Source organism: Pseudomonas brenneri, assembly GCF_007858285.1.
GTDB lineage: Bacteria > Pseudomonadota > Gammaproteobacteria > Pseudomonadales > Pseudomonadaceae > Aquipseudomonas > Aquipseudomonas brenneri.
In genome coordinates, this window is the sequence record NZ_VFIL01000003.1 from 57,197 (window position 1) to 113,340 (window position 56,144).

General features: G+C 61.0%; 59 protein-coding genes (1 of these 59 cut by a window edge). 45 read left to right on the forward strand and 14 right to left on the reverse strand.

Going from position 1 to position 56,144, the window contains the following annotated elements:
* The first annotated feature begins 238 nt into the window (after positions 1-238).
* Positions 239-1,063 carry a tRNA 2-thiocytidine(32) synthetase TtcA gene (gene ttcA, locus FJD34_RS06895; RefSeq protein ID WP_032861541.1) on the forward strand — a complete coding sequence of 275 codons (825 nt, stop codon included), beginning with the start codon at positions 239-241 and terminating at the stop codon, positions 1,061-1,063.
* A gap of 67 nt (positions 1,064-1,130) precedes the next feature.
* Positions 1,131-1,802: a DNA-3-methyladenine glycosylase I gene (locus FJD34_RS06900; RefSeq protein ID WP_090291758.1), complete on the forward strand. Its 672-nt coding sequence runs from the start codon at positions 1,131-1,133 to the stop codon at positions 1,800-1,802.
* 97 nt (positions 1,803-1,899) lie between these two features.
* Here FJD34_RS06900 and FJD34_RS06905 read toward each other — a convergent pair whose 3' ends face one another.
* Genes FJD34_RS06905 through arsC form a run of 3 tightly spaced genes read right to left on the reverse strand, consistent with a single transcriptional unit; the run spans position 1,900 to position 3,252 of the window.
* The gene (locus FJD34_RS06905; protein WP_032861538.1) at positions 1,900-2,304 is read right to left on the reverse strand and encodes a DUF2069 domain-containing protein; all 405 of its coding nucleotides are present in this window, start codon (positions 2,302-2,304) and stop codon (positions 1,900-1,902) included.
* Positions 2,288-2,902, reverse strand: coding sequence for an NAD(P)H:quinone oxidoreductase (gene wrbA, locus FJD34_RS06910; protein WP_029299742.1), 615 nt, complete (start codon positions 2,900-2,902; stop codon positions 2,288-2,290). Before wrbA ends, FJD34_RS06905 begins: the two co-directional genes overlap by 17 nt.
* Complete coding sequence (gene arsC / locus FJD34_RS06915; RefSeq protein ID WP_032861537.1) at positions 2,899-3,252, reverse strand: arsenate reductase (glutaredoxin); 354 nt, start codon at positions 3,250-3,252, stop codon at positions 2,899-2,901. Before arsC ends, wrbA begins: the two co-directional genes overlap by 4 nt.
* Before the next feature lie 115 nt (positions 3,253-3,367).
* Between arsC and FJD34_RS06920 the strand changes: the two genes are divergently transcribed.
* Positions 3,368-3,829 carry a TlpA disulfide reductase family protein gene (locus tag FJD34_RS06920; protein ID WP_032861536.1) on the forward strand — a complete coding sequence of 154 codons (462 nt, stop codon included), beginning with the start codon at positions 3,368-3,370 and terminating at the stop codon, positions 3,827-3,829.
* Positions 3,830-3,953: 124 nt separating this feature from the next.
* Here FJD34_RS06920 and FJD34_RS06925 read toward each other — a convergent pair whose 3' ends face one another.
* The 5 genes from FJD34_RS06925 to FJD34_RS06945 all read right to left on the reverse strand — a co-directional run bounded on the left by FJD34_RS06925 (position 3,954) and on the right by FJD34_RS06945 (position 9,435).
* Positions 3,954-4,358, reverse strand: a complete 405-nt coding sequence (locus tag FJD34_RS06925; protein ID WP_032861535.1) for an META domain-containing protein — start codon at positions 4,356-4,358, stop codon at positions 3,954-3,956.
* Positions 4,355-4,795 carry a hypothetical protein gene (locus tag FJD34_RS06930; protein ID WP_032861534.1) on the reverse strand — a complete coding sequence of 147 codons (441 nt, stop codon included), beginning with the start codon at positions 4,793-4,795 and terminating at the stop codon, positions 4,355-4,357. Before FJD34_RS06930 ends, FJD34_RS06925 begins: the two co-directional genes overlap by 4 nt.
* Positions 4,796-4,866: 71 nt before the next feature.
* Entirely contained in the window at positions 4,867-5,856 is a 990-nt protein-coding gene (locus FJD34_RS06935) for a 2-hydroxyacid dehydrogenase (RefSeq protein ID WP_090291757.1), read from the reverse strand.
* 36 nt (positions 5,857-5,892) lie between these two features.
* Positions 5,893-8,646 carry a response regulator gene (locus FJD34_RS06940; RefSeq protein WP_032861532.1) on the reverse strand — a complete coding sequence of 918 codons (2,754 nt, stop codon included), beginning with the start codon at positions 8,644-8,646 and terminating at the stop codon, positions 5,893-5,895.
* Between the two features lie 273 nt (positions 8,647-8,919).
* A complete protein-coding gene (locus tag FJD34_RS06945; protein ID WP_032861531.1) occupies positions 8,920-9,435 on the reverse strand; it encodes a DUF2062 domain-containing protein in 516 nt (171 codons plus the stop codon).
* 135 nt (positions 9,436-9,570) lie between these two features.
* Here FJD34_RS06945 and FJD34_RS06950 point away from each other — a divergent pair, with 135 nt between their 5' ends.
* The 12 genes from FJD34_RS06950 (at position 9,571) to FJD34_RS07005 (ending at position 21,075) form a co-directional block, all read left to right on the forward strand.
* A complete protein-coding gene (locus FJD34_RS06950) occupies positions 9,571-11,826 on the forward strand; it encodes a DNA internalization-related competence protein ComEC/Rec2 (RefSeq protein ID WP_223232745.1) in 2,256 nt (751 codons plus the stop codon).
* A gap of 75 nt (positions 11,827-11,901) precedes the next feature.
* The gene (locus FJD34_RS06955) at positions 11,902-12,537 is read left to right on the forward strand and encodes a MotA/TolQ/ExbB proton channel family protein (protein ID WP_029299724.1); all 636 of its coding nucleotides are present in this window, start codon (positions 11,902-11,904) and stop codon (positions 12,535-12,537) included.
* Positions 12,534-12,962, forward strand: coding sequence for an ExbD/TolR family protein (locus FJD34_RS06960; RefSeq protein ID WP_032861529.1), 429 nt, complete (start codon positions 12,534-12,536; stop codon positions 12,960-12,962). The genes FJD34_RS06955 and FJD34_RS06960 overlap by 4 nt, the downstream gene beginning before the upstream one ends.
* Positions 12,962-13,972 (forward strand): tetraacyldisaccharide 4'-kinase, encoded by a 1,011-nt coding sequence (gene lpxK / locus FJD34_RS06965; protein ID WP_032861526.1) that lies wholly within the window; start codon positions 12,962-12,964, stop codon positions 13,970-13,972. Before FJD34_RS06960 ends, lpxK begins: the two co-directional genes overlap by 1 nt.
* A 24-nt stretch (positions 13,973-13,996) precedes the next feature.
* Positions 13,997-14,182: a Trm112 family protein gene (locus FJD34_RS06970; RefSeq protein ID WP_003174668.1), complete on the forward strand. Its 186-nt coding sequence runs from the start codon at positions 13,997-13,999 to the stop codon at positions 14,180-14,182.
* On the forward strand, positions 14,179-14,943 hold the full coding sequence (gene kdsB / locus FJD34_RS06975; RefSeq protein WP_032861524.1) for a 3-deoxy-manno-octulosonate cytidylyltransferase: 765 nt from the start codon (positions 14,179-14,181) through the stop codon (positions 14,941-14,943). The genes FJD34_RS06970 and kdsB overlap by 4 nt, the downstream gene beginning before the upstream one ends.
* Positions 14,943-15,407, forward strand: a complete 465-nt coding sequence (locus tag FJD34_RS06980) for a low molecular weight protein-tyrosine-phosphatase (RefSeq protein WP_032861522.1) — start codon at positions 14,943-14,945, stop codon at positions 15,405-15,407. Before kdsB ends, FJD34_RS06980 begins: the two co-directional genes overlap by 1 nt.
* Complete coding sequence (gene murB / locus FJD34_RS06985; RefSeq protein ID WP_090291755.1) at positions 15,404-16,423, forward strand: UDP-N-acetylmuramate dehydrogenase; 1,020 nt, start codon at positions 15,404-15,406, stop codon at positions 16,421-16,423. The genes FJD34_RS06980 and murB overlap by 4 nt, the downstream gene beginning before the upstream one ends.
* 293 nt (positions 16,424-16,716) lie before the next feature.
* On the forward strand, positions 16,717-17,187 hold the full coding sequence (locus FJD34_RS06990; protein ID WP_032861520.1) for a (2Fe-2S)-binding protein: 471 nt from the start codon (positions 16,717-16,719) through the stop codon (positions 17,185-17,187).
* Positions 17,184-19,505, forward strand: a complete 2,322-nt coding sequence (locus FJD34_RS06995) for a xanthine dehydrogenase family protein molybdopterin-binding subunit (RefSeq protein WP_032861519.1) — start codon at positions 17,184-17,186, stop codon at positions 19,503-19,505. The genes FJD34_RS06990 and FJD34_RS06995 overlap by 4 nt, the downstream gene beginning before the upstream one ends.
* Positions 19,505-20,491: an XdhC family protein gene (locus tag FJD34_RS07000; RefSeq protein WP_090291753.1), complete on the forward strand. Its 987-nt coding sequence runs from the start codon at positions 19,505-19,507 to the stop codon at positions 20,489-20,491. Before FJD34_RS06995 ends, FJD34_RS07000 begins: the two co-directional genes overlap by 1 nt.
* On the forward strand, positions 20,488-21,075 hold the full coding sequence (locus FJD34_RS07005) for a nucleotidyltransferase family protein (protein ID WP_223232744.1): 588 nt from the start codon (positions 20,488-20,490) through the stop codon (positions 21,073-21,075). The genes FJD34_RS07000 and FJD34_RS07005 overlap by 4 nt, the downstream gene beginning before the upstream one ends.
* A 126-nt stretch (positions 21,076-21,201) precedes the next feature.
* On the opposite strand, the gene rne is transcribed toward FJD34_RS07005, so the two are convergent.
* Entirely contained in the window at positions 21,202-24,450 is a 3,249-nt protein-coding gene (rne, locus tag FJD34_RS07010; RefSeq protein WP_032861515.1) for a ribonuclease E, read from the reverse strand.
* A gap of 701 nt (positions 24,451-25,151) precedes the next feature.
* Here rne and rluC point away from each other — a divergent pair.
* From rluC to sppA, 3 genes are read left to right on the forward strand one after another with little or no spacing between them, the layout of a single operon-like run.
* The gene (rluC, locus tag FJD34_RS07020; protein ID WP_032861514.1) at positions 25,152-26,111 is read left to right on the forward strand and encodes a 23S rRNA pseudouridine(955/2504/2580) synthase RluC; all 960 of its coding nucleotides are present in this window, start codon (positions 25,152-25,154) and stop codon (positions 26,109-26,111) included.
* Positions 26,098-26,760, forward strand: coding sequence for an HAD-IIIA family hydrolase (locus tag FJD34_RS07025; protein WP_032861513.1), 663 nt, complete (start codon positions 26,098-26,100; stop codon positions 26,758-26,760). Before rluC ends, FJD34_RS07025 begins: the two co-directional genes overlap by 14 nt.
* 21 nt (positions 26,761-26,781) lie before the next feature.
* Complete coding sequence (gene sppA / locus FJD34_RS07030) at positions 26,782-27,771, forward strand: signal peptide peptidase SppA (protein WP_090291752.1); 990 nt, start codon at positions 26,782-26,784, stop codon at positions 27,769-27,771.
* 67 nt (positions 27,772-27,838) lie between these two features.
* Here the strand turns inward: sppA and FJD34_RS07035 are convergent, their stop codons facing one another.
* The gene (locus FJD34_RS07035; RefSeq protein ID WP_090291749.1) at positions 27,839-28,417 is read right to left on the reverse strand and encodes a Maf family protein; all 579 of its coding nucleotides are present in this window, start codon (positions 28,415-28,417) and stop codon (positions 27,839-27,841) included.
* A gap of 105 nt (positions 28,418-28,522) precedes the next feature.
* Here FJD34_RS07035 and FJD34_RS07040 point away from each other — a divergent pair, with 105 nt between their 5' ends.
* The 16 genes from FJD34_RS07040 to FJD34_RS07115 all read left to right on the forward strand — a co-directional run bounded on the left by FJD34_RS07040 (position 28,523) and on the right by FJD34_RS07115 (position 41,751).
* On the forward strand, positions 28,523-29,053 hold the full coding sequence (locus tag FJD34_RS07040) for a YceD family protein (protein WP_029299696.1): 531 nt from the start codon (positions 28,523-28,525) through the stop codon (positions 29,051-29,053).
* Between the two features lie 13 nt (positions 29,054-29,066).
* Complete coding sequence (rpmF, locus tag FJD34_RS07045) at positions 29,067-29,249, forward strand: 50S ribosomal protein L32 (protein ID WP_008152339.1); 183 nt, start codon at positions 29,067-29,069, stop codon at positions 29,247-29,249.
* 4 nt (positions 29,250-29,253) lie between these two features.
* Entirely contained in the window at positions 29,254-30,264 is a 1,011-nt protein-coding gene (gene plsX, locus FJD34_RS07050; RefSeq protein ID WP_082445635.1) for a phosphate acyltransferase PlsX, read from the forward strand.
* Between the two features lie 127 nt (positions 30,265-30,391).
* Positions 30,392-31,330, forward strand: a complete 939-nt coding sequence (gene fabD, locus FJD34_RS07055) for an ACP S-malonyltransferase (RefSeq protein WP_090291747.1) — start codon at positions 30,392-30,394, stop codon at positions 31,328-31,330.
* Between the two features lie 17 nt (positions 31,331-31,347).
* Positions 31,348-32,091: a 3-oxoacyl-ACP reductase FabG gene (gene fabG / locus FJD34_RS07060; RefSeq protein ID WP_032861503.1), complete on the forward strand. Its 744-nt coding sequence runs from the start codon at positions 31,348-31,350 to the stop codon at positions 32,089-32,091.
* 191 nt (positions 32,092-32,282) lie between these two features.
* Complete coding sequence (acpP, locus tag FJD34_RS07065; protein ID WP_003175607.1) at positions 32,283-32,519, forward strand: acyl carrier protein; 237 nt, start codon at positions 32,283-32,285, stop codon at positions 32,517-32,519.
* 127 nt (positions 32,520-32,646) lie between these two features.
* Positions 32,647-33,891 (forward strand): beta-ketoacyl-ACP synthase II, encoded by a 1,245-nt coding sequence (fabF, locus tag FJD34_RS07070; protein ID WP_032861501.1) that lies wholly within the window; start codon positions 32,647-32,649, stop codon positions 33,889-33,891.
* On the forward strand, positions 33,891-34,706 hold the full coding sequence (pabC, locus tag FJD34_RS07075) for an aminodeoxychorismate lyase (RefSeq protein ID WP_065943555.1): 816 nt from the start codon (positions 33,891-33,893) through the stop codon (positions 34,704-34,706). The genes fabF and pabC overlap by 1 nt, the downstream gene beginning before the upstream one ends.
* Position 34,707: 1 nt before the next feature.
* A complete protein-coding gene (gene mltG / locus FJD34_RS07080; protein ID WP_090293190.1) occupies positions 34,708-35,802 on the forward strand; it encodes an endolytic transglycosylase MltG in 1,095 nt (364 codons plus the stop codon).
* 19 nt (positions 35,803-35,821) lie between these two features.
* Entirely contained in the window at positions 35,822-36,454 is a 633-nt protein-coding gene (gene tmk / locus FJD34_RS07085; protein WP_032861499.1) for a dTMP kinase, read from the forward strand.
* Positions 36,447-37,433, forward strand: a complete 987-nt coding sequence (locus tag FJD34_RS07090; RefSeq protein WP_032861497.1) for a DNA polymerase III subunit delta' — start codon at positions 36,447-36,449, stop codon at positions 37,431-37,433. Before tmk ends, FJD34_RS07090 begins: the two co-directional genes overlap by 8 nt.
* Before the next feature lie 65 nt (positions 37,434-37,498).
* The gene (locus tag FJD34_RS07095; RefSeq protein ID WP_065943552.1) at positions 37,499-38,281 is read left to right on the forward strand and encodes a TatD family hydrolase; all 783 of its coding nucleotides are present in this window, start codon (positions 37,499-37,501) and stop codon (positions 38,279-38,281) included.
* A gap of 425 nt (positions 38,282-38,706) precedes the next feature.
* Positions 38,707-39,360: a TetR/AcrR family transcriptional regulator gene (locus tag FJD34_RS07100; protein ID WP_029299679.1), complete on the forward strand. Its 654-nt coding sequence runs from the start codon at positions 38,707-38,709 to the stop codon at positions 39,358-39,360.
* A gap of 139 nt (positions 39,361-39,499) precedes the next feature.
* A complete protein-coding gene (locus FJD34_RS07105) occupies positions 39,500-40,468 on the forward strand; it encodes a GTP 3',8-cyclase MoaA (RefSeq protein ID WP_032861495.1) in 969 nt (322 codons plus the stop codon).
* Positions 40,469-40,562: 94 nt separating this feature from the next.
* The gene (locus FJD34_RS07110; RefSeq protein WP_032861494.1) at positions 40,563-41,168 is read left to right on the forward strand and encodes a DUF4823 domain-containing protein; all 606 of its coding nucleotides are present in this window, start codon (positions 40,563-40,565) and stop codon (positions 41,166-41,168) included.
* A gap of 16 nt (positions 41,169-41,184) precedes the next feature.
* Positions 41,185-41,751: a DUF1285 domain-containing protein gene (locus FJD34_RS07115; protein ID WP_032861493.1), complete on the forward strand. Its 567-nt coding sequence runs from the start codon at positions 41,185-41,187 to the stop codon at positions 41,749-41,751.
* Positions 41,752-41,839: 88 nt separating this feature from the next.
* Here FJD34_RS07115 and FJD34_RS07120 read toward each other — a convergent pair whose 3' ends face one another.
* Together FJD34_RS07120 and FJD34_RS07125 are read right to left on the reverse strand one after the other, a co-directional pair.
* Positions 41,840-42,178, reverse strand: coding sequence for a hypothetical protein (locus FJD34_RS07120; RefSeq protein WP_032861491.1), 339 nt, complete (start codon positions 42,176-42,178; stop codon positions 41,840-41,842).
* Positions 42,179-42,263: 85 nt separating this feature from the next.
* Positions 42,264-43,472, reverse strand: coding sequence for an MFS transporter (locus FJD34_RS07125; protein ID WP_090291745.1), 1,209 nt, complete (start codon positions 43,470-43,472; stop codon positions 42,264-42,266).
* Positions 43,473-43,656: 184 nt separating this feature from the next.
* On the opposite strand from FJD34_RS07125, the gene FJD34_RS07130 reads away from it, so the two are divergent.
* The gene (locus tag FJD34_RS07130) at positions 43,657-44,136 is read left to right on the forward strand and encodes a GNAT family N-acetyltransferase (protein WP_029299666.1); all 480 of its coding nucleotides are present in this window, start codon (positions 43,657-43,659) and stop codon (positions 44,134-44,136) included.
* A gap of 72 nt (positions 44,137-44,208) precedes the next feature.
* Positions 44,209-45,012: an IclR family transcriptional regulator gene (locus FJD34_RS07135; protein WP_032861489.1), complete on the forward strand. Its 804-nt coding sequence runs from the start codon at positions 44,209-44,211 to the stop codon at positions 45,010-45,012.
* Here the strand turns inward: FJD34_RS07135 and FJD34_RS07140 are convergent, their stop codons facing one another.
* Entirely contained in the window at positions 45,013-46,065 is a 1,053-nt protein-coding gene (locus FJD34_RS07140) for an NAD(P)-dependent alcohol dehydrogenase (RefSeq protein WP_065943547.1), read from the reverse strand. It abuts the gene before it with no gap.
* Positions 46,066-46,290: 225 nt separating this feature from the next.
* Here FJD34_RS07140 and FJD34_RS07145 point away from each other — a divergent pair, with 225 nt between their 5' ends.
* The gene (locus FJD34_RS07145; protein WP_090291743.1) at positions 46,291-47,184 is read left to right on the forward strand and encodes an AraC family transcriptional regulator; all 894 of its coding nucleotides are present in this window, start codon (positions 46,291-46,293) and stop codon (positions 47,182-47,184) included.
* 117 nt (positions 47,185-47,301) lie between these two features.
* Here the strand turns inward: FJD34_RS07145 and FJD34_RS07150 are convergent, their stop codons facing one another.
* Entirely contained in the window at positions 47,302-48,966 is a 1,665-nt protein-coding gene (locus FJD34_RS07150) for an electron transfer flavoprotein-ubiquinone oxidoreductase (protein WP_032861486.1), read from the reverse strand.
* Between the two features lie 556 nt (positions 48,967-49,522).
* Here FJD34_RS07150 and FJD34_RS07155 point away from each other — a divergent pair.
* The 8 genes from FJD34_RS07155 to FJD34_RS07190 form a co-directional block, all read left to right on the forward strand.
* Positions 49,523-50,272: an electron transfer flavoprotein subunit beta/FixA family protein gene (locus tag FJD34_RS07155; protein ID WP_090291741.1), complete on the forward strand. Its 750-nt coding sequence runs from the start codon at positions 49,523-49,525 to the stop codon at positions 50,270-50,272.
* 2 nt (positions 50,273-50,274) lie between these two features.
* A complete protein-coding gene (locus FJD34_RS07160; protein ID WP_090291739.1) occupies positions 50,275-51,204 on the forward strand; it encodes an electron transfer flavoprotein subunit alpha/FixB family protein in 930 nt (309 codons plus the stop codon).
* An 81-nt stretch (positions 51,205-51,285) separates the two neighbouring features.
* On the forward strand, positions 51,286-52,101 hold the full coding sequence (locus FJD34_RS07165; RefSeq protein WP_032863593.1) for a substrate-binding periplasmic protein: 816 nt from the start codon (positions 51,286-51,288) through the stop codon (positions 52,099-52,101).
* A gap of 9 nt (positions 52,102-52,110) precedes the next feature.
* Positions 52,111-52,467 carry a DUF4398 domain-containing protein gene (locus FJD34_RS07170; protein WP_029299652.1) on the forward strand — a complete coding sequence of 119 codons (357 nt, stop codon included), beginning with the start codon at positions 52,111-52,113 and terminating at the stop codon, positions 52,465-52,467.
* Positions 52,464-53,267, forward strand: coding sequence for an OmpA family protein (locus FJD34_RS07175; RefSeq protein ID WP_090291737.1), 804 nt, complete (start codon positions 52,464-52,466; stop codon positions 53,265-53,267). The genes FJD34_RS07170 and FJD34_RS07175 overlap by 4 nt, the downstream gene beginning before the upstream one ends.
* A 445-nt stretch (positions 53,268-53,712) precedes the next feature.
* Positions 53,713-55,152: an aminotransferase-like domain-containing protein gene (locus FJD34_RS07180; RefSeq protein ID WP_065943585.1), complete on the forward strand. Its 1,440-nt coding sequence runs from the start codon at positions 53,713-53,715 to the stop codon at positions 55,150-55,152.
* Between the two features lie 104 nt (positions 55,153-55,256).
* Positions 55,257-55,745, forward strand: a complete 489-nt coding sequence (locus FJD34_RS07185) for a hypothetical protein (protein ID WP_032863599.1) — start codon at positions 55,257-55,259, stop codon at positions 55,743-55,745.
* 161 nt (positions 55,746-55,906) lie between these two features.
* A protein-coding gene (locus FJD34_RS07190) for a YkgJ family cysteine cluster protein (protein ID WP_032863601.1) crosses the window boundary here: on the forward strand, positions 55,907-56,144 show its 5' portion. Its footprint extends 17 nt past the window's final position; the window shows 238 of its 255 coding nt (coding positions 1-238); its start codon is at positions 55,907-55,909; the stop codon falls past the right edge of the window.

Sequence of the window (56,144 nt, forward strand, 5' to 3'; positions counted from 1 at the left end):
GAAAGGTCTGGATATATGTGCGACCTTATGTCGCAGTATAGGAAGTGATGACCGGAAAAACTGTAGGGCTTTAGAGCAAATCGCGCTGTAAACACGGGGCTTAATCGCGGCGAGGTCTGTCGATGGCGATGAATTGCAATGTGAAAGGGTACAAGTCCCTCCCACATTGGAACTCGGTGCTCCATACCGTTAAAATACCCGGCTTTTCGTCAGACACCTTTTCGCGGATCCAAGCGCCATGGGCACTCTTACCGTCAATCAGAACAAACTGCAAAAACGCCTGCGTCGCTTGGCCGGTGAGGCCGTCGCTGACTTCAACATGATCGAGGAGGGCGACAAGGTCATGGTCTGCCTGTCCGGCGGCAAGGACAGCTACACCCTGCTGGACGTGCTGATGCACCTGCAAAAGGTCGCACCGATCAAGTTCGACATCGTCGCCGTGAACATGGACCAGAAGCAGCCCGGTTTCCCCGAGGATGTGCTGCCGGCCTACCTCAAGACCCTCGGCATCGAATACCACATCGTCGAGAAAGACACCTATTCGGTGGTCAAGGAACTGATTCCGGAAGGCAAGACCACCTGCTCGCTGTGCTCGCGCCTGCGTCGTGGCACGCTGTACACCTTTGCCGATGAAATCGGCGCGACCAAGATGGCTCTGGGTCATCACCGCGATGACATCGTCGAAACCTTCTTTCTCAACATGTTCTTCAACGGCTCCCTCAAGGCCATGCCGCCCAAGCTGCGCGCCGATGATGGGCGCAACGTGGTGATCCGGCCGCTGGCGTATTGCAACGAGAAGGACATCCAGGCCTACTCCGACTTCAAGCAATTCCCGATCATCCCCTGCAACCTCTGCGGCTCCCAGGAAAACCTGCAGCGCCAGGTGGTCAAGGACATGCTTCAGGACTGGGACCGCAAGACGCCGGGGCGTACCGAAAGCATCTTCCGCAGCTTGCAGAATGTGATTCCGTCGCAGTTGGCCGACCGCAACCTGTTCGACTTCACCAGCCTGCGTATCGATGAAACCGCCGCTTCACGCTTCGTCAATATTGTGAACCTCTGAGCATTTTTCACGCTCTGACAGACGGCGCTCATGGGCGCCGTTTTCATTTCAACCCGTAGGAGAGGGCATGCGCGATTACAAATGGCTGCACGAATACTGTCTGAATCGCTTTGGTTCGGCGGCCGAGTTGGAAGCCCACCTGCCTGTGCCCAAGACGCCGGCGCAATTGCGCCAGATCAGCGATGAGCGCTACCTGTCGACCCTGTCGCTGCGGGTGTTTCGCGCCGGTCTCAAACACAGTGTGGTGGACGCCAAGTGGCCAGCGTTCGAGCAGGTGTTCTTCGGATTCGACCCGGAAAAAGTGGTGTTGATGGGGGCCGAGCACCTGGAGCGCCTGATGCAGGACACGCGGATCATCCGCCACCTGGGCAAGCTCAAGAGCGTGCCGCGCAATGCGCAGATGATCCTCGACGTCGCGCAGGAAAAGGGCAGCTTCGGCGCACTGATCGCCGATTGGCCGGTGACGGATATTGTCGGCTTGTGGAAATACCTGAGCAAACACGGACACCAACTGGGCGGGCTGTCAGCCCCACGCTTTTTGCGCATGGTCGGCAAGGACACCTTTGTGCCGAGCTATGACGTGGTCGCGGCGCTGAATGCGCAGAAGATTGTCGACAAGGCCCCTACCAGCCTGCGTGACCTGGCGACGGTGCAGGCGGCGTTCAACCAGTGGCACGCCGAAAGTGGGCGGCCGATGTGCCAGTTGTCGATGATGCTGGCCTACACCGTCAACCATTGACCTGTAGGAGCGAGCTTGCTCGCGAAGAACCTGAGGGCGCCGCGTGCATTCTGAATGCCCGCGTCATCGTTAACGTTTTTCGCGAGCAAGCTCGCTTCTACATGGCCAACCGCCGATTCAGCTGGAACCGCCAGCGCACATACAACAACGCTGTGCAGAACACCGCCAGGCTCGCCAGCATCTCCAGCACGCCAAACCACTGGCGGTTTGGGTCATAGGCCGCCAGGGCGCCCTTGATGAAGTACAGGTTCACCACAAAGCACATCCACGAATGCCCGCGCGCACTGCCCATGAGCATGCCTGGCGCGAGGATCAGCAGCGGCACCAGTTCGATCAGCAGGATCACCCAGGGCCGGGCGCCATGCAGGTCGGCGACCAGCAGGTAATAAACGCAGAGCAACCCCACCAAGCCCAGGAACGCCAGCAGGCTCAAGACCCGCGCCACCTTGACCCGAGGCTCGAGCCAGGCCTGGGGCGGCAGGACTTTAGGCTTCTTGGCCACGGCCACTCTCCAGTTTTGCTGCTGTTTTCGCCAGGCGCAGGCCGAGGGCGCGGCACAGGGCGATTTCATGGGGATCCAGGGCACGCTTGCCGTCAGCGCCGGAATGATGGCTGGCACCGTAGGGCGTACCGCCGCCCTGAGTGTCGAGCAAGGCCTGTTCGCTGTAGGGCAGGCCGGTGATCAGCATGCCGTGGTGCAGCAGCGGTAGCAGCATCGACATCAAGGTGGTTTCCTGGCCGCCGTGCAGGCTGGCGGTGGAAGTGAAGACCCCGGCGGGCTTGCCGACGAGGGCGCCGGTCAGCCACAGGTTGCTGGTGCCGTCGAGAAAATACTTCAGCGGCGCGGCCATGTTGCCAAAACGCGTCGGGCTGCCCAGGGCCAGGCCCGCGCAGTTCTTCAGGTCGTCGAGGCTGGCGTACAACGCGCCTTCGGCCGGGATGCTTGGCGCTACGGCCTCACACTCGCTGGAGATGGCCGGCACGGTCCGCAGGCGCGCTTCCAGGCCGCCTTGTTCGATGCCCCGGGCAATCTGCCGGGCCATTTCGCTGACCGAGCCGTTGCGGCTGTAATACAGCACCAGGACGTAGGGCGCGCTCACGGCAGGATCTCCAGGATTTTTTCCGGCGGACGGCCAATCACGGCCTTGTCGGCGGTGGCCAGGATCGGTCGTTCCATCAACTTGGGATGGGCGGCGATGGCGGCAATCAATTGCGCTTCGCTGAGGCTGGCGTCGGTCAGGTTGAGCGTCTTGTATTCGTCTTCGCCGGTGCGCAGCAGTTGCCGGGCGCTGATCCCCAGTTTGCCGAGCAGGGCTTTAAGCTGCGCGGCGTCCAGCGGGGTTTCCAGGTAGCGCACGACGTTGGGCGTCAGGCCACGGGCCTCTAACAGTTGGAGCGCACCGCGGGATTTCGAGCAGCGCGGGTTGTGATAAAGCGTCAGATCGGTCATGTGCGGGTCGCATCTTGCGTAAGGTGGCGGGTATTCTACCTGCGCTGTGGCGTGTCCTTAAACCGTAAGAGGCGATAGGCCGCAGCCCACGTTCATTTTTGCTAAGGATTACCCCATGACACGGCGACTGATAGGCGCACTGGCAGTTATCACTACACTCCTGCTCAGCGGCTGCGGCAATGATTATGGCGTTGACCAATACGGCCAGAAAGTCGCGTCCGAACGCGTCGACAAGCAATGGCTGGTGATCAACTACTGGGCCGAATGGTGTGGCCCATGTCGTATCGAAATCCCTGAGCTGAACGCCCTGGCCGAGCAGCTCAAGGGCCAGCCGGTGAGTGTATTTGGCGTCAACTTCGACAATGTGCAGGGCGAAGAACTCAAGAGCGCCAGCGAGAAGCTGGGCATCAAGTTCACCGTATTGGCACAGAACCCCGAGCTGATTTTTGATATCCCACGCAGCGAAGCGTTGCCGGTGACCTACATCATCGATGACAAGGGCAAGGTGCGGGCGCAGATGTTGGGCGAGCAGACGGCGGCGGGGGTACTGGCCAAGCTCAAGGAGTTGCGCGGCTAATCCCTCGCGATCCCTGTAGGAGCGAGCTTGCTCGCGAAGCACTCACAGGCACCGCGTTCATCCTGGATGCACGCGTTTTCGTTGACGCTCTTCGCGAGCAAGCTCGCTCCTACAAGACGTTGGATCAGCCTTCTTCCAGCCACAGGCGCAGTGGCTTGCCCTGGGCAGGCCAGAAGCGGGTTTGCTCGATGGGTGAGATATCCCAGCGCTGCACCGTCTCCAGGGCCTTGAAGAAGCGATGCTCCTGCTCCATCAGGGCTTCGGCGCACAGTTTGCGGGTGCTGCCGATCTTGCCGAAGCTGAGCTTGTCACCGTCCAGGGTGTATGGCGCGAACCAGTGGTTGCAGCCGCCATTGCCATAGGCCCGGCCATCGGCGCCGAGGGTCACGGTCAGGTGGGCGTAATCCATCAGTGGCCGTTCGCCGATCCATTCCACGATATAGCTGTGATCCTGCTTGAGCTTGACCTCATCGCTGGCGCAGCCGGCAAGGCCGACGCCCAGCGCGGCGAGCACCAGCAGGCGCTTCATTGCGCAGCCTTCTGGCATTTCGGGCAACGGTGTTTATCACCGACAGTGGCCCAGCCCAGTTCGCTAATGCGCGCAGTGGCCGCCGGTTGCAGCGGCTCCTTGGTCAGCTTGGTCTCGACCGAGAACTCAAACTCCAGCACGGCGTCGCAGCTGTCGCAGTTGACCTTCCAGGTGTGAATTTCCAGCTCGCCGAACTTCGGCCCTTGCGCCATGGCGACCCATTGGCCGGCCGGGCGGATCGAGTAGCGCGCATCGCCTTCGACGGTCAGGCGCATCGACAGGGTCTTGCTGCCGCGCAAGGTGACGATCAGCACATCGCCATGCTTGATCGAGCCACCATTGCCGGTGACTTGGTAACGACCCGGCACCAGGGCGCGGCATTCGATCAGGGTGTGTTGTGGGCTCAGCAAACTGAAGCGGAAATCGTGTTCGGCCATGGATCCTCCAAATAGGCGCGGCATCCTATCACGCTCGCCTGCTCATCATGAGCCCGGTATGTGACCGCTGATCATCCGTGTACCAGGTTTTGTGGCTGGCCGTTGGCCCAGGCCTGGATATTGGCCAGGGTGGTCCCGGCAATCGCCGCCAGGGCTTCGCGCGTCAGGAACGCCTGATGCGCAGTGATGATCACGTTGGGGAAGGTCAGCAGGCGTGCCAGCACGTCGTCCTGCAAGGGCAGGTCCGAGCGGTCCTCAAAAAACAGCTGGGCTTCTTCCTCGTACACATCCAGGCCCAGGTAGCCCAATTGCCCGTCCTTGAGCGCTTCAATCAGTGCCGGCGTGTCCACCAGGCCGCCGCGCCCGGTATTGATCAGCATCGCACCCGGCTGCATATGGGCCAGGGATTGGGCATTGATCAAGTGCTTGCTGTCGGCGGTCAGCGGGCAGTGCAGGCTGATGATCTGCGCCTCGGCCAACAACTGGGGCAGGTCGACATAGCGCGCGCCGAGGGCTTCGACCTGCGGATTAGGGTAGGGGTCGTAGGCCAGCAACGTGCAGCCGAAACCCGCCATGATCTTGGCAAAGGTCGCGCCGATCTGCCCGGTGCCTACTACGCCAACGGTCTTGCCCACCAGGTCGAAGCCGGTCAGGCCGTGCAGGCTGAAGTCGCCGTCGCGGGTGCGGTTGTAGGCGCGGTGCAGGCGACGGTTGAGGGCCAATATCAGGGCCACGGCATGTTCGGCCACCGCATGGGGCGAGTACGCCGGCACCCGCACGATGGTCAGGCCCAGGCGCTTGGCGGCAGCCAGGTCCACATGGTTGTAGCCGGCCGAACGCAGGGCAATCAGGCGTGTGCCACCGGCGGCGAGGTGTTCGAGCACTGGGGTGCCGAGGTCGTCGTTGATAAAGGCACAGACCACTTCGTGCTTGTCGGCCAGGGCCACGGTATCGAGGTTCAGGCGTGCCGGTTGGAATTGCAGTTCCAGGCCGGCGGGCACGGGGGCGGCGAGGAAGCTGTCACGGTCATAGGTCTGGCTGCTGAATAGAATGATGCGCATTGGAGGGCTCCCTGCAAAATGGCGTGTTGTGCTGTGTCAGGCGTTGACCCGTGCCTCGCTGGCAAGGCGGGCAATGGCCATGTCCAGCTCATCGAGGGCGGCCATGGCCTTGGCGTCATCCTGCTTGAGCAAGGTTTCGGCCCGCTGGCAGGCGGCCCGGAGTTGCGGCACGCCGCAGTAGCGGGTAGCGCCGTGCAGGCGATGGACCCGTTCGATCAACGCGTTATTGTCGCAGGCTTCGCGGGCGATACAGACCGCCTCGCGGTCGGCTTCCAGGGAGGCCAACAGCATGGCCAGCATATCGGCGGCCAAGTCAGCCTTGCCGGCCGCCAGGCGCAGGCCTTCTTCATGGTCCAGCACCGGCAGTTGCGCGGCAGGGCCGTGGCCCTCGGCAGCGCGTTCCGGGCCTTGATTACGCAAGGCCAGGCCGGTCCATTTCAGTACCACCTGGGCCAGTTGCCGTTCGCTGATGGGTTTGGTCAGGTAGTCATCCATGCCGCTTTGCAGCAGGGCGCGCTTTTCATTGGCCATGGCATGGGCCGTCAGCGCGACGATAGGCAGCGGCGTACCGTGGCGCTCGCTTTCCCACTGACGAATCGCTTCGGTGCTCTGGCGCCCGTCCATGCCGGGCATCTGCACGTCCATCAACACCAGGTCGAAGGCTTCCTTCTTCACCGCTTCGATGGCGGTATAGCCGCTTTCCACGGCCTGGACCTTGGCGCCCATGTCTTCGAGCAGGGTCTGTACCAGCAACAGGTTGGCCGGGTTGTCGTCGACACACAACACCCGTGGCGCGCGGCTGGACAACGGCTCGCCCGGTTCGCTGCGCAATGGCCGAGGGCTGATCAGGTCGGACAGTGCCCGGCGCAATTTGCGGGTGCAGGCCGGCTTGGCCTGCAACTGGCTATTGGGGTTGGGCACCGACAGGTTGAACAGCATCTGTTCGGTGGTCGGGCACAGCACCAGGACTTTGCAACCCAGGTGTTCAAGGTCCCAGAGATGTTGGTTGAGGCGTTCCGGCGGAATATCGTTGGCGGTGATGCCCAGTACGGCCAGGTCGATGGCCTGCTCGGTCTGGTGCGCGCTGGTAATGCCGTTGGTCAGGTTCTCCAGGCTGTTGAACGGCGTGACTTCAAGGCCGCAGTCTTCCAACTGATGTTGCAGCGCCTGGCGCGCCAGCTCGTGATTCTCCAGCACGGCCACACGCCGGCCCAGCAGCGGCGGGGCCGGCAGGTCTTCGATATCGTCGCGGGTCTTCGGCAGGTTGAGGCTGATCCAGAATTCCGAACCTTGGCCTGGCGTGCTGTCGACGCCGATTTCGCCGCCCATCTGCTCGATCAGGCGCTTGGAAATCACCAGCCCCAGGCCCGTGCCGCCCGGTTGGCGTGACAGCGAGTTATCCGCCTGGCTGAAGGCCTGGAACAGCGCCCGCACATCCTGGTTGGACAGGCCGATGCCGGTGTCCTGCACACTGATGCGCAGTTGCACGCTGTCTTCCTGCTCGTCTTCGAGCATGGCCCGGGCAACGATGGTGCCTTCGCGGGTGAACTTAATGGCATTGCTGACCAGGTTGGTCAGGATCTGCTTGAGTCGCAGCGGGTCGCCTACCAGCGACAGCGGCGTATCGCGGTAGACCAGGCTCACCAGTTCCAGCTGTTTGGCGTGGGCGGCCGGGGCGAGGATGGTCAGGGTGTCTTGCAGCAAGTCGCGCAGGTTGAACGGAATATTGTCGAGTACCAGCTTGCCGGCTTCGATTTTCGAAAAGTCGAGAATTTCGTTGATGATGCCCAGCAGGTTGTCGGCGGACTTTTCGATGGTGCCCAGGTAATCCAACTGGCGGGGCGAGAGCTCGCTTTTCTGCAACAGGTGGGTGAAACCGAGGATGCCGTTGAGTGGCGTGCGGATTTCATGGCTCATATTGGCCAGGAATTCTGACTTGATGCGGCTGGCTTCCAAAGCCTCCTTGCGGGCCAGGTCCAGCTCGATGTTCTGGATCTCGATGGTTTCCAGGTTCTGGCGCACATCTTCGGTGGCCTGGTCGATGCTGTGTTGCAATTCTTCCTGGGCGTTTTGCAAGGTATCGGCCATGCGGTTGATGCCGGATGCCAACTGATCCAGCTCCTGGCTGCCCAGCGGTGGCAAACGGGTTTCCAGGTTGCCATCCTTGAGCTGTGCCACGGCTTGCTTGATCTGGCCGATGGGCGAGTTGATCGTGCGGCTAATGCGCAAGGCCAGGGCGGCGGTGCAGATCAGGCCGATGGCGATCAACAGCAAACTGGCAAACAGGCTGCGATAGCCGCGCAACAGCATGCCATTGTGGGACAACTCCAGCTCGACCCAGCCCAGCAGGCGATCGGCCTCATCGGGAATCAGCTCGCCGGCAAGGTTGCGATGGCGGCCGAACACCGGCAGCAGGTAGCGGGTGGCGTCATTGCCCGTGCGCTGCAACAGATGGGAGCTGTTGCCGATGGGCGATTGGTTGAGCATGGTCGGGCCAGCATGGGCCAGGGGCGAGCGGTCGGGCGCCAGGAAGGACACGGCGCGTACATCGACTTGCTCCAGGGACTGGGTGGCGATGCGTTCCAGCAGATCGGTGTTCTTGTTGCCCAGTGCCGGGGCTACCAGTGGCGCCAGTTGCTCGGCAATCATCTCGCCGCGATTGAGCAATTGGGTTTGCAGGTCCGAGAGCTGCATCCAGGTGAAATAACCGCCCAAAAGCAATGCCATCAGGCTGGTAGGCAACAAGGTCAGCAACAGTACGCGGCCTTTTATCCCCATTCTTCTAAGCACGCCACTCTCCCACTACCACACTGTTGTCGACATTCTACGCAGGCATCCGGCCCGCGCTACCTGCGCAGTGTAGCCATATGAGGGGTTTGGAATCTTGCAAAAGATGATTGAGGGGACGATGGCGGGATTATTGAGCTGCGGTAACGGCGGGTATCGGTTCCGCCCTGACAGCCGACCTTATCGTCGAAGCGTGCGCATACTCCTGTAGGAGCTGGCTTGCCGGCGATGGCGCCAGCCGGGACACCTCTGCTTCTAAACAGAGGAGGCCGCCTTCTACCGATTACGCTGCTGGCGCTTTTTCCACTGATGACCCACCCACCACCGCCAATAGAGCATGGTCAGGCAGTACGCCAGCGCGCCCAATACCAGGCCCATCACCACCGAACCCAGCAGGAACGGCTGCCACATGGTCGACAGTTGCCCACTGATCCATTCCCAAGTCAGCTCATCGGGCAGGGTGCGGGCCGGGATGTTCATCAGCCAGGTGCCGGTCATGTAGGTGCAGAAGAACACTACCGGCATGGTAATCGGGTTGGTCAGCCATACCAGGCTCACGGCGATGGGCATATTGCCGCGCACGGAGATGGCGAGCACGGCTGCCAGCAACATTTGCAAGGGAATGGGAATGAAAGCAGCAAACAGGCCGACAGCCATGGCCCGGGCAACGGAGTGCCGATTCAGGTGCCAGAGGTTCGGGTCATGGAGCAACTTGCCGAGAAAGCGTAAGGACTTGTGTTCCCTGATGCTGGTCGGATCGGGCATGTACCGTTTGAATAAGCGCCGTGGCATAAGGGGTCCAGGTCAGTTCGAGGGGCAAGTATGCCCGTATTCTACGAACGGGAAATTCAGACTTTGTGACAAAAAATAATAGTTCGCCCTGAACCGCTCGGCTAACACTCCTGGGTCACTTTCAAGGAATGGCCCATGCGTACAGGGATGTTTGCGCTGGCGTTGGGGCTGCTGGCGTTGCGCCTGCTGCCCGTCTTGCCGCCGGTCGGTTGGTTGCTGGTGTTGCCGGTGGTGGCGTTGATGCTGCTGCCGTTTCGTACTTATCCGCTGGCGTTTTTTCTACTGGGCTTGGCGTGGGCCTGTTTCAGTGCGCAACGGGCACTGGACGACCGGCTAACTGTCGCGCTGGATGGCCAGACCCGTTGGCTGGAAGGGCGCGTCAGTGGGCTGCCGCAACAGGGCAATGGGGTCGTGCGGTTTGAGCTGAGCGACAGCCGGTCACGCCAGGACCGGCTACCTCAACGCATCCGCGTGAGCTGGCAGGGCGGCCCGCCAGTACACAGCGGTGAGCGCTGGCGTTTGGCCGTCACCCTCAAGCGTCCGTCTGGCCTGCTGAATTTCCATGGATTCGACCAGGAAGCCTGGCTATTGGCCCAGCGTGTGGGCGCGACCGGCTCGGTCAAGGATGGCCAACGCCTGGCGCCTGCCCGACAGGCCTGGCGCGACGGGATCCGCCAGCAGCTACTGGCGGTCGATGCCCAGGGTCGTGAAGCCGGGCTGGCCGCATTGGTACTGGGTGACGGCTCCGGCTTGGCCGCCGAGGACTGGCGCATTTTGCAGGGCACCGGCACCGTACATTTATTGGTCATCTCTGGCCAACACATCGGCCTGTTGTCGGGGTTGATCTATGCACTGGTGGCCGGGTTGGCGCGCTATGGCTGCTGGCCCAGACGCTTGCCCTGGCTGCCTTGGGCCTGCGGCCTGGCATTTGCCGCGGCGCTGGCTTATGGCTTGCTGGCCGGTTTTGAGGTGCCGGTGCAGCGGGCCTGTGTGATGGTCGGGCTGGTGTTGCTGTGGCGCCTGCGGTTTCGCCATCTGGGGATCTGGTGGCCGCTGCTGCTGGCCCTGAATGCGGTGTTGATCCTTGAACCCTTGGCCAGTCTGCAACCGGGTTTCTGGCTGTCATTTGCCGCCGTGGCCGTGTTGGTGCTGGCCTTCAGCGGCCGCTTGGGCCCCTGGCGTATGTGGCAGGCCTGGACCCGCGCCCAATGGCTGATCGCTATTGGGCTGTTTCCGTTACTACTGATCCTCGGTTTACCGATCAGCTTGAGTGCACCTCTGGCCAATTTGTTTGCGGTGCCGTGGATCAGCCTGCTGGTGCTGCCGCTGGCGTTGGCGGGCACGTTGTTGCTGGCGGTGCCAGGGCTGGGCAGTGGCTTGCTGTGGCTGGCGGGCGGGGCGCTGGATTGGCTGTTCAAGGCCCTGGCCTTGCTGGCCGGACAGGTGCCAGTGTGGATGCCTGCCGAGGTGCCCGTCGGTTACTGGCTACTGAGCCTGCTGGGGGCGCTGCTGTTATTGATGCCCAAGGGCATTCCTTTTCGTCTGCTGGGGTGGCCCCTGTTGCTGCTGGCGGTGTTCCCGCCCCGTGAATCGATCCCTCTGGGCCAGGTGGCAGTGGAGCAACTGGATGTCGGCCAGGGCCTGGCTGTGGTGTTACGTACCCGTCACCACACGCTGTTGTATGACGCCGGGCCGCGCTTCGGGGATTTTGATATCGGCGCGCGCGTGGTACTGCCGACACTGCGCAAACTGGGAGTTACTCAACTGGACTTGATGCTGCTCAGCCACGCCGACGCGGATCATGCCGGTGGCGCGGCGGCGGTAGCGCGCGGGTTGCCGGTCAAGCGGGTGGTGGGTGGGGAAACCCAGGGGCTGCCGGCATCCCTCGGCGCCCTGGCCTGTGTCAGTGGCGAGCGCTGGGAGTGGGATGGCGTGGTGTTTCAGTTATGGCAATGGGCCGATGCCCGCAACGGCAATGCGAAGTCGTGCGTGCTACAGGTCCAGGCCAGTGGCGAACGGCTACTGCTGACCGGCGATATTGACCGCGAGGCCGAACGGGCCTTGCTCACCACGCCATTGGCGGTGCCCACGGATTGGCTGCAAGTGCCCCATCATGGCAGCCGCAGTTCCTCGTCATGGCCGTTTGTCCAGCAGTTGGCGCCCAAGGCCGTGCTGATCTCCCGGGGGCGCGGCAATGGCTTTGGCCATCCGCACCCGCAAGTGCTGGCGCGTTATCAGCATTTTGGCAGCGCTATTTATGACAGCGCTGAACAGGGCGCCATACGTCTGCGCCTGGGGGCATTCCAGGCCCCGGTGATGGCGCGCAGCCAGCGCCGTTTCTGGCGCACGCCAGCAATTGACGCTTACCAAAGGCCGGTACCTGCGACATGATGGCTGTCGGCGGGCAGGCCCTTCCTCGCCAGCCTATATGCTAAAGTGGCGCACTTTTTCGAGGGGGCATTCACTGTGTGGGAATTGGTCAAATCCGGCGGCTGGATGATGTTGCCGATCATTCTGAGCTCCATCGCCGCACTCGGCATCGTTGCCGAACGCCTGTGGACCCTGCGCGCCAGCCGTGTGACCCCTGATCATCTGCTGGGGCAGGTCTGGCGCTGGATCAAGGACAAGCAACTGGACAAGGAGAAACTCAAGGAGCTGCGGGCCAATTCGCCCCTTGGGGAGATCCTCGCTGCCGGCCTTGCCAACTCCAAGCATGGTCGCGAGATCATGAAGGAATGCATTGAAGAAGCCGCCGCCCGAGTGATCCACGAGCTGGAGCGCTATATCAATGCCCTGGGCACCATCGCGGCAATGGCACCGTTGCTCGGCCTGCTCGGCACCGTGCTGGGCATGATCGATATCTTCAGCGCCTTCACCGGTTCCGGCATGACCACTAACGCCTCGGTGTTGGCCGGAGGGATTTCCAAGGCCCTGATCACCACGGCGGCGGGCCTGATGGTGGGGATCCCGGCGGTATTCTTCCACCGTTTCCTGCAGCGCCGTATCGATGAGTTGGTGGTGGGCATGGAGCAGGAAGCCATCAAGCTGGTGGAAGTGGTCCAGGGCGACCGTGATGTCGATCTGGTCGAGGGCAAAGCGTGAAGTTTCGCCGCAAGCCCCGGGAAAGCGTCGATATCAACCTGGCGTCATTGATCGATGTGGTGTTCATCCTGTTGCTGTTTTTTGTCGTCACCACCACCTTTACCCGGGAAACCCAACTGCGGGTCGAACTGCCGGAAGCCGTCAGCGGCTCGCCGGCCGAGGACCAGCAGCTCAAGCAACTGGACATCACCATCAGCGCCGAAGGGGTGTTTTCAGTGAACAACCAGTTGCTGGAGAAAAACGACGTGGCCAGCGTGATGGATGCGCTGCAGAAGGAGTCTGGCGGTGATACGCAAATGCCGCTGTCCATCAGCGCCGATGGCAAGACCCCGCACCAGGCCGTGATCACCGCGATGGATGCTGCCGGCAAGCTCGGTTTCAGCCATTTGCGCATGACCACCGTCGAGGCGGCGGGGCAGCCCTGATGGCCTTGTCCGATCGTTTGCTCAAGGCCTGGTACGACGGCCATCCGGCGCTCAAGCTCCTGCAACCGCTGGAGGCACTCTATCGCCGGGTGGTAACACGCAAGCGCGAGCGTTTCCTGGCGGGAGAAGGGACGATCTACCAATCACCGGTGCCCATCGTTGTCGTCGGCAATATCACCGTGGGCGGCACGGGCAAGACGCCGTTGATCCTGTGGTTGATCGACCATTGCCAGCGCAGCGGCCTGCGGGTCGGCGTCGTCAGCCGTGGCTACGGGGCCAGTCCGCCGCAGTTGCCATGGCGGGTGCAAACCAGCGATAGCGCCCAGGTGGCCGGTGACGAACCCTTGTTGATTGTGCAGCGCAGCGGCGTCCCCCTGATGATCGACCCTGATCGTAGCCGTGCGGTGCAGGCACTGTTGGCCAGCGAAACCCTGGACCTGATCCTGTCCGACGACGGCTTGCAACATTATCGCCTGGCCCGTGACCTTGAACTGGTGCTGATCGACAACGCCCGTGGCCTGGGCAATCGCCGTTGCCTGCCCGCCGGGCCGCTGCGCGAGCCGGTCGAGCGCCTGCAAAGTGTCGATGCCGTGTTGTACAACGGTGCCGGAGCCGACCGCGAGGATGGCTTCGCCTTCCGTCTTTTACCGACCACGCTGGTCAACCTGTCAACCGGCGAGCGCCAGCCGCTGGACCATTTTCCCGTGGGGCAGCAGGTGCATGCGGTCGCCGGCATCGGCAACCCGCAACGTTTCTTCAATACCCTTGAAACGCTACACTGGCTGCCAATACCCCATGCGTTTGCCGACCATGCACCCTACAGTGCAGAGGTCCTGAATTTCACGCCGTCACTGCCGCTGGTCATGACCGAAAAGGACGCGGTGAAGTGCCGCGCCTTTGCCCAGGCACACTGGTGGTACCTTGCAGTCGATGCGGCACCGTCACCGGCGTTTATCGCCTGGTTCGACACGCAGTTGATGCGCCTGTTGCCGGCTCGCCTTTTGCCTTAAACCGCTTTTATCCAGGAAATCCTCATGGACACCAAACTGCTCGATATCCTCGCTTGCCCGATCTGCAAAGGCCCGCTCAAGCTCAGCGCTGACAAGACCGAACTGATCAGCAAAGGCGCCGGCCTGGCGTACCCGATCCGCGACGGCATCCCGGTGATGCTGGAAAGCGAAGCCCGTACCCTGACCACCGACGAGCGCCTGGATAAATGACCACTGCCTTCACTGTTGTCATTCCATCGCGCTACGCCTCCACCCGCCTGCCCGGCAAACCGCTGCAAATGATCGGCGACAAGCCGATGATCCAGTTGGTCTGGGAGCAGGCCTGCAAAAGCAGCGCCCAGCGCGTGGTGGTGGCCACTGATGACCTGCGGATCATCGAGGCCTGCAAGGGGTTTGGCGCCGAAGCGGTGCTGACCCGTGAAGATCACAACTCCGGCACCGACCGCCTGGCCGAAGTCGCCACGCACCTGGGCCTGGCGCCGGACGCCATTGTGGTCAACGTGCAAGGCGACGAGCCGCTGATCCCGCCGAGTGTCATCGATCAGGTCGCCGCCAACCTGGCCGCCCATCCTGAAGCACGCATGGCGACCCTGGCCGAACCGATCGAAGACATCCAGACCCTGTTCAATCCGAACGTGGTGAAGGTGGTCAGCGACATCAATGGCCTGGCCCTGACGTTCAGCCGTTCGACCCTGCCCTGGGCGCGCGATGAATTCGCCAAGCAGCGTGACGTATTGCCGGCCGGCGTGCCGTATCGCCGCCATATCGGCATTTACGCCTACCGCGCCGGCTTCCTGCATGATTTCGTCAGCTGGGGCCCGTGCTGGCTGGAGAACACCGAGGCCCTGGAGCAACTGCGGGCCCTGTGGCATGGCGTGCGGATTCATGTCGACGATGCCATGCAAGCCCCACCAGCCGGCGTCGATACCCAGGAAGACCTTGAGCGCGTACGCCGGTTGCTGGGGGTTTGATGGAAGTCCTGTTTGTGTGCCTGGGCAATATCTGCCGCTCGCCCACCGCCGAAGGCGTCCTGCGCCATAAATTGCGGGCCGCCGGGTTGGCGGATCGGGTCGAGGTGGCCTCGGCCGGTACCGGCGAATGGCATATCGGCAAGGCACCGGACAAGCGCAGCCAGCAGGCAGCATTGCGTCGCGGCTACGACTTGTCGGCCCAGCGTGCGCAGCAGGTGTCGCGTGCCGACTTTGCACGCTACGACCTGATCCTGGCCATGGACCAGAGCAACCTGCGTAACCTCAAGGCCATGCAACCGGCCAAGGGCAAGGCAGAGTTGGACCTGTTCCTGCGCCGCTACGATTCGGCGGTGGATGAAGTGCCGGATCCGTATTACGACGGCGAGCAAGGTTTCGAACAGGTCCTGGACCTGATCGAGGCCGCTTGTGATTTGCTGGTGATCGAATTGAAGGGGCGTTTATGAGCCTGGATGTACAGCCCCAGGTTTCCCTGAAGGCCTTCAACAGTTTTGGTATCGATGTGCGAGCGCAGTTGTTCGCCGAAGCCCATAGCGACGCAGATGTGCGCGAGGCCCTGGCCTATGCAGCCGCACAACAGCTGCCGTTGCTGGTGATCGGGGGCGGTAGCAACCTGCTGCTGACCCAGGATATCGCGGCGCTGGTGTTGCGCATGGCGACCCGTGGGATTCGGGTCCTGCACGATGATGGCCAGCAGGTTTTGGTGGAGGCTGAAGCGGGCGAAGCCTGGCATCCTTTTGTGCTGTGGACCCTTGAGCAAGGGTTCTCTGGCCTGGAAAACCTCAGCCTGATTCCCGGTACCGTCGGTGCCGCGCCGATGCAGAACATCGGTGCCTACGGGGTCGAGATCAAGGATGTGTTCGCCGGCCTGACCGCCCTCGACCGCCAGACCGGCGAGCTGCGGGATTTCAGCCTGCAAGAATGCAACTTCGCCTACCGTGACAGCCTGTTCAAGCACGAAGTGGGACGCTGGCTGATCCTGCGGGTGCGCTTTGCCCTGAACCGTGTCGCGCACCTCAAGTTGGGTTATGGCCCGGTGCAGCAACGCCTGGCCGAACAAGGTATCACCCAGGCGACGCCGAGCGATGTCAGCCGGGCCATTTGCAGCATCCGCAGTGAAAAGCTGCCCGACCCTGCGGTCTTGGGCAATGCCGGCAGTTTCTTCAAGAACCCGCTGGTATCCCAGGTGCTGGCTGCGCAATTGCAGCTGCAATATCCCGATCTGGTGGCCTATCCCCAGGCTGATGGCCAAGTGAAACTGGCGGCGGGCTGGTTGATTGACAAGGCTGGCTGGAAGGGCTTTCGTGACGGCGATGCCGGCGTACACCGCTTGCAGGCGCTGGTGCTGGTCAATTATGGCGCGGCCACGGGCCTGGAAATTTCGAGCCTGGCGCAACGTATCCAGCGCGATATCGCCGAGCGCTTCCAGGTCGATCTGGAAATGGAGCCCAATCGTTATTGAGCTACGCTTCTAGCGTGTTGAACAAAGCCCTGCATTGCAGGGCTTTTTTGTTAATGCTGGGTTAACTTAGCAGGCTAACGATGCCTGTTTATTGTTCGATCGATGCTGTTTATCAAAGGCCCGGTGAAAGGCTGGTGTTGTTCGCGCAGGGAATTGTAGGCACATTCCCTGACGCAAAACCTGTCTTCACAAGAGAGCCCGATTAGCCTGAGCCATCTGCGTGAACCGACTCCGCTTCCTTAAAAGCGGCAGATAGCTCGACCCCATAATCCAATCACTATGCGGGCGTGCCCATGATTACTCTCAAGCTCAACGGTCAAGATCATCCACTGGACGCCACCGAGGACATGCCCCTGCTGTGGGCGATCCGTGACGTGGCGGGTTACAACGGTACCAAGTTCGGTTGTGGCATGGGCTTGTGCGGCGCCTGCACCATCCATATCGATGGGGCGCCGGCACGCAGTTGCATCACGCCCATTGGCTCGGTCAAGGGGCAGAACGTCAGCACTATCGACAACCTGCACAATGATCCAGTCGGTCAAGTGGTGCAGCAGGCGTGGCTGGACACGGCGGTGGCCCAATGCGGTTACTGCCAGGGCGGGCAGATCATGTCGGCCACCGCGCTGCTGAAAACCAACCCCAACCCCAGTGATGCGCAGATTGAAGAGGCGATGGTCGGCAATATCTGCCGTTGTGGCACCTACAATCGGATCAAGACCGCGATCCGCCAGGCTGCCACCCACCTGCAGGAGGCCAAGGCATGAGCCAGTTGCCTGCTGATTTCGTCCTGAACAACCTCAGCCGTCGCGGCTTTCTCAAGGGTGTTGGCGCGACCGGCGCCCTGGTAGTGGCTGCCAGTTGGGGCTTGCCCGATGCCTTTGCCGAAGAAGTGAAGAAGTACGGCGCCCAAGCCATGCCCAATGGCGTGATCGACGACCCCAAGGTCTACGTCAGTATTGCCGCCGACGGCAGCGTGACCGTGGTCTGCAACCGCTCGGAGATGGGCCAGGGCGTGCGCACCAGCCTGGCCATGGTGGTGGCCGACGAACTGGAAGCCGACTGGGCCAGGGTCAAAGTCGAACAGGCGCCCGGTGACGAAGTGCGCTTTGGGAACCAGGACACTGATGGCTCGCGCAGCATGCGCCATTGGTACGAGCCAATGCGTCGTTGCGGTGCTGCCGCGCGGACCATGCTGGAACAGGCGGCCGCCGAGCAGTGGAAAGTCCCGCTGGGTGAGTGCCGTGCACAGCTGCATAAAGTGATTCACCAGCCCAGCGGTCGTGAACTGGGCTATGGCGCCCTGGCCGCTGCCGCCGCAGCACTGGCAGTACCGGCGCGGGACAGCCTGCGGCTCAAGCAACCGTCGGAGTTTCGTTATATCGGCAAAGAAGCGAGCAAGGCTATCGACGGTGTCGATATCGTCAACGGTCGGGCGGTGTACGGCGCCGATGTGCATTTTGACGGCATGCTGTTCGCCACTGTCGCGCGGCCCAAGGTGTATGGCGGCAAGGTCAAATCATTTGATGCCAGCGCGGCGCTGAAAGTGCCGGGTGTGATCAAGGTCCTGGAGATCGAGAGCCGCCCCATACCCTCGGAGTTCCAGCCATTGGGCGGCGTGGCGGTGGTCGCCAGCAACACCTGGGCGGCAATCAAGGGGCGTGAGGCGCTGCAGATTGTCTGGGACGACGGCGCCAATGCCGGCTACAACTCCACCGACTATCGCAAGACTCTGGAGGCCGCCGCCCTCAAACCCGGCAAAGTGGTGCGCAATACCGGCAGTATCGACCAGGCCCTGAGCGATGCCGACAGCACTTTCGACGCGGCGTATTACTTGCCACACCTGGCGCAGTCGCCGATGGAGCCGATGGTGGCGGTGGCCCGTTATCAGGACGGGCAATGCGAGGCCTGGGCGCCGAGCCAGGCACCGCAGGTCACGCGGGAGCGGGTCGCCGAGCGCCTTGGCCTGCCGTTCGACAACGTCACAATCCACGTCACCCTGTTGGGCGGTGGTTTTGGACGCAAATCGAAACCGGACTTTATCGTCGAAGCCGCGATCCTGGCCAAGGAGTTCCCCGGCAAGGCCGTGCGCGTGCAGTGGACCCGTGAAGACGATATCCACAACTCCTACTTTCATACCGTGTCCGCCGAGTATCTCAAGGCCGGCCTGAACAAGGATGGCCTGCCGTCGGGCTGGTTGCATCGCACCGTGGCCCCGAGCATCACCGCGTTGTTTGCGCCGGGCATGAACCACGAGGCCGCATTTGAACTGGGCATGGGCTTTACCAACATGGCCTACGCCATCCCCAACGTGCGCCTGGAAAACCCCGAGGCCGCCGCCCACACCCGCGTGGGTTGGTACCGCTCGGTGTCAAACATCCCCCATGGTTTTGCGATTCAGAGCTTTGTCGATGAATTGGCCCACAAGGCCGGCCAGGATCCGCTGAAGTACCAACTCAAACTGCTGGGCCCGGACCGTCAGATTGATCCGCGAACCTTGAGTGAAGAGTGGAACTACGGCGAGTCGCCCGAGCGCTATCCGATCGACACCGCTCGTATGCGTGGCGTATTGGAAACCGCGGCCAAGGCTGCTGGCTGGGGTCGTACATTGCCCAAGGGGCGTGGCCTGGGGTTGGCGGTGCATTACAGTTTCGTCACTTATGTGGCGGCGGTGATTGAGGTGGAGGTCAAGGATGACGGCACGCTGATCGTACACAAGGCCGATATTGCCGTGGACTGCGGCCCGCAGATAAACCCGGAGCGCATTCGCTCGCAGTTCGAGGGCGCCTGCGTCATGGGCCTGGGCAACGCGGTGCTGGGGGAAATCAGCTTCAAGGATGGCAAGGTCCAGCAGGACAACTTCCATATGTATGAAGTGGCGCGCATGTCCCTGGCGCCCAGGGAAATTGCCATTCATTTGGTCACGCCCAAGGGCGAGGTGCCTCTGGGCGGCGTCGGTGAGCCGGGCGTGCCGCCGATTGCGCCAGCACTGTGCAATGCGATTTTTGCGGCGACTGGCAAGCGCATCCGCAGCTTGCCGGTGCGTTATCAGTTGCAGGGCTGGCAGCAGGAGGCGAAGGCCTGATGGACAGCGTTGATCTGAATGTCTTGCGCAGCGTGCTGGAGTGGCGCCGCGCAGGGCACCGGGTGGTGCTGTACAGCGTGGTCCAGACCTGGGGCAGCGCACCACGGCCGCCGGGGGCGATGCTGGCCCTGCGCGGCGATGGCGTGGTGATCGGCTCGGTGTCCGGTGGTTGCATCGAGGACGATCTGATCGCCCGTCTGTACGATGGCCGGTTGCTCGACGATGGACCACCGGTGCAACTGGTGACCTATGGCGTTACCCGGGATGAAGCCGCGCGCTTTGGCCTGCCGTGCGGCGGCACCTTGCGCCTGACGCAGGAGCGGGTCGGTGATCCTGCGTGGGTCGCCGAGTTGCTGGCGCGTTGTGAGGCCCATGAAATTGTTGCGCGGGAGTTGGATTTGGCGACGGGCTCCGTGTGTTTAAGCGTGGCGAACAAGTCTGACATTGTTACGTTTGATGGTGAGCGCTTACGGGCCATTTATGGTCCGCGCTGGCGCCTGCTGTTGATCGGCGCGGGCCAGTTGTCGCGCTATGTGGCAGAAATGGCGCGCCTACTGGACTTTGAAGTGTTGATCTGCGACCCGCGCCAGGAGTTTGTCCATGGCTGGGAAGAGCAGCATGGACGCTTTGTGCCGGGAATGCCCGATGAGGCCGTGCTCACTATCCAGACGGACGAGCGCACGGCCATTGTTGCCCTGACCCACGATCCGCGCCTGGACGATATGGCGTTGTTGACCGCATTGAACTCCCGGGCGTTCTACATCGGTGCCCTGGGTTCACGGGTCAATAGCCGCAAGCGCCGGGAGAACCTGGCGGTGTTGGGGTTGGGGGCCGAGGCGATTGCGCGGCTGCATGGCCCGATTGGCATTCATATCGGCAGTCATACGCCGGCAGAGATTGCCTTGTCGCTGATGGCGCATATCGTCGCGGTCAAGAACGGTGTGGAGCTGTTACAGAAGAACCCCGTACGGGAGGCGGTCAGTTGACGAGCGCGATCACTGCGATCGTCCTCGCGGCGGGGCAGGGCAGTCGTTTCCGTGCGCAAAATGGCCAGGACAAGCTATTGGCCCCTTGTGTGGGGCGTGATGGGGTGATGCGACCGGTCTTCGAGCAGGTATTGGTCAATTTACCGGCCAGTATCTCCCGGCGTTGGGTCGTCACGTCGTCTGGGCGCAGCGAGGTCATTCGTCTGGCCAGGGATTATGGATGCGAAGTGCTGCTTCTGGATGCTGCGGGTATGGGCGACAGCCTTGCAGCGGCAGTGGCGGCCAGTGGCCCAAGTGCCGGTTGGCTGGTGGTGCTGGGGGATATGCCGTTTATTCAGTCCTCGAGCATTGAGCGGGTGATAGAACGGGTGGAGGGCATCAGTGTGCCGGTGCATGCTGGGCAGTATGGCCATCCCGTTGCGTTTGGCCGGGCTCTAGGGCCCGCCTTGATGGAACTGACTGGGGACCGTGGCGCCAAGCCCCTGTTTGCCCAGGCTGATGTGCGGGAAGTGCCGGTGGATGATCCCGGGGTGTTGTGGGATGTGGATGTACCGCAAATGCTCAAGTTCCCACAACCCCTATAGGAGCCCATCCCTCTCTACCGCCATCGCAGGCAAGCCAGCTCCCACTTTTGATTGTTGTAGCTGCATGGAACGCATAAAAAAGCCCCGCCTGATTGCTCAGGCGGGGCTTTTTAGTTGCCGTTGGAATCAGGCGAGGGGTTTAGGCTCGTGCTCTTCTTCCAGGGCTTTTGGGTTGTGCTCTACCACTTCCTCAACGGAACGCAGGTTCTCGTCGATGGCTGGGGCCGCGTGCTCAACTTCTGCTTCGATCGCCGGTGCTTCGACAACCTCGGCAACCACCGGTGCGGCTTCGACTACGGCCGGAGCCGCCGCCGCTGCTTCTTCGGCTTCTTTCTGCAGACGCTCGGCTTCACGCTTGCGGCGACGCACTTCACGCGGGTCGTTCGGCGCACGGCCGTTTTCGGTCAGGGCGCTGGCCGGGGCTTCAACCACCGGGGCGGCCACTTCGGCAACCACTGGTGCTTCCACGACCACCGGGGCAGGTTCTGCAACCACAACCGGTTCTACTGCAACCACGACGGCTTCGGCGATCACCACTTCAGCGACCGGTGCAGGCGCTTCTTCTACCGGCGCTTGCGCGGGTGCTGGTTCGGCAGTCCACTGGAAGGCGGTCTGTTCTTCGCGAACTTCACGCACTTGTGGGGTTGGCTCGGCGGCTGGCGTTTCGACTGGCGCTTCGACAACGGCTTCAACCACAGGCTGTGGCTCAACCACGTCCGCAGGTGCAGCAACTGCTTGCGCTTCAGGCTGGGCTTCGCGAACCGGTGCAACTTCCACTTCTGGAGCAGCAGGTGTTTCGACCACGGTGGTGGCTTCGACAGCGGGTGCTTCAACGACGGCAGTTTCCTGCACGGCAGCGGTGGCACGTTCGGCCTGCTGGTTGGCTTCGGCTTCGGCAGGGGCGCTGATGACCGCGCTGGCAACGGCAGCGGTCACGGCCAGGCCAGCAGCCAGTTCGGTGCTGGTTGGCTCGTTGTTGGCGGTTTCTTCAGTGGCTTCGCCGGTCTCTTCCGAGCCTTCGATCACATTGCCGTTGGCGTCACGCTGACGCTCACGACGGTTGCTGCGACGACGCTGGCCACGGGAGCGGCGGCGTGGACGATCGCCTTCGGCGTTGTCCTGGCCATCTTCCTGTTGCTGCTCTTCGTTGGTCAGCAGTTCTTCTTCGCTGGCGGCAACGGCCTGCTCGGCGCGTGGTTGACGCTCTTCACGCGGTGGGCGTGGGGCGCGTTCCTCGCGCGGCTGGCGGGCCGGGCGTTCTTCAGTAGCGGCATCAACGGCAGCGGCGGCAACCGCCGGGACGGCGTCCAATGGCTCGCGCAGTTCACGTACACGTTCTTCACGCTCGCCACGCGGCTTGCGATCTTCACGCGGGGCGCGAGGTGCGCGCGGTGCACGTTCTTCACGTGGTGCACGCTCTTCACGCGGAGCACGTTCTTCACGGGCTACGGCCGGGGTTTCTTCACGGGCTTCGCGCGGTTGGCGCTCTTCGCGTGGTGCGCGTTCTTCACGCGGTGCACGCTCTTCGCGAGGCTTGCGCTCTTCATCACGGCGACCGTTGCGGTTACGGCTCTGCTGGCGACCGTTGCGACGCTCTTCATTGCGTGCAGGACGTTCAGCGGCAGGCTTCTCGACCACGGCAGGAGCTACCGGCTCTTCCTTGGTGGCGAACAGGCTGACCAGCGACTTCACCAGGCCCTTGAACAGGCTTGGCTCCGGCAGGGAGGCAGGAGCGGCAACCGGGGCTGCGGCTTCAGTCGGTACCGGTGCGTTGGCACGGGCCGGTGCGGTCTTGACGGCAGCTTCCTGGCGAACCAGGGTGCGGGTCGCGGCGGCTGGCTGGACTTCTTCGACTTCGGCAGCAGCAGCGGCGATTTCGTAGCTGGACTGGCCGCTGTGGGCTTCCGGGCTGTCATCACGCAGGCGTTGCACTTCGAAGTGCGGCGTTTCGAGATGATCGTTCGGCAGGATCACGATGCGGGCACGGGTGCGCAGTTCGATCTTGGTGATCGAGTTGCGTTTCTCGTTGAGCAGGAAGGCTGCAACCGGGATTGGCACTTGCGCGCGGACTTCGGCGGTGCGGTCTTTCAGGGCTTCTTCTTCGATCAGGCGCAGGATCGCCAGGGACAGCGATTCGACATCACGGATGATGCCGGTGCCATTGCAACGCGGGCAGACGATGCCGCTGCTTTCGCCCAGGGACGGACGCAGGCGCTGACGGGACATTTCCAGCAGGCCGAAGCGCGAGATGCGGCCGACTTGCACGCGGGCACGGTCGGCTTCCAGGCATTCGCGGACTTTTTCTTCCACGGCGCGCTGGTTCTTGGCAGGCGTCATGTCGATGAAGTCGATCACGATCAGGCCGCCGATATCACGCAGGCGCAGTTGGCGGGCGATTTCTTCAGCCGCTTCCAGGTTGGTCTGCAGGGCGGTTTCTTCGATGTCGCTGCCTTTGGTAGCGCGCGCCGAGTTGATGTCGATGGACACCAGGGCTTCGGTCGGATCGATGACGATGGAACCACCGGAAGGCAGTTCGACCACGCGCTGGAAGGCGGTTTCGATCTGGCTTTCGATCTGGAAACGGTTGAACAGCGGCACGCTGTCTTCGTACAGCTTGATCTTGCTGGCGTACTGCGGCATCACCTGGCGGATGAAGGTCAGGGCTTCGTCCTGGGCTTCAACGCTGTCGATCAGCACTTCGCCGATGTCCTGGCGCAGGTAGTCGCGGATGGCGCGGATGATCACGTTGCTTTCCTGATAGATCAGGAATGGCGCGGAGCGGTCCAGGGATGCTTCTTTAATAGCAGTCCACAGTTGCAGCAGGTAGTCGAGGTCCCACTGCATTTCTTCGCTGCTGCGGCCAAGGCCGGCAGTGCGCACGATCAGGCCCATGTCGGCCGGGGCGATCAGGCCGTTCAGCGCTTCACGCAGTTCGTTGCGCTCTTCGCCTTCGATACGACGGGAGATGCCGCCGGCACGCGGGTTGTTCGGCATCAGGACCAGGTAACGGCCAGCCAGGCTGATGAAGGTGGTCAGGGCTGCGCCCTTGTTGCCACGTTCTTCTTTTTCGACCTGGACGATGACTTCCTGGCCTTCGCTCAGGACGTCCTTGATGTTCACGCGGCCTTCAGGGGCTTTCTTGAAGTATTCGCGGGAGATTTCCTTGAGGGGCAGGAAGCCATGGCGCTCAGAGCCAAAATCGACAAAGGCAGCCTCAAGGCTCGGCTCGATACGAGTAATCCGGCCTTTATAGATGTTGGCCTTCTTCTGCTCGCGTGCACCGGACTCGATGTCCAGGTCGTAGAGGCGTTGGCCATCTACCAGTGCAACACGCAACTCTTCGGGTTGAGTTGCGTTAATCAGCATTCTTTTCATGTTGTACCGTCGGTTTCCGGGCTGCCGGAAACGGCGTTCGGCACACACGACTTCTCACGGTCGGTGTCAGGTGCGTCAAGAGTGGTTGGCCACTCCAGTGTCCAGCAATACCGGCCAATTGGGCTGGTATCGCGACTTACGCGTCCTGCTTGCTGTGGTGACTTAATAAGCACTCAGTCAGGAGGAGGAATCAACCGGCGACTGTGGACGAGATGAAGCGTCTAAATATAAGCCTAGTGCTACACAGTCCGACGGTTGTGCATCTCCACCCTACACGTATCCCTGATAATTCGGGTGCTGCCGCGCGCAGAATCCGCAGCGGGTTGGCATTTACCGTGTTCTCCAATGGGGAGTTCACGCTCATGGCTAATAACAGGCGTTGTTTCCGAAGCATTCGCCGTGGTCTGGTACAAGACTGACTGCACTTTGTGAACTGGCCGTAAATATCGGCGCAAGAGACGAGTAATCACTCTGTTTCCTGCACTCGCTTCAGGCCTCATGTCACCTGCGCTTGTTACAATCTTGAGCCTTCCAGTGTGGCAAAAGCCCCGTAGGACGGCCTCGCGTCCTGATGAATTGCGATGGTCAGGGGCGGCAGTTTGCCGCGAGTCCTCTGTCCAGGCCGCTTTTGGCGGCGTTCGCGACTATAGCAGCAATGATTAAGTGCTTCAATTCCATAAAAAATTGTTATCATTCCCGGCATGACGACTACCGCCCCCCCGACCCCCAGCGTCCAGCTGCTTGAGGTCTCGCCGGAATATGCCGGCCAACGCATCGACAATTTTCTTCTGGCCAGGCTCAAGGGCGTGCCCAAGACCTTGATTTATCGCATTTTGCGTAAAGGCGAAGTGCGGGTGAACAAAGGCCGGATCAAGCCCGAGTACAAGCTGCAGGCGGGCGATATCGTCCGGGTGCCACCTGTGCGGGTGCCTGAACGTGACGAGCCCGTGCCGCTGGCCCAGGGCCTGTTGCAGCGCCTTGAGGCGTCGATTGTCTTCGAAGACAGCAAGCTGATCGTGATCAACAAGCCATGTGGCATTGCGGTTCACGGCGGCAGCGGCCTGAATTTCGGGGTGATCGAAGCCTTTCGTCAGTTGCGTCCGGACGCCAAGGAGCTGGAGCTGGTCCATCGCCTGGACCGTGACACTTCCGGCCTGTTGATGATCGCCAAGAAGCGCAGCATGTTGCGCCACTTGCATACCGCCCTGCGCGGCGATGGCGTGGACAAGCGCTACATGGCCCTGGTGCGTGGCAATTGGGCCTCTTCGATCAAGAGCGTGCGTGCGCCGTTGCAGAAGAGCAACCTGCGCTCCGGCGAGCGTATGGTCGAGGTGGACGAGGAGGGCAAGGAGGCGCTGACCCTGTTCAAGGTGCTACGGCGTTTTGGTGACTTCGCAACCATGGTCGAGGCCAAGCCGGTGACCGGGCGTACCCACCAGATTCGCGTGCATACCCTGCATGCTGGCCACTGCATTGCCGGTGATACCAAGTACGGCGACGAGGGCTTCTCCAAGGAGATTCGCGACCTTGGCGGCAAGCGCCTGTTCCTGCATGCCTACATGCTGACGGTGCCGTTGCCTGATGGTGGCGAATTGAAGTTGCAGGCCCCTGTCGATGAAATGTGGGCCAAGACCGTGGAGCGCCTGAGTGTCGCGCCCTGACTACAAGCTGCTGATTTTTGACTGGGATGGCACCCTGTGCGATTCCATTGGTCGGATTGTCGAGTCCATGCACATGGCCTCGACCCGTTCCGGCTTCGAGCTGTGCAGCGACCTAGCGGTCAAGGGCATTATTGGCCTGGGTTTGCCGGAAGCCATTCGCACCTTGTATCCGCAGATCACAGATAGCGAGTTGGTCGCGTTTCGCGAGCATTACGCTGATCACTACATTGCCCTGGAAGCTGAGCCTTCACCCTTGTTTGAGGGTGTGGTGCAGTCCCTGGCGGCATTGCGCGAGCAGGGCTATCACCTGGCAGTGGCCACCGGCAAGGCGCGGCGCGGCCTGGATCGGGTGCTCAAGGCCAATGGTTGGGAAGATTATTTCGATATCACCCGCGCCGCTGATGAAACCGCGAGCAAACCCCATCCCTTGATGCTGGAGCAGATCATGGCGCACTGCGGGGTTTCTGCCCGCGAGTCGTTGATGGTCGGTGATGCTTCGTTCGATTTGCTGATGGCGCGCAATGCTGGCATGGACAGTGTTGCGGTCAGCTACGGTGCCCAGTCCCCCGAAGCCTTGCAGGCGTACGAGCCGCGACTGACGATTGATCGGTTTTCTCAATTGCACGCCTGGCTCAACCAGGCCCATTAAGTTTTTGCTGGGGTAGATGGCATGACCGATGAGTGGAGGGCACCGAGCAAGGCCGGTGCCGACAATGGCGATGATAAAAGCTGGAAATTGCTGGAAAAGACCCTGCTGGCGGGCGTCCAGGAACAGCGTCGCGCCCGGCGCTGGGGGATCTTCTTCAAGCTCCTGACCTTTACCTACCTGATTGGCATGCTGGTGCTGTTCAGTCCCCTGGTGGACATGGAAAAAAGCGCCGTGCGCAGCGCCAACTACACCGCACTGATCGAGGTGCGCGGGGTGATTGCCGACAAGGAGTCCGCCAGCGCCGACAACATTGTCAGCAGTCTGCGCACGGCTTTCGAGGATCCCAAGGTCAAGGGTGTGGTGCTGCGCATCAACAGTCCGGGCGGCAGTCCGGTGCAGTCGGGGTATGTCTATGACGAGATCCGTCGTCTACGCGCGCTGCATCCGGACACCAAGCTGTACGCGGTGATCTCTGATCTGGGGGCTTCGGGCGCCTATTACATTGCCAGCGCTGCCGACCAGATCTACGCCGACAAGGCCAGCCTGGTAGGTTCCATTGGTGTGACGGCGGCCGGTTACGGTTTTGTCGGTGCCATGGAGAAGCTGGGTGTCGAGCGGCGTACCTATACGTCGGGCGAGCACAAGTCGTTCCTTGACCCGTTCCAGCCGCAAAAGGCTGAAGAAACCCAGTTCTGGCAGAGTGTGCTCGACACCACTCATCGCCAGTTTATTGCCAGCGTCAAGCAGGGGCGCGGTGAGCGACTCAAGGATAAAGAACATCCGGAGTTGTTCTCCGGCCTGATCTGGTCGGGTGAGCAGGCATTGCCGTTGGGCTTGATCGACGGCCTGGGCAGTGCCAGCTCCGTGGCGCGGGATGTGATTGGCGAGAAGGAGTTGGTGGACTTCACCGTCCAGGAATCGCCGTTCGATCGCTTCTCCAAGCGGCTGGGTGCCAGTGTGGCGGAGAAGCTGGCGCTGTATATGGGCTTCCAGGGCCCGACGCTGCGCTGATCTCAGGGTTGGCATCGATCAAAATGTGGGGGCGGGCAAGCCCGCACATATTGGGTTTTGTGGTGTTCTACGGTACCTGCACACCTTCGGCCAGCAGCATATCCACCAGGCGAATCAGCGGTAGGCCGACGAGGCTGGTGGCGTCCGGCCCTTCGGTGCTCTGAAACAAGCTCACCCCCAGCCCTTCAGCCTTGAAGCTGCCAGCGCAATCGTAGGGCTGCTCGATCCGCAGGTAGCGCTCGATCTGTGCTGGGTCCAGTTGTCGCATGGTGACGGTAAAGGGGATGCAGTCCACCTGGCAATGCCCCGTTTCGCTATTGAGCAGCGCCAGGCCGGTCAGGAAGCTGACCTGCCTACCGCTGGCGGCGAGCAATTGTTCGCGGGCCTTTTCGAAGGTGTGGGGCTTGCCGATGATCTGGTCGTCGAGCGTCGCCACCTGGTCCGAGCCGATGATCAGGTGTCCAGGGTGGCTGCTGGCGAGGGCGCGAGCCTTTTCCTCGGCCAGGCGCTTGACCAGCTCGACAGCAGGCTCGTTTTTACGGTGGCTTTCGTCGATATCCGGGGAGCTGCAGATGAACGGCAGGTGCAGGCGATTGAGCAGTTCCCGGCGATAAACCGAGCTGGAAGCGAGTAATAAAGGCAACATGTGGCTCTCCTCAAGGCAGTTGCGGATTCTAGCGAGCGGGCAGTCTGGCGCACAGGGCTGAATTTCCTTTGACATGGCCGGGTGCATCCCTATAATGCTGCGCCTATGTTGAATGACCCGATTCCACCTCACGTTGACCCGCGCAAATTGGCTGATCGTGGCACCACCCTCCAAGGTGAAGTGTTGCTGGCCGATTTGGAGAGACTCTGCGACCCGCTTTCCGACAATGTCGGTACGGTGCAGGCTAAATTCGTTTTTGAACGAGATGAACGTAAATCTGTGGTAATCCACAGCTTTATCGACACCGAGGTCAAAATGGTTTGCCAGCGTTGTCTTGAGCTGGTCACCCTGCCGATCCACAGCGAATGCAGTTATGCTGTGGTGAAAGAGGGTGCGAATACCCAGTCGTTGCCGAAAGGTTATGACGTGCTGGAACTGGGCGAAGATCCTTTGGATCTGCATGCACTGATCGAGGAAGAGCTTTTGCTCGCCTTGCCCATTGTGCCTGCTCATCATCCGGAAGAATGCCAGCAGCCGGCGGGGCTCGATGACGAGTCCGAACCGAGCGAGGACGAGGTAACGCGGTCCAACCCGTTCAGTGTATTGGCGCAGTTAAAGCGTGACCCAAACGTTTAGGAGTTAATCAATTATGGCTGTTCAGCAGAACAAAAAATCCCGCTCTGCCCGTGACATGCGTCGTTCGCACGATGCCCTGACGGCAAGCACTCTGTCTGTAGAAAAAACCACCGGTGAAATTCACCTGCGTCACCACGTATCGCCAGAAGGCGTATACCGTGGCCGTAAAGTGATCGACAAGGGCGCTGACGAGTAATCACTTGTCTGCTCAAGTCATCGCGATTGACGCAATGGGCGGGGACTTCGGTCCCCGCAGCATTGTTCAGGCCTGCATTGCCAGCCTGTCTGCAACGCCCTCGCTGCACCTGACCCTTGTCGGTCAACCTTCCCTACTTGAAGAACTGATTGCCAGTCATCCGGCTGTGGATCGCGCGCGCCTGACGATAATGCCGGCCAGCGAAACCATCGGCATGGACGAAAAACCGGCCCAGGCCCTGCGTGGCAAACCCGACTCTTCCATGCGCGTGGCCCTTGAGCTGCTGCGTGACGGCAAGGTCCAGGCGTGTGTCAGTGCGGGCAATACCGGGGCGCTGATGGCGTTGTCTCGTCATGTGCTGAAAACCTTGCCGGGGATTGACCGGCCTGCGATGGTCGCGGCGATCCCGACCCAGCGTGGCTATTGCCAGTTGCTGGACCTGGGGGCGAATGTCGATTGCAGTGCCGAGCACCTGTTGCACTTTGCCCTGATGGGTTCGGTGGCGGCTGAAGCGCTGGGTGTGGTGCGGCCCCGGGTCGCCTTGCTCAATATCGGCACCGAGGACATCAAGGGCAACCAGCAGGTCAAGTTGGCCGCCAGCCTGCTGCAGCAGGCGCGGGGGTTGAACTACATCGGGTTTATCGAAGGTGATGGGTTATATCGTGGCGAGGCCGATGTGGTGGTTTGCGACGGTTTTGTCGGCAATATCCTACTCAAATCCAGCGAAGGCCTGGCTACGATGATTGCTGCTCGCATTGAGGCCTTGTTCAAGCAGGGCATCGCCTCGCGACTGGTGGGTGCCTTGGCGCTGCCGTTGATGCGGCGCCTGCAGGCCGATTTGGCTCCGGCTCGGCATAACGGCGCCAGCTTTCTCGGTTTGCAGGGCATTGTGGTAAAAAGCCACGGTTCGGCGGGTGTCCAGGGCTTTCAGAGTGCCATTGCGCGTGCCCAGATCGAGATCCAGGAGAACCTGCCGCAACGCTTGCATGGCCGTCTTGAGGATCTGTTGTCTTAGGCGAATTGGTCCGGGAATGCTTAAATGTGACCGGCCAGTTCAATTGACCATCCAATCTGTCAGTTTCTTGCGCTCCCAGCTGTGGGGCGTCAATTCACCGACGACCAGATCATTAGGGGCTTGTTACATGTCTACATCCCTCGCATTCGTCTTTCCAGGGCAGGGTTCGCAGTCCCTCGGCATGTTGGCCGAGCTGGGCGCGCAATACCCGCTAGTCCTGGAAACATTCAAGGAAGCTTCCGCTGCCTTGGGCTACGACCTTTGGGCTTTGACCCAGGACGGGCCGGAAGAACTGCTCAATCAAACCGATAAAACCCAGCCGGCCATCCTGACGGCTTCCATCGCGCTGTGGCGCGTCTGGTTGGCCGAAGGCGGCGCACGCCCGGCTTTTGTTGCCGGTCACAGCCTGGGCGAATACAGCGCCTTGGTCGCGGCAGGCAGCCTGACCCTTGCTGAGGCGGTCAAGCTGGTAGAGCGCCGTGGCCAACTGATGCAAGAAGCGGTTCCGGCCGGGCAGGGCGGCATGGCCGCTATCCTGGGCCTGGACGACGCGGTGGTGATCGAAGCCTGTGCCGAATCGGCCCAGGGTGAAGTGGTCAGCGCGGTGAACTTCAACTCCCCTGGCCAGGTGGTGATCGCCGGTGCCAAGGCGGCAGTTGAGCGTGCCGTCGAAGGCTGCAAGGCCCGTGGGGCCAAGCGCGCATTGCCGCTGCCGGTCAGCGTGCCGTCCCATTGCGAGCTGATGCGCCCGGCCGCCGAGCGGTTTGCCGAGTCCATCGCCGCCATCAACTGGCAGGCACCGCAGATCCCGCTGGTGCAAAACGTCAGCGCCGACGTGGCGCCGGACCTGGACACCCTCAAGCGCGACCTGCTGGAGCAGCTGTACAAGCCGGTGCGCTGGGTTGAATCGGTCCAGACCCTGGCTGCCAAGGGCGCTACCCAACTGGTTGAGTGTGGTCCGGGCAAAGTCCTGGCCGGTCTCAACAAGCGTTGCGCCGAAGGCGTGTCGACGTCCAATCTCAATACCCCGGATGGCTTCGTAGCCGCCCGCGCCGCACTGGCCTGAACTAAGGAGAAGCCTGCATGAGTCTGCAAGGTAAAGTTGCACTGGTTACCGGCGCAAGCCGTGGCATTGGCCAGGCGATCGCCCTGGAGCTGGGTCGTCAGGGTGCCATCGTGATCGGTACTGCCACCTCCGCCTCGGGCGCCGAGCGTATCGCCGCGACCCTGAAGGAAAATGGCGTGCAGGGCACCGGTCTTGAACTCAACGTGACCAGCGATGAGTCCGTGGCTGCTGTCTTGGCCCAGATCACTGCACAGTTCGGTGTGCCGGCTATTCTGGTGAACAACGCCGGGATTACCCGTGACAACCTGATGATGCGCATGAAAGACGACGAGTGGTACGACGTGGTCGATACCAACTTGAACAGTCTGTTTCGCCTGTCCAAGGGTGTTTTGCGCGGCATGACCAAGGCGCGTTGGGGGCGAATTATCAATATTGGCTCCGTAGTGGGTGCCATGGGCAACGCAGGCCAAGTAAACTACGCCTCTGCCAAGGCCGGCCTGGAAGGTTTCAGCCGTGCCCTGGCACGTGAAGTCGGCTCGCGGTCGATTACGGTCAACTCGGTAGCTCCAGGGTTTATCGATACCGATATGACCCGTGAGTTGCCTGAAGCGCAACGTGAAGCGTTGCTGACGCAAATTCCGCTGGGCCGTCTGGGCCAGGCCCAAGAGATCGCCAATGTGGTCTCTTTCCTGGCGTCTGACGGTGCGGCATACGTGACTGGGGCTACAATCCCGGTGAACGGCGGGATGTACATGAGTTAAATTGTGACGGATCGCTTCAAAAAAATGTCATACGAGCTGTCTAAAATCCGTTATAAAGCTGCAATCTATTTATAGGCAGGTGGTCGGTAGGGTACGAGGGTGAAGCTTTCAGTTGAAAAGCTGAAAAGCCTTTCTATACACTTACCCACTGGCCAGCTGCCTGAATTTGTCCATTAGGAGTTAAACAAGGTATGAGCACCATCGAAGAGCGCGTCAAGAAAATCGTCGCCGAGCAACTGGGCGTTAAAGAAGAAGAAGTGGTCAACACTGCTTCCTTCGTAGAAGACCTGGGTGCCGATTCCCTTGACACCGTTGAGCTGGTGATGGCTCTGGAAGAGGAATTCGAGACCGAAATCCCGGACGAAGAAGCTGAAAAAATCACTACTGTTCAAGCTGCTATCGACTACGTTACTAGCCACCAGGCGTAATAGTTTGTAATCGTCGCTTGCTGTTATGGAAAAACCGCACTGCTGTAACGGCGTGCGGTTTTTTCTTTAGCTCTGATGAAAAATGAGCTGTGAAGCAAAGTGTCGTCATTAGAAAAAGGAGAGTGCTGTGTCGCGTAGACGCGTCGTAGTCACCGGTATGGGTATGTTGTCGCCACTGGGTACGGATGTGCCGAGCAGTTGGCAGGGCATTCTGGCTGGCCACAGTGGTATTGGTCTGATCGAGCATACGGACCTTTCTGCCTATTCCACCCGTTTTGGCGGCTCGGTAAAGGGCTTCAACGTCGAGGAATATCTCTCGATCAAGGAATCCCGAAAACTCGACCTGTTCATTCAATACGGCTTGGCGGCCGGTTTTCAGGCAGTGCGTAATGCCGGCCTGGAAGTCACCGATGCCAACCGTGATCGCATTGGCGTGGCCATGGGCTCGGGTATTGGTGGTCTGACCAATATCGAAGAAACCAGCCGCACGCTGCACGACTCCGGCCCTCGTCGAATTTCACCGTTCTTCGTCCCGGGCTCGATCATCAATATGATTTCCGGTTTCCTGTCCATCCATCTGGGTGCCCAGGGGCCTAACTACGCCATTTCCACGGCGTGCACCACGGGCACTCACTGCATCGGCATGGCGGCGCGCAATATCGCCTATGACGAAGCTGACGTGATGATCGCCGGTGGCGCCGAAATGGCCGCCTGTGGCCTGGGCATGGGCGGCTTCGGCGCGTCGCGTGCGCTGTCTACACGCAATGACGAGCCGACCCGCGCCAGTCGTCCGTGGGACAAGGGCCGTGATGGCTTTGTGCTGTCCGACGGCGCCGGTGCCCTGGTTCTCGAAGAGCTGGAGCACGCCAAGGCCCGCGGCGCGACGATCTATGCCGAGCTGATCGGTTTTGGCATGAGTGGCGATGCTTACCACATGACCTCGCCACCCGCCGACGGCGCGGGCGCTGCGCGTTGCATCAGCAATGCCCTGCGCGACGCGAAGATCAATGTCGATCAGGTGCAGTACATCAACGCCCACGGCACCTCGACGCCCACGGGTGACCTGGCGGAAGCGCAGGCCATCAAGTCGGTATTCGGTGAGCACGCCTACAAGCTGGCGGTCAGTTCCACCAAGTCCATGACCGGTCACCTGTTGGGTGCGGCAGGTGCGGTCGAAGCGATTTTCAGCGTGCTGGCGATCAAGGATCAGGTCGCGCCGCCGACCATCAACCTTGATGAGCCGGATGAGGGCTGCGACCTGAACTTCGTGCCTCACGAGCCGCAGAAAATGCCGATCGACGTGGTGTTGTCCAACTCGTTCGGCTTTGGTGGTACCAACGGTTCCCTGGTGTTCCGCCGGTTCGCCGAGTGATGCACAGCTGGGTCGACGGTCAGCCAGCGGATACCGTGCCGCTCAAAGATCGCGGCCTGGCCTACGGCGATGGTTTGTTTGAAACCATCGCGGTCAAGGCCGGGCAGCCCGTGCTGCTTGACCGCCACCTGCAACGCCTTGACGAAGGTTGCAGGCGCCTGGCGCTTACCGTCGACCAGGCACTGATCCGCCACGAGTTGCTGGCCTACGCGGCAGCCCTCGGTGACGGCGTGCTCAAGTTGATTCTCACCCGTGGCGATAGCTTGCGCGGTTATGGCATCAACCCAGGCGCCCCGGCGCGCCGTATCCTGCAAGGCAGCCCGCCTGCCACCTATCCCGAGGCTCATGGATCATCAGGCGTGCGCCTGTTTCCATGTGCCACCCGTTTGTCCGAGCAACCCTTGCTCGCCGGTCTCAAACACCTCAACCGCCTCGAACAGGTCCTGGCTCGCGCCGAGTGGCAAGATGCAGATCACGCTGAAGGATTGATGCTGGATATGTCCGGGCGCGTCATCGAAGGCGTGTTCAGCAATCTGTTCCTGGTGCGTGACGGCCAGTTGCTGACCGCCGACCTGAGCCGCTGTGGCGTGGCCGGCGTCATGCGCGCCGAGCTGTTGAGCAGGGCCGAGGCGTTGGGCATTGTCACCACCGTTGCCGATATCAGCCTTGCGCAGTTGCAGCAGGCCGATGAAGTGTTCGTCTGCAACAGCGTATATGGCATTTGGCCGGTGCTTGGATGTGGGCCAATGAGCTGGTCGGCCGGGCCACTCACCCGTAAACTGCAAGGCATTGTTCGCGCGCTATTGGGTGTTTGATTTGAGACGTAAAATTGTATTGCTGCTGGAGATCGGTCTGGTCCTGGTGGGTTTGCTGCTGGGCTTTTCGGCCTGGAAGCTGGACTCGGCCTTGAAGCAGCCACTGAATCTGTCCCAGGAGCAATTGCTGGATGTAGCGACCGGCGCGACGCCTACGGGCACCTTCAACCGTCTGCAAGCGGATGGTGTACTTGAGGATGCCTTTTGGCTGCGTCTGTACTGGCGCTTCAACCTTGATGGCCAGCCGCTGCACAGTGGCGAATACCGCATGACGCCAGGCCTGACGGCCCAGGGGCTGATCGGCCTGTGGCAGCGCGGTGAAGTGGTGCAGTACAGCCTGACGCTGGTGGAAGGCTGGAATTTCCGCCAGGTGCGCAGTGCGCTGGCCAAGCACGAAAAGATCGAGCAGACCCTGTCGGGCTTGAGTGACCGTGAGGTGATGGAGAAGATCGGTCATCCCGACGTGTTCCCGGAAGGGCGGTTCTTCCCTGATACCTACCGTTTCGTACGCGGTATGAGCGATGTCGAGTTCCTCAAGAAAGCCTACAACCGCCTGGACGATGTCCTTGAGCAGGAATGGAGCCGACGCGCCCCGGATGCGCCCTATACCGATCCCTACCAGGCGCTGATCATGGCATCGCTGGTCGAGAAGGAAACCGGCGTGCCTGAAGAGCGTGGGCAGATTGCCGGGGTGTTTGTGCGGCGCCTGAAGATCGGCATGCTGCTGCAAACCGATCCCACCGTGATCTACGGCATGGGCGAGCGCTACAACGGCAAGTTGACGCGCGCGCACCTGAAAGAAGCCACGCCCTATAACACCTACATGATCAGCGGCCTGCCGCCGACGCCGATTGCCATGGTCGGCCGCGAGGCGATCCATGCCGCGTTGAATCCGGTGCCGGGCAGCAGCCTGTATTTTGTGGCCCGGGGCGATGGCAGCCACATTTTCTCCGATAGCCTGGATGCCCATAATGCGGCGGTGCGCGAGTACCAACTCAAGCGTCGCGCCGACTATCGCTCCAGCCCTGCGCCGGCCGCACCCGCGACCGTTGAGCCTGTCGCGCCTGACGCTGCGCCCGCGCAAAGCCCGCAATGACTCTGACTAAGGACTGCCTGTGACTGGCTTGTTTATTACCCTGGAAGGCCCGGAAGGCGCCGGCAAGAGTACCAACCGTGAATACCTGGCCGAACGCTTGCGGGCCGAAGGGATCGAGGTGTTGCTGACCCGCGAGCCTGGCGGCACGCCTCTGGCGGAGAAGATTCGCGAAGTGCTGCTGGCCACTGGCGATGAGGTCATGGACCCGGACACCGAACTGTTGCTGGTGTTTGCTGCCCGTGCCCAGCACTTGGCGCAAGTGATTCGCCCGGCGCTGGCCCGTGGCGCGGTGGTGATCTGCGACCGCTTCACCGATTCCACCTACGCCTATCAGGGCGCGGGGCGCGGCTTGTCCCTGGAGCGCATCGCGACCCTGGAGACCTTCGTCCAGGGCGACCTGCGCCCGCACCTGACCCTGGTCTTCGACCTGCCGGTTGATGTCGGCCTGGCCCGGGCCAGCGCCCGTGGTCGCCTGGATCGCTTCGAGTTGGAAGGTCGGGCATTTTTTGAAGCAGTGCGTGCGGCTTATCTCCAGCGTGCCGCAGCTGCACCCTCGCGCTACTGCCTGCTGGATGCCGCGCAGCCGCTCAAGCAGGTGCAGCAGGCTATCGATGCGCTGCTACCCAAACTGTTGGAGCTTTACCGTGGCTGAAGCCTATCCGTGGCAGGACAGCCTGTGGCAGCAATTGGCCGGGCGTGCCCAGCACGCCCATGCCTACCTGCTCCATGGGCCGGCAGGCATCGGCAAGCGCGCCTTGGCCGAACGCTTGATGGCGCGCCTGCTGTGCCAGCGGCCGGCAGGGCTGGAGGCGTGCGGGCAATGCAAGTCGTGCCTGTTGCTCAAGGCCGGCAGCCATCCGGACAACTACGTGCTGGAACCTGAAGAAGCCGACAAGGCGATCAAGGTCGACCAGGTGCGGGACTTGGTGAGTTTTGTGGTGCAGACCGCGCAGATGGGCGGCCGCAAGGTGGTGCTGATCGAACCGGTGGAATCGATGAACATCAACGCCGCCAACGCCTTGCTCAAGAGCCTGGAAGAGCCGTCCGGCGATACCGTGCTGTTGCTGGTCAGCCACCAGTCCAGCCGTCTGCTGCCGACCATTCGCAGCCGCTGCGTGCAACAGGCCTGCCCGCTGCCGAGCGAGGCCATGAGCTTGCAGTGGCTGGGCCAGGCCTTGCCGGAGTGCAGTGAGCAAGAGCGAGTCGAATTGTTGACCCTGGCCGCCGGCTCGCCCTTGGCGGCGGTCAGCCTGCAGGCCCAGGGCGTGCGCGAGCAGCGTGCGCTGGTGGTCGACGGGGTGAAAAAACTGCTCAAGCAGGAGCAGTCGGCCACGCAACTGGCCGAAGGCTGGAAAGACGTGCCGTTGTTGCTGCTGTTTGACTGGTTTTGCGACTGGTCCAGCCTGATCCTGCGCTATCAACTGACCCAGGACGAGAACGGCCTGGGTTTGATGGACATGCGCAAGGTCGTGCAATACCTGGCGCAGAAGAGTGCCCAGGACAAGGTTTTGAACATTCAGGACTGGATCCTTGCCCAGCGCCAGAAGGTCTTGGGCAAGGCCAACCTGAACCGGGTGCTGTTGCTTGAGGCATTGCTGGTGCAATGGGTCGGGTTGCTCGGCCGACGTTGATATTCTCGGGGCCGACGGATGTCTCGTTGGCCAGACACTTCCTGTGACGCAAGTTGTAACTTCCTATGCTCGTAGATTCCCATTGCCACCTTGATCGCCTCGACCTCGCCGCTCACAACGGCTCCCTGGATGCAGCGCTCGACGCTGCGCGCCAGCGTGGCGTCGGGCACTTCCTGTGTATCGGCGTCAGCGCCGAGAATGCCGCCGACGTCAAGGCCCTGGCCGAGCGCTATGCCGATGTCGATTGCTCGGTGGGCATCCACCCCCTGGATCTCAAACCCGGCGAAGCCCCGGCCCTTGAGTGGCTGCTGGACGAGCTCAATCACCCACGGGTGGTGGCCATCGGTGAAACAGGCCTGGATTACCATTACGAGCCAGAAGCCGCCGACTTGCAGCAGGCCTCGTTCCGCCTGCACCTGCAGGCGGCGCAGCAGACCGGCAAGCCAGTGATCGTACACACCCGTGGCGCCCGGGCCGACACCCTGGCCTTGCTGCGCGAAGCGGCGCTGCCCCAGGCGGGTGTGTTGCACTGCTTTACCGAAGATTGGGAGATGGCCAAGGCGGCCCTCGACCTGGGCTTCTATATTTCCCTGTCGGGCATCGTCACCTTCCGCAACGCCGAGGCCCTGCGCGATGTGGCGCGCCAGGTGCCGGCTGACCGCCTGCTGGTGGAAACCGACTCGCCTTACCTGGCGCCAATCCCTCATCGTGGCAAGCCGAACCTGCCGGAATATGTGCGGGATGTGGCGGATTACCTGGCAATGTTGCGAGGGGAGTCGGTGGAGCGTTTTGCCGAGCAGACCACCGAAAACTTCAAGCGTCTGTTCCCGCTGGCGCACGTTGGCTGAATCCCAGGCAAAAAAAACCCGGGTTCTGGGGGGTGAATCCGGGTTAAGACCATTAGGAGTAAACAAAGGTACGCGGTCCGTTGGTACCCATATCGGTGTGTCACTTGGGGGAGATGTCACACCGACAGATGAAGTATTGATCAGTATCCCGTGCAGTCCAGCCGCATCTGATCGTTTTTTAAACAGATTTGGAATACGTGCGCTTCGCTTGAGTTCTCATTGACGGCAATACATTGCGTGAATCAGTGTTTTATTTCTGACCCGTATCGCCTGATTCGTTGGCGTGCTGTAAGTTTAGTGTGTGGGTTGTTCATATAGACGTTGCCCAACGACCGCCCAGTCGGGATAATCCCTCGCACCGGGTAAAACGTTCCGTCATCGGGGCATCCCACCCTTCCAATACTGACCTCTGCAGACCTCTTTCTATGCACAAAGAACCCCGTAAGGTCCGTGAGTTTCGCCGCCGTGAGCAGGAAATTCTCGACACCGCGCTCAAATTGTTCCTCGAACAGGGTGAAGACAGCGTCACCGTCGAGATGATTGCGGATGCCGTGGGTATCGGCAAAGGCACCATCTATAAACACTTCAAGTCCAAGGCCGAGATCTATCTGCGCCTGATGCTCGACTACGAGCGCGACTTGAACGAGTTGCTGCACTCGGCTGATGTCGACAAGGACAAGGAAGCGCTGTCCCGGGCGTACTTCGAGTTTCGCATGCGTGATCCGCAGCGTTACCGCTTGTTCGACCGCCTGGAAGAGAAAGTGGTCAAGGGCCACCAGGTGCCGGAAATGGTCGAGGAGCTGCACAAGATCCGTGCCTCGAACTTCGAACGCCTGACCCTGCTGATCAAGGGGCGGATCAGCGAAGGCAAGCTGGAAGACGTGCCGCCTTATTTCCACTACTGCGCCGCCTGGGCGTTGGTGCATGGCGCCGTGGCGTTGTACCACTCGCCATTCTGGAGCAACGTGCTGGAAGATCAGGAAGGCTTCTTCCAGTTCCTGATGGACATCGGCGTGCGCATGGGCAACAAGCGCAAGCACAGCACCGACCTGCCGAACCCCGAGACGCCTGCTACATAAGGCATTCATCGGCACAATGGTGTGCTGATTTACTGCCGTATGTGGTAACCCAGGAATATACTCAGGCAAGGACCTTGCTAAAATCTGATTTATAAGTCAGGTTTTAGCGCGCCCGAATTATCCTCTGCCGGAGTGATCCATGATCGTTGATCGTCAAGGCAGGCGTTTTCGCAATTTGCGGATCAGCCTGACCTCAGCCTGCAATTATGCCTGTACCTACTGCGTGCCCAACGGCAAGCGGCTGGTGGCTGCGCAGGACGAACTCTCGGCTGAGGCCATGGCCCGTGGCGTGGCCTACCTGATCGAGGCGGCCGGTATTGATCGCCTGCGCATTACTGGCGGCGAGCCGCTGGTCAGTCCCAAGCTCGAAACCTTCATGCAGGCCGTCGGGCAGATGGGCTTGAGCGATATCAGCCTGACCACCAATGGCCAGTTACTGGCGCGCAAGTTGCCCTTGCTGGTGGATGCCGGAATCCGTCGTATCAATGTGTCCCTCGACACCCTCGATGCGGATGCCTTTCGTGGGATCGCCCGTGGTGGCGACTTGGCTACAGTCCTCGATGGCATGGATCAGGCGCGTGCGGCGGGGATCAAGATCAAGGTCAATATGGTGCCGCTGCGCGGGCAGAACCTCGATCAGGTCATGCCGCTGCTGGAGTATTGCCTGGCGCGCGGCTATGAGCTACGTTTTATCGAGTTGATGCGCATGGGCCACCTGGCCAGTGACTCCAACGCCTTCCTGCAACAATTCGTCAGCCTGCAACAACTGTTGAGCCTGATTGGCGACCATCACGAATACTTGCAGGCCGACGCCCCGGTAGATGCCACTGCCGTGCGCTATGAAATTCCCGGCCAGGGCTTTTTCGGCGTGATCGCCAATGAAAGCGTGCCATTTTGCCGAACCTGTTCGCGCCTGCGCCTGTCCTCCACCGGCTGGCTGCACGGCTGCTTGTCTTCGAGCAACCGCCATTACGTCGGCGACCTGTTGGACAAACCGCGGCACCAGGCTTTGCCTGCGTTGCAGCGCCTGCTGGTCAAGGCCTTGGGCGACAAACAGGAAGTGGCATTTTCGGGCGGCGCTACGGTGATGAAGATTATTGGTGGCTGACGCCAAGCTATAGGCGTGCAGCTGCTTCTATGGCCCAAAATCTGCATCTCGTGCCCATTCGCCGGTTTTCCGTCACCGGCTTCTGGAGGATAGGATGCGTAGTCTGGTTTTGTTGCTGGCGTCGTTCGCGCTGGGTGGCTGCATGACAGTCAGCGATATGGCCGAAGGCACTCGCTATCAGATGAGCGATGCCGGTTTGCTGGATCATAGCGACACCCGTCGTTCCAACTCGGTTCGCATACAGCCCGATTCCTTTGTGTTTATCGCCCAGGGCGCATTCACGCCGCCGGGCAGTGCCTATCCGCGTCCCAATGTGGTGGCCGAAGAAGCCTTCAACGGTTTTATCGAATACTTCCCCATGGTCCGCCGCGCCCGTGCCCCGGAAGGCCTGGAGCAAGCCATGGCCGAGGCCCGTGAAGTCGGGGCGCATTACCTGTTGTACACGCGGTTCGCCAAGGCCGATGATCGCATTGGCAATGCCGATGAGTGGGCGGATCAGGAGGCCCTTGATCGGCTGGGAGTGGACAGCGGGGTTATCCAGATCATGTTGATCGAGACCAGCACCCAGTATTTGATCGATACTGCACGGATTCGCAGTCGTGGCGGTTTACTGACGTTCCACGACAATAAGCCCGAGGATCTGCTTGGCCCACCGTTGCGGCAGTACGCCCGCACCTTGCTGGGCATGAGCGACCAGTAATTCAAAGGAGAACAGCATGACGGGTTCGGCCAAGGCCAATGATTTGTTGGCACAGTTGCCCAAGGGCAAGGGACCGGCACCGGTTCACCTGTGGAACCCGGATTTCTGTGGTGATATCGACATGCGCATCGCCCGTGATGGCACTTGGTATTACCTGGGCACGCCTATCGGGCGCAAACCGATGGTCAAGCTGTTCTCCAATATCATCCGCCGCGATGGCGATGATTACTTCTTGATCACGCCGGTGGAAAAGGTCGGGATCAAGGTGGATGACGCGCCCTTTGTGGCGGTGATGCTGGAGGTCGAAGGGCAGGGGGAGAGCCAGCTGCTGCGGTTTACTTCCAATGTCGATGATCCGATCGAGGCCGGCCCGGCGCATCCGCTGCGGGTGGTGATCGACGCACACACCCAGGAGCCTTCGCCCTACGTGCTGGTGCGCAACAACCTTGAGGCGCTGGTCCATCGCAACGTGTTCTACCAGTTGGTGGAGCTGGCGGTGACGCGCCTGATCGACGGCCAGCGTTGGCTGGGGGTTTGGAGTGGCGGGGTGTTCTTCCCGATCGGCCTGGAACCCGAGGGCTGATCCCGGCTATAGGGTTGAACGACACACCGCCATCTCTGGCAAGCCGACTCCTACATTGGTTTGGAGTGTGCGTCTGTCGGTTGATGGCTCAAGGCTGCTTCGGCGCACCGGGCAGGTTGTCATCGTTGCCGCTTGGGGTGGCATTCTTGCCTGGGCCGATCTTGCCGTTCTCGACATCGGTGCCCAGGCCCTGACGGTTGCCGTCATTACCCTGGGTGCGAGGGTCGGCGCCGTCCTGGATGATGGCACCGCCATTGGTGTCCAGGCCGGTGCCCATGGAATTCTTGGTTTCTTCGGTTGCCGGGTTGGGTGGGCTGCCAATCGGGTCGGTCTTGCCGGTGGAGTGGTCGGATGCGGCAAAGCTGCCAAGCGAAAACGCAGACAGCAAACCGGTGAGGGCAAGGGCAGTCATTTTGCGAGTATTCATGGTGGAGCCTCCATAGAAATAAGGTCCTTACCTTCTATTGGTCAGCCCATCTTTGTGGTTGGTGCCTGGGGCGCGACGAACGGTGTCAGGTCACCTGTAGGATTTTGTTTTGCGAAACCCGGCGCCAGATCAGGCGCGCCACCGTGATCAACCAATTGAGCAGGGCGATCCCCAGGACACTGGCCAGCAGGGCCGGCATGCCTTGCTCGACGATCAGCTTGCCTGCCAGCAGCGGAAACCCGAACACGCCGATAAAGTACGACAGGCTGAATAACAGCAAGGCCTGGGGCATGCTGGCGCTCGGTGCTTCGTTGGCGGCCAGGCCGTTGATCACCGAATAGGTCAGGCCGTAACCCACCCCCAAGGTCATGGCCGCCAGCAAGTAGCTGAAGCTGTCATGTACGCCGACGCTGAACATCAGGATCGACACCACCATCAATCCGGACAATACACAGGCCGACCAATAGGCATCGCGCCTGACCACCACGCTGGCAATCAGCAAGCGACTGGTAATGGCTGCCCCCATGAAGCCAAGAAAGAACCACGAATAATCCAGCCCACGGCTTGCCGCATAACTGGTCTGGAAACTCGACAGCCCACCAAATACGCAGCCGCCCAGGCCCACCATGATGATTGCGAATACCGCCTTGGACCCGAGTACCTGCCGGGTGCTGGCCCAGGAGATTTTCGAGACGGTGCCGGCGCCCAGCAGGTTGGGTTGCCGCTTGAAATGGCTGCCCAGGCGCCAGAAGATCAGCACGCCCGCCAGGCTGGCGAGGGCTGCGATGTAGAACGCGGTTTCAAGGGGCAGGCCCAAGGCGCTGGCCACTCGCCCCAGCAAGGGACCTGAACCGATCCCGGTCATCATGCTGCCCGACAGCCAGGCAAAATACTTGGCCCTTTGGCTGGGCTCCACCAGCATCGCCACAATGATCGGGCCCAGGGTATAGAACACGCCCCAGCCCAGCCCGAGTGCCAGGCCGAACAGCATCAGGCCCTGGCCAAAGCCCGGCGTCAGGGCAAAACCCAGGCAGGCCGTCACCAACAGCATCCCCAGGCAGGCAATCGAGCGCGCGGCACCCAGGGCATCGGCCAGGTGCCCGGACGCCATTACCGCGATAAACGTACTGAGCATTGCCATGGCGATCACGCTACCGGCGTCGTGCTCGTTGCCGTCTCTGGAGTCGATCAGCAGCGACAATAAAAACGTCGAGCCATACGACAGTGATAACAGGTAGCTGGCAAGGCAGAGCAGGGCGAAGAGTTTTCCGTCAACCGAAGCAGTGGGGCGCATGGGCAAGCCTGGGAGTCTGTTGGATTTATGACGGACTTTTTACCACGCACCACCGTGTGGTTTGTTCTGTGGTTACTGGTGCCAGCATTGCTGGGCAGCGGAGTAACCGCGTGCATAAAACCCTGCAAGCGGTCATCAAAGCACCTTAGTATGTGTCCTTTATTTTTTAGCCGCAGGCCTGTTCATGACCATCGAGATTCGTCCCGCCGTGCCCAGCGATGCTGCGCAGATCCTGACCTTCATCACGGAGCTGGCCGAGTACGAAAAAGCCCGCCACGAAGTGATCGCCAGCGTGGTGGATATCGAGCGCAGCCTGTTCAGTGAAGGCGCTACCGCCCATGGCCTGATCTGCCTGCGTGATGGCTTGCCGATCGGTTTTGCGGTGTTCTTCTTCAGCTATTCCACTTGGCTTGGCAGCAACTGCCTGTACCTGGAAGACCTGTACATCAACCCGGAACAGCGTGGCGGCGGGGCGGGCAAGAAATTGCTGCGCCACCTGGCGAAGATTGCCTACGACAATGGCTGTGGGCGCTTCGAATGGAGCGTGCTGGACTGGAACGAGCCGGCCATTGCGTTCTACAAATCCATCGGTGCCCAGCCCCAGGAAGAATGGGTGCGCTACCGCATGGAAGGCGATGCGTTGCGTGAGTTTGCCCAGGGCTGAGATCGGTCCTGTCTTGAGGCCTGGCATTTGCCATAATGGCCGCCGCTTTCGTACGACACATAGGCTCCCGACATGCAGGAAAACGCCCCAACGCCCGTCAAAGATCCTGCCCCCACGGGCACCCAGACTCTGCTGCGCGGCCTGGGCGTGGTGCAGGCGGTGGCTAGCGGTGCGCGGGATCTCAAGGAGATTGCCCGGCGCATTGGCACCACCCGCAGCACCACGCACCGCCTGGCCAGTTGCCTGGTGGACGAGCGCTACCTGCGGGTGGTGCCACAAGTCGGCTATCTGTTGGGGCCGAAGTTGATCGAGTTGGGCTTCCAGGCGCGGGAAGAATTGCCGCTGGTGACGCTGGCGATGCCTTATCTGGATGAGTTGTCGGCGCTGACCGGCGACACCATCCACCTGGCGATCCGTGAATACGACGATGTGCTGTACCTGCACAAGAACCCTGGGCGCAATGGCCCGGAGATGCGCTCGCGGGTCGGCCACCGCATGCCCCTGGCACGCACCGGGATCGGCAAGGCCTTGTTGCTCGATGACACGCAAGAGGAATGGCAGCGCCTGTATCAGGCCAGCTTGCCGGTAGGCGGGAAAAACCTGCACTGGCCGCAGCACCCGGAACAATCCTGGGAGCAGTTCGAGCAACGCATGCGCGACTATGTCGCGGGCGGCTATGCGTTCGACCTGGAAGACAACGAACCGTCGATCCGCTGCGTGGCCGCACCCGTGCGCGATGCCAGCCGGCGGATTGTCGCCGGCATCAGCATCGCCAGTACGCTGCCCTACATGCCGCTGGAAAAAATGGCCGAGCTGATCCCTGTGGTCAAACAGGTCGCAGCTCGGCTGTCAGCGGAGTTGGGGGCGAAGGCCTGATCAAGCCTTCAAGGTGGTCATGTCGATCACGAAGCGGTACTTCACGTCGCCGGCAATCATGCGCGCATAGGCTTCGTTGATCTGACGGATATCAAGCATTTCGATATCGCAGGTAATGCCGTGCTCGGCGCAGAAATCCAGGACTTCCTGGGTTTCTGCAATACCGCCGATCATTGAGCCGGCCAGCACTTTACGGCCCACTACCAGCTTGGCGGCGTTGACCGGAGGGTCGACCGGCTCGATCAAACCCACCAGGATATGCACGCCGTCAAAGCGCAGGGTATCGAGGTAGGGGTTGAGGTCGTGCTGCACCGGAATGGTGTCCAGCAGGAAGTCGAAACTGCCGGCTGCGGCCTTCATCTGCTCGGCATCAGTGGACACGATCACATGATCGGCGCCCTGGCGACGGCCTTCTTCTGCCTTGCTCGCCGAGCGGGTGAACAGTGTCACTTCGGCGCCCATGGCCTTGGCAAACTTGATCCCCATGTGGCCCAGGCCGCCCATGCCAAGGATCCCGACCTTGTCGCCGGCCTTGACTCCATAGTGCTTGAACGGCGAGTAGGTGGTGATGCCTGCGCAGAGGATCGGTGCGGCGCTGGCCAGGTCGAGCTTGGCCGGAATCTTCACCACGAAGTGCTCGCTGACCACGATGCTATCGGAGTAGCCGCCCATGGTGTTGCTGCCGTCCACGCGATCCGGGGTGGCATAGGTCATGGTCGGGCCTTCGAGGCAGTATTGCTCCAGGTCCGATTTGCAGGCTTCGCAGTGGCGGCACGAATCCACCATGCAGCCCACGCCGACCAGGTCGCCGACTTTATGCGCGCTGACGCTGGCGCCGACGGCCGTGACCTTGCCGACAATCTCATGGCCCGGCATCAGCGGGTAGACGGCGATGCCCCATTCGTTGCGTGCCTGGTGGATGTCGGAGTGGCAGACGCCGCAGTAGAGAATCTCGATCGCCACGTCATCGGCCCGCGGGCTGCGGCGCTCGAACGACATGGGGGCGAGGGGAGTGGTGGCCGACTGGGCGGCGTAACCGATGGCGGTGTACATGGCGAAAACCTCGCAAAAGCTTGGACGGGAGAGGTGACGAATTCTGCGCGTGGACCCGGTGGGCGAACATGGCAAATGCTCCGAGTCTTATGCCTAAAGCTCCGAAGGAGCAGCCAAAAGCGGCAAGCCTCAAGCGCTAAGCTATAAACTCCACACTCTCTTGCAGCGTGTGGCTTGAAGCTTGTCCCGCTGCATCCGGTCGTGAATTTCCCGAGAACTGCTTTTATGTTGTTGACCCGCCATCTTGATGCCAACGCCACGCTGGTTGCCTTGATTGAGCAGCTCACGCCCTGCGACGGTTTTTCCCCGACTCACCTGGCGGGCGTGCAGGTGTTGCGCGCCAGTTGCGACGTGGCGCGCGGGCCGCAGATCTACGAACCCAGCTTGATGTTCGTGGCCCAGGGCAGCAAGGTCGCCTACCTGGGGCCCCGGACGCTGGAGTATGGCGCCGGGCATTACCTGATCCAGGCAATGCCGGTGCCCTTTGAGTGCGAGACGTTTGCCATGGCCGCCGATGCCCCGCTGTATGGGGTGACTGTGGGTATTGACCGGGTGGTGTTGGGCGAGTTGGTGATGGCCATGGGCATGCAGGCCGGGCCACCGCCGACAGCGCAGACCCTGGAGTCGATGAGTTCGGTGGTGCTCGATGACGCGATGCGCGGCGCCGTGGAGCGGCTGTTGCAGTGCCTGCACGATCCACTGGAAAGTCGGATCATGGGACCGGCGCGGGTGCGGGAATTGTTGTTCACCGCGCTGCGTGGGCCCCAGGCCGATGTACTGCGCGCGCTGGTGGAACAGCAGGGGCAGTTTTCGCGGATTGCCACGTCATTGAACCACCTGCATGCCCATTACGCCGAGCCGCTGAACATCGAGACCCTGGCTGGGTATGCGCATATGAGTGCGTCGACCTTTCATGAGCACTTCAAGCGCTGCACCTTGTTGTCGCCGGTGCAGTACCTCAAGCGCTTGCGATTGCTCAAGGCCCAGCAGTTGTTGCTGGTCGAAGGCATGGGCGTGGCGCAGGCGGCGCATAACGTGGGGTATCAGAGTACGTCGCAGTTCAGTCGCGAATATAAGCGCTACTTCCTGCGCAACCCGGGCGAAGAGCGTGCTGCGTAAATCTCCCAGAGATACCAGGATCCAAATGTGGGAGCGAGCAAGCCCGCTCCCACACTAGATTTGTGTTGGCTATAAAAAAGGCTCTCCAGTGGAGAGCCTCATGTTCAAGCAGATGACTTACATATTCGGGTAAGTCGGCCCGCCCGCGCCTTCCGGCGTCACCCAGGTGATGTTCTGCGAAGGGTCCTTGATGTCACAGGTCTTGCAGTGCACGCAGTTCTGGGCGTTGATCTGGAAGCGCTTCTCGCCGTCTTCCTGGGTGATGACTTCGTACACGCCCGCCGGGCAGTAGCGCTGCGCCGGTTCATCGTAGAGCGGCAGGTTGGTGCCGATCGGGATGCTCGGGTCCTTGAGTTTCAAGTGGCACGGCTGTTCTTCTTCATGGTTGGTGCTGGAGAGGAACACCGAGCTCAGCTTGTCGAAGCTCAACTTGCCGTCGGGTTTGGGGTAGTCGATCTTCTGGCTGTCCTTGGCCAGCTTGAGGCAGGCGTAGTCCGGCTTGGTGTCATGCAGGGTGAACGGCATTTTGCCGCCGAGGATGTTCTGGTCGAACCAGTTGAAGCCAGCACCGATGATCGGGCCGAACTTGTGCATCGCCGGGCCGAAGTTGCGGGTGGCGAACAGTTCTTCGTAGAGCCAGCTGGCTTTGAAGCTGTCGACGTAGGCGGTCAGTTCATCGCCGCCTTCGGACTCGGCGAACAGGCGATCAGCCACGGCGTCTGCGGCGAGCATGCCGGACTTCATCGCGGTGTGGCTGCCCTTGATCTTGGCCACGTTCATGGTGCCCAGGTCGCAACCGATCAAGGCGCCGCCCTTGAATACCATCTTCGGCAGCGAGTTGATGCCGCCCTTGGCCAGGGCTCGCGCGCCGTAGCTGATGCGCTTGCCGCCTTCCAGATATTGGGCCAGCACCGGGTGATGCTTGAGGCGCTGGAACTCATCGAATGGCGACAGGAAGGTATTGCTGTAGGACAGGTCGACGATCAGGCCGACCACCACCTGGTTGTTTTCCAAGTGATAGAGGAACGAACCACCGGTGTTCTCGTTGCTCATGATGTCCAGCGGCCAGCCGGCGGTGTGGACCACCAGGCCTGGCTGATGCTTGGCCGGGTCGATTTCCCAGATTTCCTTGAGGCCGATGCCGTAGTGCTGCACGTCGGCGTCGCTGTCCAGGTTGAAGCGCTGGATCAGTTGCTTGCCCAGATGCCCACGGCAGCCTTCGGCGAACAGCGTGTACTTGCCGCGCAGTTCCATGCCTGGGGTGTACAGGCCGTCTTTTGGGTGGCCTTCACGGTCGACACCGAGGTCGCCAGTGATGATTCCGCGTACTACGCCGTTCTCGTCGAACAGCACTTCCTGGGCGGCGAAGCCTGGGTAGATTTCCACGCCCAGGTTCTCGGCCTGCTGGGCCAGCCAGCGGCACAGGTTGCCCAGGGAGATGATGTAGTTGCCTTCGTTGTGCATGGTCTTGGGCACAAAGAAGTCTGGAACCTTGGTGGAGCTGTCGCTGCTGCGCAGTACATAGATGTCGTCGCGCACCACGGGAGTGTTGAGCGGGGCGCCGAGTTCTTTCCAGTCCGGGAACAATTCATTCAGGGCGCGTGGTTCAAACACGGCACCGGACAGGATGTGTGCGCCGACTTCGGAGCCTTTTTCGACCACGCAGACGCTGATTTCCTTACCGGCTTCGGCGGCCTTCTGCTTCAGTCGGCAGGCGGCAGACAGGCCTGACGGCCCTGCGCCGACGATGACCACGTCGAATTCCATGTATTCGCGTTCCACAGGCTATCTCCTACTCAAGGCTCAACAGTTTTTTTTCTAATGGGTGGAGGTTCGGTGTTTTATCTGTCGTCATCTGCGTAAATTTCTTACGAAGGGCAGGGGACGACCCACCTTTCTCTCTGGGTGGCGCATTATATCTACACCACTCTCAGCGTCCAATACAAACGTTTGTTTGAATTGCCCGCGCGCTAGATAAATCAAAGCAGCGCGGCTTATATCTGACCATTTTGCTGTATTGACCGGAAAAGGCGTTCCGGTCAATATACGGTCGGTTTTGCGCTTCCCGTAGGCGGACTGCCGGTTTCAAGGCCACGTCCAAAGACAAGGCACTGCTCCATGCAGGTTGACGCGCACGTAATGCTGGTGCGCAGTTTACACGTTGCGACGATGAATGACTTGTCAGTCACCCCTGACGAACGGTCTTTATTATTGAGTACGTGCAACGTTATCTGTCATGACGGCCTGCGTTTTTAGAGGTGCCCTTGTGCGCCGTTGAGCATCTACCGCCAGGTTTATCCGGGCGGCTTCCTTTTCACCGGAGAGTAACGAGGAATCCATGAAGGTTCTTGTAGCTGTCAAACGCGTTGTCGATTACAACGTGAAAGTTCGCGTCAAGGCGGACAATTCCGGCGTCGATCTGGCTAACGTCAAAATGTCGATGAACCCCTTCTGCGAAATCGCTGTGGAAGAAGCCGTACGCCTGAAAGAAAAAGGTGTTGTGACTGAAATCGTCGTCGTTTCCGTAGGGCCATCCACTGCTCAAGAGCAGCTGCGTACCGCTCTGGCGCTGGGTGCCGACCGCGCGGTGCTCGTCGAATCCGCTGAAGAACTGACCTCGCTGGCCGTTGCCAAGCTGCTCAAAGCCGTTGTCGACAAGGAGCAGCCACAACTGGTGATCCTCGGTAAACAGGCGATCGACAGCGACAACAACCAGACTGGCCAGATGCTGGCTGCACTGACCGGTTATGGCCAGGGCACCTTCGCCTCGAAAGTCGAAGTCAGCGGCGACAGCGTTGCCGTGACCCGCGAAATCGACGGCGGCGCACAGACGGTTTCCCTGAAACTGCCGGCCATCGTCACCACCGACCTGCGTTTGAACGAGCCGCGTTATGCGTCCCTGCCAAACATCATGAAAGCCAAGAAAAAGCCTCTTGAAGTGCTGACTCCTGATGCTTTGGGCGTTTCCACCGCCTCCACCAACAAGACCGTCAAAGTCCAAGCGCCAGCTGCACGCAGCGCGGGGATCAAGGTCAAGTCGGTGGCTGAACTGGTCGAGAAACTGAAAAACGAAGCGAAGGTGATCTGATCATGACTATCCTCGTAATCGCCGAACACGATAACAAGGTGCTGGCCCCGGCCACCCTGAACACCGTTGCTGCTGCTGCGAAAATCGGTGGTGATATCCACGTCCTGGTCGCTGGCCAGAATGTTGGCGCTGTGGCTGAAGCCGCCGCGAAAATCGCTGGCGTGAGCAAAGTACTGGCGGCCGACAATGCTGCCTACGCGCACCAACTGCCGGAAAACGTCGCGCCTCTGGTTGCAGAGCTTGGCGCTTCCTACAGCCACATCCTGGCTGCCGCTACCTCCAACGGCAAAAACATCCTGCCACGCGTTGCCGCGCAGCTGGACGTCGACCAGATCTCCGAGATCGTTTCGGTGGAAAGCGCCGACACCTTCAAGCGCCCGATCTACGCCGGTAACGCCATTGCCACCGTGCAATCGACAGCTGCCGTCAAAGTCATCACCGTGCGTGCCACCGGCTTCGACCCGGTTGCCGCGGAAGGGGGTTCGGCTGCCGTTGAAGCCGTTGCGGCTGTGCACAATGCTGGCACTTCCAGCTTCGTTGGCGAAGAACTGGCCAAGTCGGACCGCCCTGAGCTGACCGCTGCCAAGATCGTCGTTTCCGGCGGTCGTGGCATGCAGAACGGTGACAACTTCAAGCACCTGTACGCCCTGGCCGACAAGCTGGGCGCGGCGGTCGGCGCTTCGCGCGCGGCGGTCGACGCAGGCTTCGTACCCAACGACATGCAGGTCGGCCAGACCGGCAAGATCGTTGCGCCACAGCTGTACATCGCGGTCGGTATCTCCGGCGCGATCCAGCATTTGGCCGGTATGAAAGACTCCAAAGTGATCGTTGCGATCAACAAGGACGAAGAAGCGCCGATCTTCCAGGTGGCTGATTACGGCCTGGTGGCGGACTTGTTCGAGGCGGTACCTGAGTTTGAGAAGCTGGTCTAAACCAGCCGCTTCACTTATAAAGAGCCCGGTCTTATGACCGGGCTTTTTTTTGCACGCCACTCTTGATCGGGAAACCACGCCATGGAACTGCGTCGCTGGACTGTACTGCTGGGCCTGTCACTGCTGCCGACCTTGTCTGTTGCTGCCGGCAAATGCGAGCGCCTGGTGGTGACCGGCAGCCCGGATGCGCCGCCCTATCTGTGGCGTGATCCGCAGGACCCGACCCGCCTGATCGGTGCCAATGCCGACGTGTTGCAACAAGTGGCCAAGGAACTGGGGCTGAAAATCGACCTGCTGTACGGTGGCAAGCGTTCCCTGGCCCTGGAGGAAGTCCGCAGCGGGCGTATGGACCTGTTGGCCGACGCACCGTTGAATATCAACGAGCTGGAGGCTCTGGACTACATCCACCCGGCACTGATGCAGGCCGATTACCGGGTGTGGACCCGTGTCGACTCGCCTCTGGTCTATACCAGCGCAGCCGACCTGCATGGCCACAAGGGCTCGGTCTCGGAGCGGGCGCGCCTGTCCCCTGAGTTTGAAGCCTTTGCCAGCGAACACCTGACCCTGGAACGTGTGCCAACCGTGACTCCGGCCTTGCAGAAACTGCTGCTTGGTGAAGTGGACTACGTGCTGGCCGGACGTTACTCCGGCATGGCCATGGCCCAGACCCTGGGTATGAGCAAAGACTTGCTGGCCCGTGAACTGCCGATCGATCAGCCGGGCCTGTTCCTGGCGATTTCCCACAACTCGGCTTGCAATGATCCGTGGTTGCGCGGACAGCTCGCCAAAAAGATGACAGAATTGGCCGCGTCCGGTCTGACGGAAGCCGCGTTGCAGCGCAATATCGAACGCTGGAAGACGCAGTTGCAGCAACCTGTCGGTACCCCAACAAAGTAGGGATTTTTAGTGACTATTCGACCTCTTTTCGCCGCCCTCGCCGTTGTAACGCTGGCGGGCTGTGCCGCAGATCCTGCGCCGAATGAGCAAATGCGCCTGACCCAGCAAGCCTTGGAACAAGCCGCCGCCGTGGGGGCCGTTGCTGATGACGTGCCTGAGTTGAAACTCGCCGAGACAAAACTGGCCCAGGCCAAGGCCGACATGGCTGATGAGTCCTACAAGGATGCCCGCATGCAGGCTGAACAGGCCGAACTGGATGCCCGCCTGGCCGAGGCGCGGGTGCTGACGCAAAAGAGTCAGGAACAGTTGAATGTCCTCAACACCCGTATCACCCGCCTGCGCAAACAGCTGGGAGATGCCCAATGAGCCGCCTGACATATGGGCTGCTATTGAGCAGTTTGGTGCTTGCAGGCTGTGCCAGCCATCCCAATAGCGACACTGCGTTGCAGCAGGCGGGTAGCGACTTCCAGAAGGTCAAGGAAGATTCCAATGTGCTGCGCATCGCGCCCAAGGACGTGATCCGCGCCGGCGAGTCCCTGGCCCGCGCCGACCGTCTCTCCAGCTACTGGGGCAGCGGTGGCGACGTGGTGCATTACGCCTACCTGAGCCAGCGCTACAGCGCCATCGCCCGGGAACATACGGAACTGGTACTCAACGAAGAACGTGCGGCCAAACTCGAACTGGAGCGTCAGCGCCTGCAACTGGCGCTGCGCGAGGCCAAGCTGTTGAGCGTGCAGCAACAGGGCAAGTGGCTGGAAGAGCAGATTGCCAGCCTGACCACCACCCAGACCGATCGCGGCCTGGTGATGACCCTGGGCGACGTGCTGTTCGACACCGGCCAGGCAGAGCTGAAAAATTCCGCCAACCGTACAGTGCTCAAGATCGTGCAGTTCCTGCAACTGAACCCCAAGCGGGTAGTGCGGATCGAGGGCTACACCGACAGTACCGGCGGCGAGCAGGAAAACCTCAAACTGTCCCGCGACCGTGCACAGGCCGTGGCGGACGTACTGGTCGACCTGGGCATTGATGACAAACGCATTCAAGTCGAAGGCTACGGCGACCAGTACCCGGTGGAAGTGAATGCGTCCGAGCGTGGTCGTGCGCAGAACCGGCGGGTGGAAATCGTCTTCTCCGATGACAAGGGCCAGCTCGGCGCCGCGCGCTGAACCGCAGTGCGCACGCGGTCGTTGTAGGAGCGAGCTTGCTCGCGAAAAACTGACAGGCGCCGCATTCATTCAGTAAGCACGCGTTATCGTTGACGTTTTTCGTCGGAACGCCGCCCGGAGACAAGCTCGCTCCTACAGAAGGCGATGACCGCTTAACTGACTGGCATTATGGCTTGCCTGCGATAGCATCGGCGCGGTACATCTGAAAACTCACATCGCCAGCATCGCAGGCAAGCCAGCTCCCACAGGGTATGTGGCGCACCCGCTATGGAACCCGATCTTTGATCGGGTTTTTCATGCCTGCGATTCAGTGCTCAACCCACACAGTTTTTTCTATCACTGCCGCGCGTCCTCGACTATTGTGGCAACTGTCCCCGTACACTTCTAAACTGTGCTGGTACGTTTCACACAAAAATAAAATACCCGTGAAATCGAGTGCTGCGTCATGACCAATCTCTTGCTTTACCAACGTATCGCCCAGCAATTGGCTGAGGATATCCGGCGCGGTGTCTATCAACCGGGTGAGCGCGTGCCTTCGGTGCGCAAGATGAGCTCCCAGCTCAATGTCAGTCATGCCACAGTGTTGCAGGCCTACGCCAACCTTGAAGACCAGGGTTTGATCCGCGCGCGGCCGCAGTCCGGGTATTACGTGCACCAGACGCCGGCCCTGACCGCACCGACGCCGGATATCGCCCGGGTCGAGCGCCCGGGCCTGGTCACCCGCAGCAGCATCATTCAACAGGTATTGGTCGAGTCCCGTCGCGAAGGGGTGTTCCCGCTGGGGGCCGCCGTGCCCAGCGTCGACTATCTGCCAGTGCGGGCGCTGCACCAGCAACTGGCCAAGGTCACGCGCTTCCAGAGCCCGCGGGCGTTCAGCTATATGTTCAGCCCGGGCTTCGAGCCGCTGCGGCGCCAGGTCGCGATTCGCATGCGTGATGCCGGGGTGGTGGTCGACCCGTCCGAAGTGGTGATCACCCACGGCTGTGTCGATGCATTGCAGATGTCCTTGCGGGTGCTGACCCGTCCCGGCGACCTGATCGCCGCCGAATCACCCACCTATTACGGGCTGCTGCAACTGGCCGACCTGCTTGGCCTCAAAGTCATCGAGATCCCCAGCGACCCGGCCACTGGCATGAGTCTTGAGGCCCTGCAGTTGGCGGCCAACCAATGGTCGATCAAGGCCCTGGTCCTGACCACGCGCCTGAGCAATCCCCTGGGCGGCACCATGCCCGAAGAGCGGCAGAAACAATTGCTGCGCCTGGCCTCGGATTTCGATATCCAGATCGTTGAAGACGACATCTACGGCGAGTTGATGTTCGAACTGGGCCGCACCAAGGCCCTGAAGGCCTATGACCGCCTGGATCGGGTGATCTACTGCTCCAGTTTTTCCAAGACCCTGTCCCCGGGGGTGCGTATCGGCTGGATGATTGCCGGCAAATACCAGCAGGAGATCCAGCGCCTGCAGATGTTCAGCACCCATTCGGCGTGCAGCGTCACGCAGATGGGTGTGGCGGCGTACCTGGAGAACGGCGGTTACGACCGGCACCTGCGCTACATTCGCCAGGAGTATCGCAAGAACCTCAGCGCCTTTCAGTTGGCGGTGCAGCAGTATTTCCCCGAGGGGACGCAGATGAGCCGGCCGACTGGCGGCTTTATCCTGTGGGTCAGTTTGCCGGGCCGGGTCAATACCCAGGAGTTGCACGTGCGCGCCTTGCAGCAGGGCATCAGCATTGCGCCGGGGCTGATCTTCAGCAATACGGAACAGTTCAACCACTGTATTCGGCTCAATTGCGGCACGCCGTGGAATCGCGAGGCCGAGCGAGCCTTGATGACCCTTGGCATGCTGGCCAATCAGTTGTGCCTGGAGGCTGCGGGCGGTTTTTGAAGCGCCAAAATGGGGCATGAACGGTAGCTGGCTAATCACCGCGCTTGTCATGCCGCGCTCAACAGGCGAGCATATGGCCTTCTGCCGTTAATGCTGTTGGCGATATGACCTCTATTTTTCCTGCCGCGCTGTTGATCTGTCTGGCGAGCCTGTGCAATGCCACTTCTGTGCTGGCAGCGCCTGCCAGTGCGCCAGTCGTGCTGGCCGCCGCCGCACAAAAGCCGGCACAGGCTAAAAAAACGGTCCCGGCGAAAAAAGCTGCACCGGCCAAAAAAGCCACGAAGGTCAAGAAGCGCGCACCGATCGCCAGCAAATCCAAATCGGCCAGCGAAGTGGCGCAGACCAAGCTGGCGCCGGCGCGACTGGATCTCAGCCTGCCCCAGGAAATGGTCCGGCACCTGCAACCCCTCGGCACCATGCCGCAGCCCAAGAACGTACCGTTATTGCCGCCGATGTTTGAAGAAAAGCCGGTTGATAACAGTGCATTCCAGATCAACGGGCGCCTGCTGAGCAACGAAATGCAGTTGCAGATGCGCAATGAAGAGCGGCGCGATGTTGAAGGCGCAGCCCTGGATTTTGAATTCAAAAATTAATCGTTGCTGCCAAAGTGACCTGAATCACTGACCTTCTGTCGCAGACTGGTCGGTCACTTTTGTTTTCTGCGAAAAACCCCTGTTAGACCATTTTAAAACGGCTGTTTTAGGGCGTACTCTAGCCCGGCCATCAACACTTTGTCGTCGAGGACCTGCTGGTCATGAAATGCCGTGAAGGCTGTGGCGCCTGCTGTATCGCGCCTTCCATCAGTTCGCCGTTGCCCGGTATGCCCAATGGCAAGCCCGCGGGCGAACGCTGCCTGCACCTGTCGGTCGAACAATTGTGCCAATTGTTTGGCAAACCGGAACGGCCAGCGGTGTGTGGTGCCTTCGAGGCGGATATCGAAGTCTGTGGCAGCAGCCAGGAAGAAGCGATCAGGCTGATCGGCTGGTGGGAAC

Coding starts and splice junctions, on each gene's coding strand:
- FJD34_RS06900 (WP_090291758.1), top strand. CDS start 1,131: ATGCGCGATTACAAATGGCTGCACGAATACTGTCTGAATCGCTTTGGT.
- FJD34_RS06990 (WP_032861520.1), top strand. CDS start 16,717: ATGATTACTCTCAAGCTCAACGGTCAAGATCATCCACTGGACGCCACC.
- FJD34_RS07095 (WP_065943552.1), top strand. CDS start 37,499: ATGCTCGTAGATTCCCATTGCCACCTTGATCGCCTCGACCTCGCCGCT.
- FJD34_RS06925 (WP_032861535.1), bottom strand. CDS start 4,358: ATGAAGCGCCTGCTGGTGCTCGCCGCGCTGGGCGTCGGCCTTGCCGGC.
- pabC (WP_065943555.1), top strand. CDS start 33,891: ATGCACAGCTGGGTCGACGGTCAGCCAGCGGATACCGTGCCGCTCAAA.
- FJD34_RS06950 (WP_223232745.1), top strand. CDS start 9,571: ATGCGTACAGGGATGTTTGCGCTGGCGTTGGGGCTGCTGGCGTTGCGC.
- FJD34_RS07100 (WP_029299679.1), top strand. CDS start 38,707: ATGCACAAAGAACCCCGTAAGGTCCGTGAGTTTCGCCGCCGTGAGCAG.
- kdsB (WP_032861524.1), top strand. CDS start 14,179: ATGACCACTGCCTTCACTGTTGTCATTCCATCGCGCTACGCCTCCACC.
- FJD34_RS07135 (WP_032861489.1), top strand. CDS start 44,209: ATGCAGGAAAACGCCCCAACGCCCGTCAAAGATCCTGCCCCCACGGGC.
- FJD34_RS06945 (WP_032861531.1), bottom strand. CDS start 9,435: ATGCCACGGCGCTTATTCAAACGGTACATGCCCGATCCGACCAGCATC.
- fabG (WP_032861503.1), top strand. CDS start 31,348: ATGAGTCTGCAAGGTAAAGTTGCACTGGTTACCGGCGCAAGCCGTGGC.
- arsC (WP_032861537.1), bottom strand. CDS start 3,252: ATGACCGATCTGACGCTTTATCACAACCCGCGCTGCTCGAAATCCCGC.
- FJD34_RS07105 (WP_032861495.1), top strand. CDS start 39,500: ATGATCGTTGATCGTCAAGGCAGGCGTTTTCGCAATTTGCGGATCAGC.
- FJD34_RS07180 (WP_065943585.1), top strand. CDS start 53,713: ATGACCAATCTCTTGCTTTACCAACGTATCGCCCAGCAATTGGCTGAG.
- FJD34_RS07165 (WP_032863593.1), top strand. CDS start 51,286: ATGGAACTGCGTCGCTGGACTGTACTGCTGGGCCTGTCACTGCTGCCG.
- rluC (WP_032861514.1), top strand. CDS start 25,152: ATGACGACTACCGCCCCCCCGACCCCCAGCGTCCAGCTGCTTGAGGTC.
- FJD34_RS06930 (WP_032861534.1), bottom strand. CDS start 4,795: ATGGCCGAACACGATTTCCGCTTCAGTTTGCTGAGCCCACAACACACC.
- FJD34_RS06980 (WP_032861522.1), top strand. CDS start 14,943: ATGGAAGTCCTGTTTGTGTGCCTGGGCAATATCTGCCGCTCGCCCACC.
- FJD34_RS07160 (WP_090291739.1), top strand. CDS start 50,275: ATGACTATCCTCGTAATCGCCGAACACGATAACAAGGTGCTGGCCCCG.
- rpmF (WP_008152339.1), top strand. CDS start 29,067: ATGGCTGTTCAGCAGAACAAAAAATCCCGCTCTGCCCGTGACATGCGT.
- FJD34_RS06920 (WP_032861536.1), top strand. CDS start 3,368: ATGACACGGCGACTGATAGGCGCACTGGCAGTTATCACTACACTCCTG.
- FJD34_RS07120 (WP_032861491.1), bottom strand. CDS start 42,178: ATGAATACTCGCAAAATGACTGCCCTTGCCCTCACCGGTTTGCTGTCT.
- FJD34_RS07130 (WP_029299666.1), top strand. CDS start 43,657: ATGACCATCGAGATTCGTCCCGCCGTGCCCAGCGATGCTGCGCAGATC.
- FJD34_RS07140 (WP_065943547.1), bottom strand. CDS start 46,065: ATGTACACCGCCATCGGTTACGCCGCCCAGTCGGCCACCACTCCCCTC.
- FJD34_RS07125 (WP_090291745.1), bottom strand. CDS start 43,472: ATGCGCCCCACTGCTTCGGTTGACGGAAAACTCTTCGCCCTGCTCTGC.
- ttcA (WP_032861541.1), top strand. CDS start 239: ATGGGCACTCTTACCGTCAATCAGAACAAACTGCAAAAACGCCTGCGT.
- lpxK (WP_032861526.1), top strand. CDS start 12,962: ATGGCCTTGTCCGATCGTTTGCTCAAGGCCTGGTACGACGGCCATCCG.
- rne (WP_032861515.1), bottom strand. CDS start 24,450: ATGAAAAGAATGCTGATTAACGCAACTCAACCCGAAGAGTTGCGTGTT.
- FJD34_RS07115 (WP_032861493.1), top strand. CDS start 41,185: ATGACGGGTTCGGCCAAGGCCAATGATTTGTTGGCACAGTTGCCCAAG.
- FJD34_RS07110 (WP_032861494.1), top strand. CDS start 40,563: ATGCGTAGTCTGGTTTTGTTGCTGGCGTCGTTCGCGCTGGGTGGCTGC.
- FJD34_RS06995 (WP_032861519.1), top strand. CDS start 17,184: ATGAGCCAGTTGCCTGCTGATTTCGTCCTGAACAACCTCAGCCGTCGC.
- FJD34_RS07185 (WP_032863599.1), top strand. CDS start 55,257: ATGACCTCTATTTTTCCTGCCGCGCTGTTGATCTGTCTGGCGAGCCTG.
- FJD34_RS07040 (WP_029299696.1), top strand. CDS start 28,523: ATGTTGAATGACCCGATTCCACCTCACGTTGACCCGCGCAAATTGGCT.
- FJD34_RS07035 (WP_090291749.1), bottom strand. CDS start 28,417: ATGTTGCCTTTATTACTCGCTTCCAGCTCGGTTTATCGCCGGGAACTG.
- FJD34_RS06935 (WP_090291757.1), bottom strand. CDS start 5,856: ATGCGCATCATTCTATTCAGCAGCCAGACCTATGACCGTGACAGCTTC.
- murB (WP_090291755.1), top strand. CDS start 15,404: ATGAGCCTGGATGTACAGCCCCAGGTTTCCCTGAAGGCCTTCAACAGT.
- fabD (WP_090291747.1), top strand. CDS start 30,392: ATGTCTACATCCCTCGCATTCGTCTTTCCAGGGCAGGGTTCGCAGTCC.
- FJD34_RS07155 (WP_090291741.1), top strand. CDS start 49,523: ATGAAGGTTCTTGTAGCTGTCAAACGCGTTGTCGATTACAACGTGAAA.
- acpP (WP_003175607.1), top strand. CDS start 32,283: ATGAGCACCATCGAAGAGCGCGTCAAGAAAATCGTCGCCGAGCAACTG.
- FJD34_RS06970 (WP_003174668.1), top strand. CDS start 13,997: ATGGACACCAAACTGCTCGATATCCTCGCTTGCCCGATCTGCAAAGGC.
- FJD34_RS07000 (WP_090291753.1), top strand. CDS start 19,505: ATGGACAGCGTTGATCTGAATGTCTTGCGCAGCGTGCTGGAGTGGCGC.
- FJD34_RS07145 (WP_090291743.1), top strand. CDS start 46,291: ATGTTGTTGACCCGCCATCTTGATGCCAACGCCACGCTGGTTGCCTTG.
- sppA (WP_090291752.1), top strand. CDS start 26,782: ATGACCGATGAGTGGAGGGCACCGAGCAAGGCCGGTGCCGACAATGGC.
- FJD34_RS07175 (WP_090291737.1), top strand. CDS start 52,464: ATGAGCCGCCTGACATATGGGCTGCTATTGAGCAGTTTGGTGCTTGCA.